Source organism: Pseudomonas sp. W2Oct36 (genome assembly GCF_041060465.1).
GTDB classification, from domain to species: Bacteria; Pseudomonadota; Gammaproteobacteria; order Pseudomonadales; family Pseudomonadaceae; genus Aquipseudomonas; species Aquipseudomonas graminis_B.
Genome location: NZ_JAUERW010000008.1, coordinates 173,015 through 228,057, shown reverse-complemented (window position 1 = coordinate 228,057; position 55,043 = coordinate 173,015). Strand labels below are relative to the sequence as shown.

Here is a 55,043-nt window from a genome sequence, read left to right as displayed (position 1 = left end):
GTCAAACCTGTTGCGTTTTCTAGTCATGAAAGACACCTCGATAAATGTATTTTCCACTTATCGAGGTGTCCGGGGAAATTAGACCACTGCATGCAATGAGATCGAGCGTGAACTCGAATGTAGGACCGGCTTCAGCCGGGAAAGCGTCAGCAGTCACACCGCGACATTGAGGGTGGACAAACCGGCCTCTTCCCGGCTAAAGCCGGTCCTACTATCGCACCGCGTGCACCCAGTGAGATTGTGTGGGGTTTCACCCACGCATCGCGTGGCATGCAATGAGATCGAGCGTGAACTCGAATGTAGGACCGGCTTCAGCCGGGAAGACGTCAGGTGGCGCACCGCAAAATCGATGGCGTTCACAATGGCCCCTTCCCGGCTAAAGCCGGTCCTACAACGATTCGTGTGTCCAATGAGATTGTGTGCGAACGCAAATGTAGGACCGGCTTCAGCCGGGAAAGCGGCAGTGGGTACACCACACAATTGAGGGTGTTAACACCGGCCTCTTCCCGGCTTTAGCCGGTCCTACTAAGCGATGCATCCAGTTCGATGAGAGGAGGCCTGACCAGCCTCCTCCCTGCCGTTACGCCGCTACTTCATACAACTTCAGCACTTCAACCTCACCACTGACCAGGCTCTGGCGCATCCGTGCCGCCTGCAGTGCCGCCGCTTTCATCGCGCTTTCCTTGACGTGACCATAACCGCGAATCCGCTCCGGCAGGCGCGCCAGATTCAGCGCGGTGTGCCGATTGCCGGCACTCAGGTGGCCAAGGATCAGCTCGATGTCGCCCACATAAGCATCAATCAACTCGCGCTCCTGTCGACGCTCGATGCTGCGGCCGAACGGATCGAGCACCGTGCCACGCAAGAATTTGAAGCGAGCCAGCACGTCGAACGCCTTCAGCATCCACGGCCCGAAACTGCGTTTGCGCGGCACGCCGTTGTTCGGGTCACGCTTGGCGAGCCAAGACGGCGCCAGATGAAACTCGATGCGGTAATCGCCTTCGAACTGCGCTTGCAGCTGACGGGTGAAATCGCCGTTGCTGTACAGCCGCGCCACTTCGTACTCGTCCTTGTAGGCCAGCAGCTTGAAGTAGTTAAACGCCACCGCCTCGGTCAACGCAGGCGGCTGGCCCGGGAACAGCCGCGCTTCGGCCTCCCGCACACGGTTCACCAGCGTCAGGTACCGCTCGCTGAGCGCACCATTCTGATAAGCGATCAAACCGTGAACATTGCGCGTGACACGCTCCTCCAGGGTCAGGTGCTCAGGGTCCGGCGTTGGCTGGGTCTGCGGATTGGCGGCCGCTTGCACCGCCGGGAGGTCAAACGCGGCACGACGCCCCCACAGGAACGCTTGCTGGTTCAGATTGACCGCCACGCCGTTAAGCTCGATGGCCTTTTCGATGGCTGCAGAGGTCAACGGAATCAGTCCCAGCTGGAAGGCATAGCCCAGCATGAAGAGGTTGCTGGCGATACTGTCACCCATCAGTTTGGTCGCCAGATCCGTCGCTTGCACGAAATGCGTTTTATCAGCGCCGACGGCTTCGCGGATGGTCTGCATCATCGCTTCGGCCGGAAATTCAGCGTCGGGATTGCGGGTGAATTCAGCCGTTGGCGTCTGCTGGCTATTGATCACCGCATGGGTTTTCGCGCTGTTGAGCTTGGCGATGGCATCAGGCCCCGACGCCACCAGCAGGTCACAACCCAGCAGCAGATGCGCCTCACCAGCGGCAATGCGCACGGCGAACAGATCTTCCTGCCGCGCGGCGATGCGAATGTGACTGACCACCGGCCCAAACTTCTGCGCCAGGCCGGCCTGGTCGAGGACGCTGCAGCCCTTGCCTTCCAGATTGGCCGCGTAACCCAGCATCGCGCCGACAGTGGTCACGCCCGTTCCGCCCACACCCGGCAGCAGAATGTTGTATGGCTGAGCGAGGCTCGGCAGCGTCGGCTGCGGCAGCTCCGCGAAGGCCTGGGCCTGCTTGGGCAACTGTGGCTTGCGCAGTTTGCCGCCGTGCACCGTCACGAAGCTGGGGCAAAAGCCCTCGACGCAGCTGAAATCCTTGTTGCACGCGCTCTGATCGATTTCGCGCTTGCGCCCTTCCGGTGTTTCCTTCGGCAGCACCGACAGGCAACCCGATTTGACGCCGCAATCGCCACAGCCTTCGCACACGGCCGGGTTGATAATGGCGCGCTTGTCCAGATCGACCATCGTGCCGCGTTTGCGGCGACGGCGTTTTTCCGTGGCGCAGGTCTGGTCGTAGATGATCACCGACACGCCCTTGAACTCACGCAGTTCGCGCTGCACGGCGTCCAGGTCGCTGCGGTGGTGGAAGGTGGTGATCGGTGCAAACTGCTCGCGGCTCGGGTATTTCTCCGGCTCATCCGAGACCAGCGCAATGCGCTGAACGCCTTCGTTGAACACCTGCCGGCTGAGCTGATCCACCCGCAACACGCCATCGATGGGCTGGCCACCGGTCATGGCGACGGCGTCGTTATAGAGAATCTTGTAGGTGATATTGACCTTCGACGCGACGGCCGCCCGCAGCGCCAGGTGCCCGGAGTGGAAGTACGTGCCGTCGCCAAGGTTCTGGAACACGTGGGGCGTTTCAGTGAAAGGCGCCTGGCCGATCCAGGTCACGCCCTCACCGCCCATCTGGGTGAACGTCTCGGTTTCCCGGTCCATCCAGATGGTCATGTAATGGCAGCCGATACCGGCCAGGGCGCGACTGCCCTCGGGTACGCGGGTCGAGGTGTTGTGGGGGCAGCCGGAGCAGAAATGCGGGGTGCGCTGGGTGTTGAACAGCGGCGCGGCGAGGGCTTTTTCCTTGTCGGCCAGAAACTGCAGGCGTGCCTCGATTTTCGGGCTGCTGTAGATCGGCGCAAGGCGTTTGGCGATGACGCGGGCGATCATTGCCGGCGTCAGTTCAGCCAGGTTGGGCAACAGCGAGCGGCCTTCTTCATCGAACTCACCGACCACGCGAGGGCGCTGATCCACCGGCCAGTTGTACAGCTGACCGGTGAGCTGATCCTCGATCACGCTGCGTTTTTCCTCGACCACCAGGATTTCGTCCAGCCCTTCCGCGAAGCCGTGCACTGACACCGGTTCAAGCGGCCAGCTCATGCCGACCTTGAGCACGCGAATCCCCACCGAGGCGCAGAGGTCTTCGTCGATGCCCAGCTCTTCCAGGGCCTGACGTACGTCGAGGTACGACTTGCCGGTGGTGATGATGCCCAGCCGCGGCTGCGGCGAATCAATGACCACTTTGTTGAGGTGGTTGGCACGGGCGAACGCACGGGCGGCGTAGATTTTGTAGGTATTGAGCCGCGCCTCTTGAGCCAGCGGCGGGTCGGGCCAGCGAATGTGCAGGCCGCCTTCGGGAATCTGGAAGTCTTCGGGAATCTGGGTCTGGATGCGCAGCGGATCGACTTCGACCACGGCCGACGAATCGACGTTTTCGGCGATGGTTTTCATCGCCACCCAGCAACCGCTGTAGCGCGACAGCTCCCAGCCGATGATGCCGTAGTCGAGGATTTCCTGGACGTTGCTGGGGTTGAGCACCGGGATCATCGAGGCGATGAACGCGTGTTCGCTCTGGTGCGCGATGGTCGACGATTTGCAGCCATGGTCGTCGCCAGCGAGGATCAGGACGCCACCCTTTTCGGCGACGCCGGCCGAGTTGCCGTGCTTGAACACGTCGCCGCAGCGGTCAACGCCCGGGCCCTTGCCGTACCAGAGGGCGAAGACGCCATCGTACTTGCTGTGGGGGAACAGATTGACTTGCTGACTGCCCCAGACCGCCGTCGCGGCGAGTTCTTCGTTGACGCCCGGCTGGAAATGAATGGCGTTCTGCTGGAGATAATCCTTGGCGTCCCAGAGGCTCTTGTCGAGGTTGCCCAACGGCGAGCCGCGATAGCCCGAGATAAACCCGGCGGTGTTGAGCCCGCGGGCTTCATCGCGCTGCTTCTGCAGCATCGGCAGGCGGGTCAGCGCCTGGGTTCCGGTCAGGTACAGATTGCCGGTTGCGAGTCGGTACTTATCGTCCAGACGAATATCAGCCAAGGACATTCAGGCACTCCTTTGTTTTTATTAGTGCGTTTTGAATGCGGCGCCAGTGGCGTGTGCAGCCTTACCAGCGCCTCGCCGTCAGGACGGTTCAGCCCGACGGTCACAGACAAAATACTGCCTGCGCGGCAGAGGCTTTTTCTTCCTAAATCGACGCGAATCTGCTCATATCGTGCATGCCCGTTCCCGTTCAAGAATAAAAAAGGGTCAATTCATGCAGGTCAAGCTCAGCCCCATCGATCGCAAGATCCTCCGTCTGTTGCAGCACGACGCCAATCTGTCCGCCGCCGAGATCGCCGAGCGCGTCGAACTCTCGCAATCGCCCTGCTGGCGGCGCATCAATCGTCTGGAAGAAGAAGGCATCATCGAGCGTAAAGTCGCCCTGCTCAACCCGGCCAAACTCGGGCTGACCATGACCGTGTTCGTCGACGTCAAGCTGTCCGGGCACGGGCGCAAGTACCTGACGGAGTTCGAGGAGGCGATCACCGGGTTTCGAGAGGTGCTGGAGTGCTACACGATGGCCGGCGACATGGATTTCCTGCTCAAGGTGGTGGTGCAGGACATCGCCAGCTACGAGCGTTTTCTGCGCGACCACCTGCTGCAAAGCCCCCATGTGCAGGAAGCGCATTCGAACATCGCGATGAGTGTGGTGAAGCGTACGACAGAACTGCCGATCGACTGAGCTGCCGATTGACTGAGGCGCAGGCAACGAGCGCCCACGCAGAAAAACTCTTTTCACCGGGGCGCGAAAAAAGCATTGACTCTCAAATGGGAATGATTATTATTGAGCGCAACCAGTCGCGAGACTGGCTGGTAACCCAGAAGCCTTAGGTCGGCTTCCGGATTATCTCCTCATCAGGCTAATCACGGTTTTTGACCCGGCTTATAGCCGGGTCTTTTTTTTATGCCCTTTTCGGGTCTGGGTTCGGTCGGGTGTTGCGTCTTCAGGCTAATGAAGAGGGTTCGACAGTGATCTGTCTTTTCGATGGCGCGCATCATAGCAAATGGAGCGAGCAATGCACCGTTGCCGCTGTCAAAAACTGACACATTCAGTAAAAAACACCCGTTAAAGATCCGAACGCACTCCCGTTGTTTTCCGCGACCGCCGCTATTCAAACAGTGAGCAATACGCCATGACTCAGCCGTTCGATTCGTTGATGACCGCCTCCACCGTGCCGCCTGCCCTGGGCGCGAGGGCTGAAACCGACCTGTACCGACGCCGTCTTCAGCGGTTGCCGCGCAGGGTTCAGCAGGTGTTTCTGCTGAGCCGCCTCGACGACTTTTCCTACACCGACATCGCCCAACTGCTTGATATCGACGCCACCGCCGTCGAACGCTGCATGACCGCAGCGCTCGAACGTTGTGTCAGCGAATCCGCCGAACATGACCCGGCCCGAGCCATTTTGCTTCAGGCCCTGCGCTGGTACGTGCACCTGCAAAGCCCCCAGGCCACCGCCAGTCAGCGCATCGAATTCCGTCACTGGCTCGACGCCGATCCCCGACACCTGGCAGCCTTTCAAAACAGTGAGCAGTTCTGGCGCACGCTTCATGCACCCGCTGCGATTCTGGGCGCCAGTGGCTGGCATCGGCGCAAACCCCGCGCCTATGTCGGCTGGTTGCTGATGACGGTGCTGCTGTGCGGTCTGCTGGTGACTGCCGAGGCGTACAGCTGAGTCAGGCTCCGACCCTTTGGCGAACGATTCTGTCGCCGTGCCCCCGCTGGTTGCGTGTAAAGTAATTGTCATAACAGCCCAGTGAGGGAATCAGGCGCGGCCTGCATTACCTCCCGATGGTCTCGTAATGGCAGATCATGCAATCAGGACGCTCCCGTGACTCAAACCGCCCTTAATATCTCCGCCGATTTCGACAGCGGCAACATCGTCGTGCTCGACGCCAGCAACCCGAAAACGGTGCAACTGGCGATTCGCCCTGACACCAAGAGCGCGCACTTCCAGTGGTTCCATTTCAAGGTCGACGGCCTGCAGATCGGCGAGCCCCACGGTTTCAGCCTGACCAATGCTGGCGAGTCGAGCTACAACGGCGCCTGGACCGGCTACAACGCGGTCGCCTCCTACGATCAGAAAACCTGGTTCCGCGTGCCGAGTCAGTTCGACGGCCGTGCGCTGAACTTCGAGCTGACGCCCAGCGAATCCCAAGTGTGGTTTGCCTACTTCGAACCCTACAGCCGCGAGCGCCACGACTGGCTGGTGAATGAAGCGCTGAACAACGGCACCGAGCTGCTGTCCACCGGCAAGAGCGTCGAAGGCCGGGACATCCCGCTGCTGCGCAAGGGCGACGGCGCGGCGGGCAAGCGCAACATCTGGATCATCGCGCAGCAGCACCCCGGCGAGCACATGGCCGAGTGGTTCATGGAAGGCATTATCGACCGGCTGCAGGAAAACGACCCTGAACTGCAGGCGTTGCTGGCGTCGGCGAACCTGTACCTGGTGCCGCACATGAACCCGGACGGCTCGTTCCACGGCCATCTGCGCACCAACGCCCAAGGCAAGGACCTCAACCGCGCCTGGCAGGACACGACCCCCGAGCTCAGCCCGGAAGTGTTCTTCGTCAAAACCCAGATGGAAAAATACGGCGTGGACATGTTCCTCGACGTCCACGGCGATGAAGAAATCCCCTATGTCTTCACCGCCGCCTGCGAAGGCAATCCGGGGTACACCGACCGGCAAGCCCGATTGGAAGCGGATTTCCGCGCCCGGTTGGGCGGCTTGACCCGGGACTTCCAGAGCAAATACGGCTATCCGAAATCGGCGCCGGGCCAGGCCAACATGAACCTGGCGTGCAACAGCGTCGGTGAGCGTTACAAGTGCTTGTCGCTGACGCTGGAAATGCCGTTCAAAGACAACGATGACGCACCGGATGTCATCACCGGCTGGTCGGGCCAGCGCTCGAAACAGCTCGCCCGCGATGTGCTGACCACGCTGGCGCAGATGGTGTCAGTGCTGCGCTGAGGCGTGAACTGACTTTAATTACGGTCCAGAAACGCCATCGCCAGCGGGTTCGCGCCTGCTGGCGATGGCGTCAATCGCGGTGACGACAAGCATCAATCCCGCGATTTCCCCCGCAGCATGCTGTCCAGCACTTCATCCCTCCGCACCCAGCCGTGAAACAGTGCGGCAGCCAGATGCGCGAGAATCGTCAGGAAGAACAGGTACGCCAGGTAGGCGTGGGCCTTGCGCAGCAGCGCGAAGGTGTCAGGGTTGGCGGCAACGATGGACGGCAGCCGTACTGAACTGCCGAGCATGACCGGATCCCCGGCGGCGGAAATCATCGCCCAGCCAATCAGCGGCATCGCCAGCATCAGCGCATACAGCAGGTAATGCGACAGCTTCGCCGCCAGCGCCTGCACGGCCGGCAAGTCAGCCGGTAACGGCGGCGTCACCGTGGTCACACGCACAATGATCCTGACGATGACCAGCAGCAGAATCGCAATGCCCAAAGGCTTATGCAGGTTCAGCAGCCATTCATGGCGCTCGGACACCGACGCGACCATGCCGGCGCCGATGAACAGCATGGCGATGACCATCAGCGCCATCACCCAGTGCAGCAGGCGCGCCAGTGGGGCGAAATGCTTGACGGGCGTGCTCATGGCTGTTTCTCCAGGGCGGGTTCGGCTTTCAACTGATCGACTTCACTGGTGCGGCGCATGTAGGACGCGGCGTAGGCCGCCGATCGCGCGGCGAGCAACGGGTCATCCGAGCCTTCGATGCCACTGGGCAAAATCAGCGGGTCGTAATTGACGTCGCGGCAGTCGCCGTTCAACTGCGAGCTGTCGGCGTTGACCACCAAGGTCCCGGCGTCCACGGTCCTGTGCTCGCCGGACCAAGCTTTGGATGCGTCGTTGGTCGGGTCCTGGGGGTTGGCCAGGGTCAGCACCAGCTTCCAGCGTTGTGGGCCGCTGGCCAGTCTTTCGTTGAGGTCCTTGTTCAGGTACTCCTTGGCGTCGGGCGCAGGCGATGCATCGGTCGCCTCCGGCACCAGACTCCAGCGCACCGCCTGACGCTTGCCATCAGCGTTCACCAGCACGTAGGCGTTGACGCTGTTGTAGGTCTCGGTGACGAAACTGGCCGAGGGCTTGGCCGTTTTGACCCACGCCAGAAACGGCTGGGCTTCCGGGTGCGCGGCGAAGAACGCCGGGGGTTTCGCCGGGTCGGGCTTGCCGGTCTTGGGGTCAGGTCCGGTGGCGATTTGCAGATCGATGAAGGCCTCAGGCGTGCCGACCGGGAACACCGGCATGCTGTTCATGCCGGTGCGCCATTGCTGCCCGTTGGGCTGGGTGAACTGCACGGCGAAACTGCGCAATGGCGCGGCGCTGTCGGGGGAATACGGATTGCCCGTGGGCACGGCCAGACGGCCGATCACCGGGGTGCGCCCGCTGGCGAAGACTTCGGCTTTGGAGAGGCTGGCAGCGGCGCCGTTGCTCTCGAACACGCCGGCGACGCAGATGCCTTTCGGGTGGTTGCGACGGTAACCGGGATGCACACCGTTGTTGCGTTCGAAGACGTCAACCACCCGCGCCGGTGTCAGTCGCTGTGGGTCGAGGCTGCCATTGACGTAGGCAAACGCGCCGGCGGCGATCAGCACGATCAGGCCAATGCCGGCCAGACGCGCCAGTTTTTCGGGATTACTCAGCGGGGGTTTACGGGGATACGGTGGCTCACGGTCAATCATCGATAACACTCCGGGCTTCTAGCCTCTGGGGACAGCGGATGGTGTAGGACGAGCGCCTCATTGCTCTCCATTGTTTATAGGCAAGTTCTTGGCATCTATCGACGCCAGCGCCTTTTTTCTCAGTACCTCGGTATACCGGTGTGACGGCGGTTTCAGTTCGGTCCGCGTACCGGAAAGCTCTATTACCTCGATCCTGGTCCTACAAAATGAGCAAGGGACGCGCTACCGTTGGATCACAAACGGGAAGGATATTTTGAACAAGATATAGCGAGCGCTCGGGGCAATGGCCCCACAGGCTAATGGGTGGAATAGTTCGAGAACATTACACTCGAAGTAGCTGAATCAAGCATTTAACAGCATCACCTAATTGCCGATGACACGGTGATCAAACGCCCACGCTGGTACTGAGTCAATCGCCGGCGATACCGGTTTCGACCCAAGTGCGCTACCCACCTGAACGTGGCTTTATTGAGGGGCAGGGCGAAAATATTTCTCTTGAGGGAGACCCCTGAATTCGAGCATACGTGTAAGTCCTCGATATTTGGCGCCCGATAGAAAAGGTTGAATAGGCTCCCCCAGCCGGTTAGCACGAGGCGCGCAGCACGTTTTTTTTGTATTCAGCGACCAGCCATGCGACGCATGTGCTCTTTTCATAAACGACGTCATCAATTTGGCTAACCTCGTTGATTTCCATGGCGGTGCCACATAGAAAGGCGCTGTCAAAGTGGCCCAGTTCCGAGCAGGAGATATCGCGTTGCACAACCTGCAAACCCAGTGCGGGAGACAGTTCTTCGATGATGACGCGACGGGTAATACCTGCCAAGGCCATTTCGGTGGTTGGCGTAATGAGTTGGTTTCCCTTCACAAAAAAGATGTTGGATCCACTCGACTCGCAGACGGTGTCAGTCGTCGAAAGGAACAGCACATCGTCGAATGCGTCACTTTTGTCACGAAAGCTCAAGAAGCTGAGCGCATACGTGGACGAGTTCTTCGCCTGATAGGGGTGACAGTGAGCGGGAGCTCGGCGCCAATTGGCAATCGTCAGACGGTAAGGTGTGGTGGCGGACTTGGGGGCGAATGGCAGGACAAATATCACCACTTTGGTGCGACAGCCACGCCCCATGAAGCTCACGTCGGCGTTGTCATAGAACACGACGATTTTGATATAAGCGTCTACAAGTTCGTTGCGCACCAGAAGTTCATTGCAAACGTCGGTCAGCGTGGCGTTACTGTAGCGCAACTCGTGTTTAAACAACTGCGCCGACTGTTGCAGTCGTTGCAGATGTTCCTCGCATTTGAAAATGTTTGCGCCGTAACTGCGCATGCCCTCGTACACCGATGAGGCATAAGAAAGCGAGTGAGTGTCGGGCGAAAAAGTCATCTGATCCGCCTGGAAGTATTGGCCGTCCAGCCACGCGATCGCCGTAGTCATGGTCCATTCCCTCGTTGATGATTAACGTAGTCTTTATGGCAGCGCGGGGATTCAGTGAGTGACGACTTCACGTGCAGTCAGTGCGTTGTAGAACTCGCCCTTGACCAAGCCTTCGCCTTCGTAACTGTTCGGACGTCCACCTTGAAGCTCAAGTTCTCTGAGGATGGACTCGTAGTCGTCAACGGGGAGAATCCTGAAGTCCATGCTCACGCGCGTCATGTTCTCAGTGTTCTCTGCGGTCCCGTGTAATACCCGAGGATCGAACATCAGACACTGGCCATAACGAAGGTTGACTGGCATTGCGTCCGTCTGAAGAGCTGAGATCAATTGTGGCCGTTGCTTTGCATAATCGAAAAAAGCGACCCGGCTGTCCTTATATTCGTCGTAGCTGTATTCCTGCGTTTGGGCGAAAGATTTCAGGGTGCGGATGCTGGCGTGCTTCGAGCAAACGCTGAGTGCCGCGGTACTCTTGACGTCGCAAAATGGCAACCACATGTTGATTTGCTGGAAGTAGTCACCCAACAGGGTGTCCGAGTGGTGGGTGAATAATTCACCGTCCGGAAGCCTGTAACGATCATCCAGTTTTCCGGGGATGTGGTACCGAACTAACGGGTTATGTTCGAACACGAAATCGAAACCCAGGTGTTGGCTAAGCCAATTAACAAATTTATAGTACGCTTCGATCATTGGCGCACCCAGTGTTTGTAGTGGGTCATGCCAATGGCCGGAGTCCTCCAGGTGCTGAACGATTTGTTCCCGACTAAGGCATTCATGAATCTTGTTCAGCAAAAAATCATTCCTGAGATTGTAGACATCGACCAGCGTCTGCTGAAGTGTGCCGGACAGGTCAAAGTTCGACGTTGGATAATCCAGTATCGTGATGCCATTCTCTATGACATGTTCGCTATCGAGCTGCCGACCTATATCGAAAAAAGACATAATAACTCCTTGTTAGCTGTCTCTCTTGGTTGAAAAATCATGCATTTTTTTTTGCTGACTTGTTCTGATGGGGATTAGCCAGTTTTCCAGGTCGACCACCCGGTTGGAACCCATACGTTTTTTTATATCAATGGCGCCGCGACCCAGACAACTGATTTTATATCCCAATTCGTCAGCCACTCGGTACAGCTGGTAGTAATCGCTGACATACAAGTTAATCCCCTGCGGCACATGGCTTCGATTTTGACCTTGCACCAATTGGGAAAAAACATTGGATCGCTCATCCGCGTAGCTTAGGGAGCCATAGACAGGCACATTGCTCACTTTTTCGTAGTTTATTTTTATGTAGTATTTTGAACCTTCTGTCGAGCGTGCCAACGCCTGCATCGCCTCGAGGGAGTATAAATTCCTGACGTGCTGATATTTTTCCACGTTGAACGACTGCAGCGTTGAAAAAACCTTCAGTACGTTGCTGTCTTCAAGCAACTCGCTAAGGCGATACACTTGCGTATGGCAAAATTCCTCAGCCCTCCGGGTCAGGCGTACCATTTCTTTATACGACTTTCTGCCCATAGTCGCGAGCAGGCAATCGTCAAGTTTCCCCTCAACGCGCAGATACGCGACTTGCATGAAGGGCACCGGAATGATGTCTGTTTCGTATTGCTGGCGCAGCGATCTGCCGGTCTTTTCCAAGGAGGGTACCAATAGCCAGTCGGCGGTATGTGCGTCTTGTATCAATCGGTTCAAGAACTCCGGCTCTGGCTGCGCGGTGACCGGCAGGTAAAAAAAACCGGGCGCCACATAGGCCTGTTCCTGATGCAGGGCGCTATGCTGATCCGCCGTCCCTTTAAGCGTTGCTTCCCAGTGGGCAATCTCGCTCAAGGGCAGTTGTGGGTGAGAGACGCCATAACTGATACAAAATGCATCCCGCTGCGCGTGCAGCTCCATAGTAACGATCCTTATCTAACGGCTTGTGGGGATGTGCTTATGCTATGTTTTCAACCATGCGCTTTTCATGGTTGAAATTGAAGTTCTTGTTTCCCAGCATGGAAAGTTCAGGGTTGTGCGTGATGATGAAAAATAAGGTTTGCGGCAGCGCAGTAATCACTTTCTTGATGAGTTGCAGTTCTTCGGTATTGCTTAGCTCCGATGTCGCCTCGTCGAGAATGGCAATGGTCGGGGTATTGATAGTCAGGTCAAGCAGCGCGAGTCGCTGAAGTTCCGACTTGCTCAGATGTATTTCACCACTCCAGGGAACCTGTTGATTGAAACCATCCGGCAAGCGCTCGATAATATCCGAAAGTCCAAGATACGCCACTCTCTGATCGAGCGCTTCACGTGACGGGCTATTGAAGTGTTCGACCAACAATCCCGGTTTGAATATCGGACTGGATGTCAGTAACTGCACCTCTTCGGTATGTTGTCGTGCCAGATACCCATCAGTGCCACCCAGTGTAGAGACCTCCCCCAGACTTGGCAGCAAGCTGCCCACCACAAGATTGGCAAAGGTTGACTTACCAACGCCGCTCGCCCCCGTGATCACAACCACATCATGCTTCTGAAATACCTGGTCGAATTGTTCGAGCACCGTTGTTCCGCTGCGCGGGTTAATAAAAGTGACGTTTGAAAACGACACCAGTGGCGCTTTTTTACCAGCCTGTTGGCGTTTTGGCGCTGTCGCCGGGAAGGCGCCAACCACCAGGCGATCGGCACTGTCGAGGACTTGCCGCAGTTCCACCGCACATCTGCCCAAGCGGGCAAAAATCGCAATCAGGCTGTAGGAGAGACTCACTGCCAGCACGTTAGCAATGGTGGTTGTGCCGGTGGTGTGAAAGTAAATCGTTGCAACCACGATACCGGACAGGAAAAAAAAACCCATCAGGTCCAGTTTGTAGCTGTACCAGCGCCGCGTTGCGGCGTTGTCCAAGGAAGCGAATGCCCGAGCGGACAGGCTGGCGCTCAACCAGGCGAGAATACTTGAGTTGCTCATGCTGCTTTCAAATCGGCCGCCATCCCAGTTCAGCGCTTGAACGCGTGAAAACAACACGGAGGTCGCGTCGATTTCCCGGATATTTGACCTTTCCAGCAACTCGCCGGAGCGTCTTGCCCCCCGCCAGTAACAAAGGCCGATTAGCGTCAACGGGAACAGTACGTAGATGCTGTTGAGGACGACGTAGCCCGTGGTAATGAAAAGCAAGGTTGCTGCGCTGATGGTTTCCAGTAACAGGACGGGCAACACTTCATCGACGCGCCGCTGGTCCCATGTCAACTTGTTTTGGCTGTCACGATTGATTTCCTGGCTCAGGCACTCATCCAGGCTAGGGTTCATAAGATGAGAAAAGTAGCGGATGCATTGTGCTGACGCCGCCTCAATACCTTTCCTGACCGTCATTAACGCACCGAAAATTGACAGTAATGCACTCGCAACTAAAACGCCGGACAGTCCGATCAACGATGCCTGCAGGTGAGTGCTCAGATGACCGCTGGCGATAAGGTAGTCGCCGGCAATGGTCAACACTTCCTTGAGCGCCAGCAAGGTGAAGGCAATCAGCGTAGTGATCCCGATACCAAAACCAATAAGGCTGCTCATCATTGACGTGGAGCTGACGTGAGGCTGCTCTGTCGGGTCGTTTGCCGTCGAGCTATTTGCCTGCGTCGCCGAACAGACAGAAACAGGAATTTCAGTCGATGCGGCGGCAAGTCGAGAGCACGGGGCCCCATGAGGGATTTGCACGCCCGTGATCATGCCGTCAGAGACAGTCCAGACTTCCTCGGCGGCGTATTTCTCTTCGGGTTTGTCCGTGACGAACATCACATTGGTGTCGCGCCACGGGCCTTGCAGCAGTGAACTCAACAATCCCGCAGCTAGCGCTTCGTCTAGCCCTGAGGTTGGCTGATCAATGTAGATCCAGTCTGGATGTGCCACCAAAGCTCGGACCAGTTCGATGCGTTTCCCCTGACCTCTCGAAACGTCCCAATGGGTATTCCTGCCATGGCTCCGTTCATTGAGGTAATCGAGGTAAAACTGCTCGGGCAAGCGTGCAAAGGCGATGGCGTTTCGTACTTCTTCGTCTGATAAGTCCCGGCGATACAGGCTCAAGTTTTCGCCAAGACCTCCGCCAAATATCCACGGCTCGTCCGGAATGAAGATTGCCTGGCCGGAAACCTCTGGAAAACGTTGCGCATATCTCCTCAGCACAGACGTCTTGCCACTGCCTGCGGCACCGACGATAGCGATATGTTTCGCCGTGGTGGAAGGCATGGTTGGCATTTCGGGAGGGGGTGTACCGGGCTCACTGCCATCAAGGTACTGCTCTATATGCCTGTGACCGACAAACCCTTGAGAGATGCTTTGCACAATGTCCGGGATGATATTGGCGACCGATCTTAGTCCACCGATCAGTGCGATGGCCGCAAGCACCCCTGGCGCATCGACGTGGCCCAGGTAGACCAGTTGCAACAGTGCCGAGCTCAACAGCGCGGCGATAGGCGTCATTGTCGAGATCAGGCTAATCCCTGCCACCAGACGGGCAGCATGTTTTAGCGAGGCTTCTTCAAGGTTTCGTTTGGCGGCATAGTCCCGAATGAGGTCGGCATTCCAGTTTTTCAGCCAGACCTGGCGCCGATTTTTTGTTGCGAATGCCCCTATTTCTATGCGCTGAGTGGAGTTCAACGACAGCTGTTCATAGGTCATGCTCAATCGCTGGGCAATCCAGAAAACGGTCAGTGAACTGCCGGCAATCACGGCCAACGCGGCCACTGCACTGACACCCAAGGCAAAAAAGAAAAACGTGGACGTGAAGATGACCGTTGCGAGCGCGAGGATGATCGTCACCAATCCTGACCATGATGATTCGACACGTGCCGCTTCACGATCAAACAACGTAGTAAGGCTGAGTGGGAAAGCGTCGTTCTGTGCGGCAGTCCTTTTTACTAAAATCCGTTGTTCCACATAAGAACGGCTGCCGACACCGACCAGCTCAGCCAGAAAGAATGTGTGGTTGAGTGCCAGCCAGGCGCAGTAAGTCAGCGCCAGGCAGGTGGCGCCCTGCGTGATGTTCGAAAGAGCCGGCGAGTCACTCTGCATGAGTTGCGTCAGCAGTGATTTGAGGGTGATTGCGGCGCCAAACGCCGCCGCGGTATGCACCCCGATCGCCAACAGTGCCAACATCACTTCCCGTTTGAGGGCTGCAAAAATCCTGGTATGCAGCCGTCCTTTTCTGCTTCCCCGCGCGTCATGTATGACCGCCTTGCACCAGCGTTGCCAGCGGTGAGCGTGAACGGAATGTGCACCTCGATTTAGTTCAGGCTCAGGTGTCCGAAACCACAGGATCGTCTTCAGGATTTCTGCAATCTTCATGAGGATCAGCTATATACCGGCACTGGTTGAAGAGCGGTAGGTGTTGCGCGCATCAGGTGATCCGAACAGGCGATATCGGCGAATCGATCGCACAGCAGGATGATCATGTTCCAACCCTCGCTCAGGGTTTCACGCAGCTCTTCTATTTCCGTTGGCGACGCCTGGTTCAACAGTTCCACGCCCATGCTGACGTGGCTCCCATCATCTTCACCGTGTTCCTGGAAGTGAGGCATGCTGGCGAATACCCTAGCGGCCTCGCTATGAAATATCTCACCGCTGCCTTCCAGCACTACATGCATCAACAGCGTCTTGACCATGTCGCTTTTGTAGAGCATCTGATGCCTGAACCATTCCATGATGGAATGAAAGGCGGCATCCGATACCGGCGAATGGTGGGTATCACGCTGATTGCGCAGGTTGTTGTTATGCCCTAGTTCTTCCACCAAATGTGCAATGGCGATTTTCTTGTGCGCAGGATCACGGGTCATCGCCACTCGGATATGCAGCAGGTCTTGAAACATGTCTGACCAGGTCTGCAGGCAATCGAGAAGTTTTTCGCGCACGTCGGGTTGATCGATCAAAGGCGAATTGACCAGCGACAACAGTCGGCTGATCTTAAAGCGTTCCAGATAAACCTCGTTACCGCGCATCAGCGCATCGGCGGGCTTCGCAGTATCTTTTTCCTGAGGTTTGAAGACGACGTTCGGTCGTGTGGTGTCTTCGTACAGGGCCTTGCCATTAAATTGGATGGACAGCGCCCAGAAACCCTCTAGAGTGCCTTTGAAACCATGCAATGAATGTGGCCGCACCAACACCATATCACCAGCTTCTATACCGCGTTCGGTCGCCCCCAGGGTCATCCCGGTACCGTCACAAATTAGAATCAGGCTCGCTTCGGGATGTTGATGAACCGACAGTTCCTGATCCTTCTCGAGCCGAACCCAACTAATAGCCAGCTCACTTTGGGACGGAATGAACTCAGCAAGCGCAGGATGCTGGGAGAGTATCTTTACAACGCCCAAATCGTGAGAGGTGCCATTCACCATAACGCTGTTGAGGGTTTCGATATCGTTGCGGGAAATGACTTCCATATCTGCTGCTCCATTTGTTAATAGTTAGCGTGCAAAACTTAGTTGATTCAGACGGTCGATAGCGGTGTAAAACTTTTTTCGGTCATGGCTGGCGATAACCACCAGTCCGACTTTGTCATCATTGGTGTGTGGCCTAACCAGCGGTGGATTGGCCTCGCCCATGACCAGCCTGATAATATCCACTTCCCGCAAGCAGTCCTTGAGAAGATCTGTATCCAGCGGCTCGTAAAAAAGATGAGAGCCAGCGAATTCGTAATGTACCGATTGTTCTAAACTGCTTTTTTCTACGGCACGGCTGTGGAACTGCAATGTTTCCCTGAACAGGTCAACGCCTGTCGTGAGTTCAACCAGCAGCCCAATGTAATCGCCACCCACTCGATTATTGATCTCTATCAGATGAAAATGCCCATCCGCGATGGTGACCTCAATATGGCAAGGACCGTGTGTATGGTTGATAGCCGTTAATAAGCGCTCACAATAACGACTCAGTTGCTTGAACGTGTCGCCGTCGAGATTGTCTGGCGAGATAATGTGCTGCTCTTCTGCAAGGGATGTTTGGTACAGCTGTTTGTTGGTGACCGCCAGGACACGGTGTTGCGAATCGATGGTCAGCGTTTCGACGCTCACTTCCCGACCTTTCAGAAACTCTTCCGCCAGCATGACAAAATTTTCTTGAGGCAGTTCTTCTAGCGTACGCCGTAGAGACACTGGGTCTTTAACGATGAAGACGTTTTCGCTCCCGGAACCTTTCGGGTCTTTCAGGACGATTGCGCCTGCGTGGCGGCTGAAAAAACGTTCGACGTCGGCGCGTGTTCGGCAGGTTTCACTATTGACAGCGAATTCGGTATTTTCAAGTCTGGTGCGCATCAAGGCCTTATCGATGCACGTTTCGCATGTGTCGAAATCCATGCCTGCAATCGCATAACGCTGGCTGGCGCGTGCCGCCGGCAGCAAACCGTCTTCGGTAAATGAAAAAATAAAATCAACGGGTTGAGTCGTTAAGATTTCATCCATTTTTTCGAGCACGGTGGCTTTGGAGAAATCACTTACAAGGTGAATCTTATCGGTCAGTGCCTTGAGGTTGGGACCCACGGAGTCAGCCAGTTGCAAGACGGTGAAATCAAAACCTAAGCCACCATAGTGCATAAAGGTTTCATCATGCCCGCCGATCATCACGATATTCTTCATATATACCTTCAATAGATCGCTCGCCCCAGAAGGGTCGAGCGTGCAAGGAATAGTGGTTACGCCCGTTAACGGCGCGCAGTTAATTGATGCGTCGATACAGATTCATATTGGCAAATAACGCCTGCGCGTATCGGCGACGATAACGAACGACTACAGGTACGCGCACAATATGAAAATTATGTGGTAGGTTTTTTTGATTGTATCGAGCGATCATCAGCCGACGAGGAATTGGCAGATGCCGAGGGCATAATGATAAATATCGTTTTAACCGTGTTGAGCGGAAAAAGATGAGGCGAGGAGTGATCTGAATGAAAATGGAGCGGAAAAGTACACGCACTCATAGCGGCGGTATAAAACATGACAATCCTTTGTGCATTTATATTTTATTGCCTGCAATGAGCAGGATCCTACCTGACGACTGATAATTTCACGGTCGTTTCTAAATGTCAACACAGTAAAAGATTTGAAGGTTATTGCTGGGGGGGCCAGACAGGATCAAGCGGTAAGTCGACACATCTGCAAGGATCAATTGCCCGCAGACAAGGAACGTCCCCGTCACGATTCCCAGGTTCAGCGCCTGCAACTCATATACGCCATGTGCAGCAGAACCTCTTGGTCAGGCGGGGCGATCTGAACCGACTGAACCGCGACTATAGCGACTATAGCGACTGGTCACCGAGGCAGAAACGCTACAAAAGGATCCGCCAGCCCCGCGACAGATGCTGCACCAATCACTATATATGCGGAATTTGAATTCTGAACGGTGCTCAGCGCACACTGGCTAATGCGGCTAGAGGTATATTCCCCGACTCTCCTTTATCTCGGCATCCCCTCTAGTGATCAACGGCATCAAAATGCAGGACCGGCTGTAGTGGAACGACCTCGGTAGTCATACTGCAAAATTGCGGGTGTTCATGCCGGCCTCTTCCCCGCTGAACCCGGTTTGCCAAGACATCGCGTGCGCTCAGTGAAATGGGTGCGAACTCGACTGCAGGACCGGCTTCAGCCGGGAAAGCGCCGGATGGCGCGCTGCGAAACCGAGGGTGTACCGCCATCAGCCGTTCAGCTTCGACGGATCACTCTGCAACAGGACCTTGGCATGAATCCCGGCCAGGGTGTCTTTCAGGGTCGACGTGCCACGGCCCTGCTTCGCCTCTTTGTCCTGTTGCAAAGCCTGCTGCAGCACGCTGAGGAAATTCTGGGTCTTGGAGGTGGAGATCGGCGTGTGAGTGTCTTTTTCCAGGCGGCCCATCACGTACTTGGCAATGCGCGTCGACTGGCTGGCCGACTGGCTCAACGTCGCATCGACCAGTTCGCCTTTCTTGTAGCCAATGCTGGTTTTGCTACTGGCCTGATCGCTGACCTGGTAATACAGGTAGTTCTGGCTCGCGGGATCGGTGCTCAACGCCAGCTTCTGCCCGCCTGGCAGGGGCTTGTGATAACTGGCGGTGAGCTGAGATTGCTGGTCCTGAACGATGGTCCGGTTCAACTGGTCGCGTCCCTTGGACTGGGTGGTTTGCGACAGGATGTAGGCGAAGCTGTCCAGCTCGCCGGGGCGTGCCGGGTTGCCTTCGACGCTCTTCTCGCTGACCGAGGCGCTGAAGTCGCCGAGGCCGGTCAACAGGCCGTGGTCGGTGTCGGTCAGTTCGATCGAATTGACCGTCTGCGGCGCTGTAGACACGCGGGTGTCAGGGTAATTGGAGTGCAGCGTTTTGAACGCGTCCTCGAACATCGACAGCAGCTGCGCGTCGCCGTCACCGCGTTTGCGCGCCGACTCGATCTGGCTGACATAGCCGTCCAGCGCTTTCGCCTGCTGAGCACTGTCACCCCGAATGGCCGCGTTTTTCAGGTCCACCGACAGCTCAAGATTCCCCAGCGCGCCACTCATGCGCACCGAACGCTGGTCGGCATCGGCGTGCAGTTCAAGGGTCTGGGCGCTGCCGTCTTCGAGTTTCAAACTGGTTTTCATATCAACGGAGGCAAAGGCCTTCGAATCGAAATGGGTCAAGGCGTCGAGTTTCAGGGTCGGCGGCTTGGCCGTCAGGCCGTCGATGGCCGACTGAAAACCGTCCGCCATGGCATTCAGCGCGTTGAGCTCGTCGTCGCTGAGGTCGCCCCCGCTCACCTGGGCCTGCACCGCCAGACCGTCGTCCTGACTGGAAAGGCTCAGCTCGATGGTTTTACCGCTGGCGGTTTTCAGCGTCAGGCTGATGCTGTTCGCCGGATGACTGTGCAGGCGGTCCTGGGCGGCAGCGAGCTCTGCAGGCTCCAATGCTTTGCCGGTCGTCGAGCGCAGCACCGATTGGGAAATGTTCTGGCCGGTCTGCGCCAATTGACTGAGCAGCGTCGCGCCCAGGCCCTGGAAGCGACCGGCTGTGGCGGAAGTGCTGAAATTGCCCATCATCGCCAGCGAGACCTTGTCCTGCCGGGTGTACTCCCAAGCGGGCGGTACGTTGGCATCAGGCATCAGGCCACGGACGTTGTAGACCAACGGGGCGCTGACCTTGTCGTCCTGGCCGAGCATGACGACGGACGACGGCGTGGCGCTGGTGGTGGCAGCAGCGGCGTTGTCATTCAGCGCGACGGTGGCCGCCGGTTTGACCACTGGCATCAACTGGGCGGATGAGGTGACCGAAGCAATCGCTGACATGGCACTTCCCTGTTCAAGTGAGTAATAGACTTCCTGAACAGGGTGTCGGCGCGGGCTTTTGTAACTTGAGCGATACAAACATGGGGCAGTCCGTTAAAAGCGATTACGGCAAGCGCTGCCCTTTCACTATTTTGTTTCCGCTGGTGGGATCTGCGCCGTAACTCGGCCACAATACGCCCCGATCCCAGGCGCCAGGGCTTTATGCCTTTCGGTTCGCCGCACAACCCGCCACCCCAGGACTGAGCAATGCCCCAAGAGCGAATCGCTGCACTTCGGCTTCCCAAACCCATCCAGGGTGCGATTGACGATCTGGTGCGCGCGTTGAATGCCGCCACCACCAAGGAAGACCTCGAACGCGAGGCCTCCATGGAAATCAGTTTCATCCTCAGCCTGGAGACCAGCCGACGTCTTCGCCCGGCCGATGTAGAAACGCTGTACATGATCTTCGACGACGCCGTGCAAGAACGCCTCAGCCAATTGGGTCACGGCTGATCTGCACGCGCGCCGGATTTTTCCAGCGCATAAGCATCCAATGCCGAGACGGCCCCACGGCCCGCACTTCGAATGCTTTCAGCAAAGGACCCCCCATGACGTTTTACATCTTCCTCATCGCCTGCGCCGCGGCAGCCAGCACCGGCATCATTTTCAAACCGGGCAGCTGGTATGAATCGCTGCAAAAGCCACGCTTCACCCCGCCCAACTGGCTGTTTCCGGTGGCCTGGACGACGATTTATCTGCTGCTGGCCTGGGCCGGTTATCGCCTGACCCTGATCCCCGGCAGCGAAACCGTGCTGGCGTTATGGGCCGCTCAGATTGCCTTGAATACCCTGTGGACGCCGGTGTTCTTCGGCGCCCACCGCATCATGGCGGGCCTGATCATCATTTCGCTGCTGTGGCTGGTGGTAGCCGCCATGGTCGTGCTGGGGATCCAGCTGGACCTCATCACCGGGCTGATCCTGTTCCCGTACCTGGTCTGGCTGACCGTCGCTTCGGCGCTGAATTTTTCGATTCTGCGTCATAACCGGTAACGCGGCTCAGGCGGCCCTGGCCTGGCCGGCCTGCTGAATCAGCAGACCGGCCAGCGCCGACACCGCCAGCAAGACTACGACCCCGCCGTAGACATTGGTGGTGGTCACCAAGCCCGCCGTCTTGATCGACACGCCGGCCAGCAGCGCCGGAATGCAGAACGCCAGATAACTCAAAGCCAGAAAGGCCGCCATCAATGCGCCCCGTTCGTGGGCTTGGGCCAGGGGCAGCAACAGCCTCAGGGCGCCGAGAAAACTCGCACCGAAGCCGATCCCCGCCACCACCGCGCCGGTGAAGAACAGCCACAACCAGCCCAGATTCACCGCCGCCAGAATCACTGAAACCCCGATTGCCAGAAAACTGCAGCCCACCAACAAGGCCAGCCGGGGCGCGCGCAAACGCAGGTTATGAATCGAAATCGCACCACTGATGGTCAGCGCTGCCACGGCAAAGCCGCCGTTGAGCACTGAGGTCGAGCCGGTCGCAGCAGTCAGCAGCGACGGTGCGAGGGACAGGAAAAATCCGCCCAGCGCCCAGGCGGCGATGTCCGCCGGCAGCACCAGCAGCAATGTCCCCCTGGCCTGTGCAGGTACGGCGAGCCGCGGTCGCAGGGTTTTCAGCACGCCCGGCTGCGGGGTCACCGTTTCAGCGACCCGCAACAGATACACCGCCTGACCCGCGAACGCCGCGAGGAGCAAGCCATAGGCCAGGCCCATGGGCAGCGGCGCGTACTGCACCAACGCACTGGTGCCGAGCGCCCCCAGTGCCATGCCGAACATCGGTGTGATGCTGTTGAGCAACGGCCCCTGCTGCGCATCGCTGTCGAGCATCGCGGCGCCCAACGCGCTGGTGGCAATGCCGGTCGCCACGCCCTGCAGCACCCGCGCAACGATCAGCCAACTGACGTCGGTGGCGGCGATGAACAGCAGCATCGCGACGATCTCCAGCAGCAGCCCGATGAATATCACCGGGCGTCGGCCGAGGTAATCCGACAGCGAGCCGAACACCAGCAGCGTCGCCAGCAGGCTCATGGCGTAAACGGCGAAAATCACCGTCAACAATACCGATGAGAAGCCCCACGCCTGTTGATAGAGGTGGTAAAGCGGCGTGGGCGCGCTGGACGCGGCGAAGAAACACAGCAGCACGAAAGCCAGAAAACCCAAGTGGCTCCGCCCCCGACCATCGACTTGCGGGTTCTGCAAAGAATCAGACACGAGTACACTCTCCCGAAAAAGCACGCCACAAAAGCTATTAATTAGCGTTAGGAGTGTGCGAGCAGCGTCTGCTTAAAGCAAATACTTTGTGTTAGGGTCCGCAGCATGGCTATCAAAGAAGGCATTCGCACCGGCGGCCGCAGTGCCCGGGTGCAGACATCGATTCACGCAGCCGTTCGCGATCTGCTCCAGGAGCAGGAGCGTTCAGCCCTCAGCGTGCCCATGATTGCAGCCCGTGCCGGTGTCACGCCGTCCACCATTTACCGGCGCTGGGGCGACCTGACCTCACTGCTGGCCGATGCCGCTGTCGAGCGTCTGCGCCCCGACGAGCCGGTGGATTGCGGCAACCTGCGCGATGACCTGCGCACCTGGGTCGAGGTCTACCTCGAAGAGACCAACTCGGCCCCCGGCCGCGAGATGATGCGCGACGTGGTCTCCAGCAGCGCGACCCTGTGCTCGGGCAAGTGCCTGAACATGGTTCGCGATCAGTTGCAGATCATCATCGACCGCGCCCGGGACCGCGGCGAACAGAGTCCTCCGGCGGATGAACTGGTGGATGCCGTTGTCGCGCCCATGGTCTACCGCATTCTGTACGCCGAATCGGCGCCGTCCCTTGAGCGCATGCATCAATTGCTGGATCGCTGCCTGAGCTGATCCGATGCCCATCGTGCTCGCGACCAGACGAGCACCGGCCGCGACGACTGGGTATCATGGGCGCCCATTGACCACAGGCGCCCTTCCCCCCATGCACACCCTTGCAGACCTGCGTGCCGGCAAACTGGCAGGCATCACGCGGCTCAATCTCAGCGCCGACCTCGGCGAATTCCCCGAGGAGATTTTTAGCCTCGCCGATTCACTGGAAGTGCTGGACCTCAGCGGCAACCGGCTGACCGAATTGCCCGCCGACCTGCACCGGCTCAAGCGCCTGAAAATCCTGTTCTGCTCCAACAACCCGTTTACCCGCCTGCCGGAATGCCTGGGCCAGTGCGAGCAGCTGTTCTTCGTCGGTTTCAAGGCTTGCGATATCGCTGATGTGCCGGCCGTCGCATTGCCGCCCTCGCTGCGCTCGCTGGTGCTGACCGACAACCGCATCGAGACTCTGCCTGAAGCCATCGGCGACTGTGCGCAGCTGCAGAAGCTGATGCTCGCGGGCAACCGGCTGCGGCAATTGCCGGCATCACTGGCCCGCTGTCAGCGCCTGGAACTGGTACGGATCGCGGTCAACGATTTCCATAAACTGCCGCGCTGGCTGCTGGAAATGCCCGCGCTGGCCTGGCTGGCGTTTGCCGGCAACCCGCTGAACGACATCCACACTGAAGAGCCGATTCGGCAGATTCCGTGGCCGCAACTGGCGCTGCAACAGGTGCTGGGCGAAGGCGCCTCCGGAGTGATTCAACAGGCGCAGTGGCGCGCGGATGCCGACGCGTCGGCGCTGGACGTTGCCGTGAAGCTGTACAAAGGCGATGTCACCAGCGACGGCTCGCCGTTGAACGAGATGCAGGCCTGCATTGCAGCCGGGCGGCATGCTCACCTGATTCCCGTGCTCGGGCAGATTCAGGATCACCCGCAGGACGCTCGCGGTCTGGTGATGGAGCTGATTTCGCCGTCATTCGTGACCCTTGCGCGTCCTCCGACCCTGGAATCCTGCACCCGTGACACCTATGGCGGCACCCGGCTGAGCGCTTCGACCGTAAAGCGCATGGCCGCCGGGATCGCCGCAGCGTGCGCACATTTGCATGCCCATGGGATTAACCACGGGGACCTCTATGGACACAATATCCTCTGGAACGAGGGTGGTGACAGCCTGCTGGGGGATTTCGGCGCAGCGGCGTTCTATCCGGATGAAGAAACGGGAAGAAGGCTGGAGCGCATTGAAGTGCGGGCGTTTGGGGTATTGCTGGCGGAGTTGCTGGACGGTTGCGCAGAGAGCGATGCGCAGACTGCCCAGCTGCGAGCGCTGGCGCGGCGTTGCGTGCAGCCGGATGTGATGCAGCGGCCCGGGTTTGCCGAGGTTGAGCGGCTGTTCTGAACGCTGGCGTTTTGCAGTGCGGCCTCTGACGCCTTCCCGGCTAAAGCCGGTCCCACTAAGCCTGCGGTGTGTCAGCGGGACTCAATCCAGAGGACGCCGCACAACTGTAGGACCGGCTTCAGCCGGGAAGAGGCCAGCATGGACACCGTCGATTTAGCGGTACGCCCACCGACGCCTTCCCGGCTAAAGCCGGTCCTACGATGTGCTCGCGATGATTCAGTAGGACCGGTTTCAGCCGGGAAGAGACCAGCATGGACACCGTCGATTTAGCGGTATGCCCACCGACGCCTTCCCGGCTAAAGCCGGTCCTACCATGTGTTCGGGATCATTCAGTGGGACCGAGTTCAGTCAGTTGGCCCAGCCAGCCAGTTGGCCCAGCCAGCGTTAGCCTGCCAAACCCACGTAGACGTTTTGCACGTCATCGTGGCTGTCGATCGCTTCGAGGAAGGCTTCGACCTCGGCCATCTGCTCTTCGCTCAGGCCTTCAACCGGGTTTTTCGGGCGGTAGCCGATCTTGGCGGACTCGACGGTGAAGCCGAACTCAGGCAGCGCCTTGCACACGGCGTCGAGGTCGGTGGTGTCGGTGTAAAACGTTGCAACGCCTTGGTCGCCCTGTTCAACGTCTTGAGCACCGGCTTCGATGGCGGCTTCGTCGGCGTCTGCATCGTCTTTGGCGGCGACGGCGTCAATCATGCCCAGGTGGTCGAAATCCCAGGTGATCGAACCCTCGGCACCCAGCTGGCCCTTGCGGAACAGCACGCGGATCTCGGACACGGTACGGTTGATGTTGTCAGTCAGGCACTCGACGATGACCGGGACTTTGTGCGGGGCGAAGCCTTCGTAGGTCAATTTTTCGAAGTGCACGTGCTCGCCGAGCAAACCGGCGCCTTTCTTGATGGCGCGTTCCAGTGTCTCGCGGGGCATGGAGGCTTTCTTGGCCTGCTCGACCACCAGTCGCAGGCGCGCGTTCATGTCGGGGTCAGGGCCGGAGCGCGCGGCAATCATGATTTCCTTGGACAGCTTGCCGAAAATACGCCCCTTGGCGTTGGCTGCCGCTTCTTTGTGTTTGACCTTCCACTGTGCGCCCATGATTGCTCTCTTGTTCCGGTGGCGATGAATCGCTCGGATCCGACGTGTCTTGCACGCCGGGCCCATGACGATAAACGCTGAAAATAGGGTGATCGATAATGACAGGCCGGGGGTGAACCGCGGCGACCGGCGCATTTTATACACGCTGGCGCCAGAAGACACCCCTGAGACGCGCCAGCGCCTGACCTGAATCAGCGATGCTTGAACACCGGCTCGCGCTTCTCGATGAACGCCGCCATGCCTTCCTTCTGGTCCTCGCTGGCAAACGCCGCATGGAACACACGGCGTTCGAAACGAATCCCTTCGGCCAGGCTGACTTCAAAGGCGCGGTTCACGCTTTCCTTGACCATCATGGCTGCCGGCAGCGACTTCGCCGCGATACCGGCCGCGACGTTCATTGCCTCATCCAGCAGTTGGTCCTGCGGCACGATGCGCGCCACCAACCCGGCCCGCTCCGCTTCGACGGCGTCGATCAGGCGCCCGGTCAGGCACATTTCCATGGCCTTGGCCTTGCCCACCGCCCGGGTCAGACGCTGGGTGCCGCCCATGCCCGGCAGCACGCCCAGCTTGATTTCCGGCTGACCGAAGCGCGCGTTGTCGGCCGCCAGAATGAAGTCGCACATCAGCGCCAGTTCGCAGCCGCCACCGAGGGCAAACCCCGAGACGGCGGCGATGATCGGTTTGCGGCGATTGGCCACCCGATCGCTGTCGCTAAACAGGTCATCCAGATAGATCTGCGGGTATTTCAGCTCGGCCATCTCCTTGATATCAGCCCCGGCGGCGAACGCTTTTGCCGAGCCGGTCAGAACAATGCAGCCGATGCCGTGATCGCCCTCCAGCTCGTCGAGGGCGTGGTTGAGTTCGCTGATGAGCTGCGCATTCAAGGCGTTAAGCGCCTCTGGGCGATTGAGGGTCAAGAGGGCAACCCGACCTCGAACCTCTTTGAGGATAGTCATGTAATTCATTGTTTTACCGACCTTTTGTTATCGCGGAAGACAATCAGCCGCTATCGTAGATTTCAGATGCGAAACGCAGCACAAGGCATTGATATTAAAGAACAAGCTCAACGGCCACCGCTGTCGCTTCGCCGCCGCCGATGCAAATGGCTGCGACCCCTCGCTTAAGACCCCGCTGCTTCAACGCCGACAGCAACGTCACCAGAATCCTCGCCCCTGATGCGCCAATGGGATGGCCCAATGCGCAGGCGCCGCCATGCACGTTGACCTTGTGATGGGGCAGTTCCAGGCGGGCCATGGTGACCAGCGCGACGACCGCGAACGCTTCGTTGATCTCGAACAGATCGACCTCGGCCAGAGACCAGCCGGTCTTGCTCATCAGCTTGTCGATGGCGCCTACCGGTGCGGTCGGAAACAACCCCGGCTCATTGGCATAAGCGGCGTGGCCATGGATGACCGCCAACGGCGTGATCCCACGTCGTTGTGCTTCGGACTGGCGCATCAGGGTCAGGGCTGCAGCGCCGTCGGAGATCGAGCTTGAGTTGGCTGCTGTCACGGTGCCGCCTTCGCGGAACGCCGGTTTGAGCAGCGGGATCTTGTCCAGCTTCGCTTTGGGTGGCTGCTCGTCCTGGCGAATGGTTTTGCGCTCCTTGCCCACCGTGACCTCCACCGGGACGATTTCAGCGTCGAACCCGCCGCGCGTCATGGCTTCCTGCGCCCGGGTCAGCGAGGCGACCGCAAAACCGTCCTGGGCTTCCCGACTGAAATTTTCCAGCCCGGCGCACTCCTCGGCGAAGGTGCCCATCAGGCGGCCACGGTCGTAGGCATCTTCAAGGCCGTCGAGAAACATGTGATCGATGATCTGGCCGTGGCCCATGCGGTAACCGCTGCGGGCTTTTTCCAGCAAATACGGCGCGTTGGACATGCTCTCCATGCCACCGGCGATGACCACGTCGGCGCTGCCGGCCAGCAGCATGTCGTGGCCAAGGATGGCCGCCTGCATGCCCGACCCGCACATCTTGTTCAAGGTGGTGCAGGTGGTGGCGTCGCTGAGCCCGGCGCCCAATGCCGCCTGACGCGCAGGCGCCTGGCCCAGCCCGGCCGGCAACACACAACCGAACAGCACTTCATCGACCTGCGCTGCATCAATGCCCGCGCGCTCAACCGCGGCGCGGATGGCAGCGGCGCCCAATTGCGGCGCAGTCAGGCTTTTGAGATCACCCTGAAAGGCGCCCATGGGCGTGCGCGCAGCACTCACGATTACCACAGGGTCGTCGTTCAACGTCTGACGTTTGTTCAAAGACATGATGGAATTTCCTCGATTAGCGAGCCGCCATGCGCAAGGCGCCGTCCAGACGGATCACCTCGCCGTTGAGCATGCTGTTTTCGATGATGTGGCGTGCCAGCGCGGCGTATTCCTCGGGCTTGCCCAGGCGTGGCGGGAATGGCACGCCGGCGGACAGGCTCTCGCGCACCTGGGGGGTCATGCCGGCCATCATCGGCGTTTCGAAAATGCCCGGGGCGATGGTCATGACGCGGATGCCGTAACGCGCCAGTTCACGGGCGGCGGGCAGGGTCAGGCTGACAATGGCGCCCTTGGAGGCCGCATACGCCGCCTGGCCGATCTGGCCGTCATAGGCGGCGACCGATGCGGTGTTGATGATGACGCCACGCTCGCCGCCGGCGTCGGCCGTGCTTTCGGCGATGGCCACGGCAGCGAGGCGCAGCAGGTTGAAGCTGCCGATGAGGTTGACGTTGATCACCCGGCTGAAACTGTCGAGGCCGTGGGGGCCTTCTTTGCCAAGGATTTTCTCGGCGCCGACGATGCCGGCGCAGTTGATGACGCCATTGATCTGGCCAAACGCACTGAGCGCCGCATCCACTGCGGCCTGAACGTCGCTCTCCCGGGTGATGTCGCTGACGCTGGCCCGGGCCTTGCCGCCCAGTTTTTCCACGTGCGCCGCGAGCGCCTCGGCGTTGACGTCCACCAGCATCACGCTGGCCCCGGCGTCGATGAGCATCTGTGCGCTGGCCGCACCCAGCCCGGACGCGCCGCCACTGACCAGGAATACCTTGCCGTCGATCTGCATGATTGTGTCGTCCTTACACTTTTATTGTTGGAGGGGCGAAATACTCCGCTCTGCCGCGTGGATGGGCAATAGTCAAAGCGCGCAGAACGCGTGGTGGTTTTGGCCAGTGGCGATCAGCGCAGACTGGCGTCGCGGCATCGTTCGGGTCTTCAGGCCGGCGTGGCGTTGAACTCGCCCGTCACGGCAGCAGGTAACGCATCACCGAATCACAGATCATCGCTTTCTGCCGCGCCTTGACCCCTTCGTCCTCCAGGTCGATCTGGAAAATCTCGGCAAACGTGTGACGGTTGGACACGCGGTAGAAACAGAACGAGCTCATCAGCATGTGCAGGTCCACGGCCTGTACGCCTGGCCGGAAAACGCCGGCCTGCTCACCCCGCCGCAAGGTTTCGTCCAGCGCCTGCAAGACATTCCGGCTCAGCTCGCGGATGGTCGCGGACTGTTTGACGTTGGCGCCGTTGTGGATGTTTTCGATGCAGACGATGCGCACGAAATCGACGTTGCGGTCGTGGTGATCGAAGGTGAATTCCACCAGCCGCCTGATCGCTGCTTCCGGTGCGAGCACGTCCAGGTCAAGGCTGCTTTCCGTGGTGCGGATGTCGCCGTAAAGTTTCTCCAGCACCTCGGTGTACAGCTGCTCTTTGCTGTTGAAGTAGTAATAGATCATCCGCTTGGAGGTTTGCGTGCGCTCGGCAATCGCATCGACGCGTGCGCCGGAGAGGCCCTGGGCGACGAACTCGGCGACGGCCGCCTGAAGGATGCCGTCACGGGTTTTTTCCGGATTGTTCTTGCGGGACTTGCGCGGCGACTGAGCGCGTTCATCTGGGCGCGCTTCGGCGAGGCTGTCGTCAACGGTTTTCATGCGGGGCTCACGACCACGGTGGAATCGCGGGATTATGGGCCGCACCGGTGCGTTACGGAAGCGGCTCGTCACGAAGCGCCATGGGCGATCACGCCCGTGCCGAGCCGCTGCGGGCCCGGGCCACCGCCGCCAGGCGTACCGCGGCGTTTGCCTCGCCATTACCCGCATAGCCGTTGCTGCGCTGGAGGATTTCAAAGAAAAAACGCTCGTCGAACGCTTGAGTATAGGCGTGAAACAGCTCGCCACCGTCGGCGTCACGGTCATACAGCACGTGGTGCTGCGCCAGTTTGTCGAGGAACCCGTCGTCGAAACCGAAGCGCGCTCCCAGGTCGTCGTAGTAGTTCTGGGGAATATCCAGCCACTGCACGCCTGCCGCTTCGGCGCGGGCGACCTGGACAAAGATGTCGTCGCAGGCAAAGGCGACGTGATCAACGCCTGCGCCGCCGTGGCTCGCCAACCCGCGGGCGATGGCCGTGTCGCCATGATCCGGGGTGTTCAGCGACAGGCGCACGGTGCCGCAACGGCTGCGCAGCGCCCGGGTTTTCACCAGCCCGTAAGGGTCGTGCAGCAGCGCATCGGCATCGGCCTCGAAATCCAGCACGGCTTTGTAGAACAGCACCGCGCTGTCGAGCCTGTCGGCAGGCAAGGCCATGGCAACGTGATCGATGCGCTGCAAACCGCTTGGCGTGAAGGGTGGCGGGCTCAGGGTGAAGTCGCTGTCCCAGCTCGATTGCCCCGGTGCGGCGGCCTCGATCAGATACATCAGGCTGCCGTCCGGCGCGCGCACTGCCGGGACCGCTCGACCATCAGGGCCCACCGGGCCGTCATGGGTATCGGCATTGAGCTGACTCGCCCGCTCCAGCGCAGCAGCGCTGTCGTTCACCCGCAACGCCATGGCGCGCAGCGACGCGCCGGGAGTTTCGAGGGCGGAGTTCATGAAAGAAGGGGCAGCGAAAGAAGCCGCAGCGGAAGGCATCGGAGGTGAGGAGAAGCGCTCGGCGTTCAACAGGATATTGATATCGCCCTGCCCCAGCAGGGTCACGGCTTTGCTGCGGTGCTGACCCAAGGTGCCTAACCCCAGGCCATGCAGCCAGCTGCCCAACCGCGCACCCTGGGCATCATCCACGGCGAACTCGAGAAACGCCACGCCGGTGCAGGCGCTGGGTGCCGGCGGATGGAACAACAATGACGGTGCAGCGGGTTGAGACTGCTGCTGCAGCAGCGCGCGGGTTTGCTCCTCCAGGTGCAGCAACGAACGCAGGCCATCGGCGGCGTTGGCCCGAGTGGGTGCGGCGCGAAACACATCATTGAAAATCTCCAGCGACAGCGGGCCGGTGTAACCGCTGCGCAGGACCGCCGCGAGGAAACCCGCGCAATCGAATTCGCCCTGCCCCGGGAAACACCGGAAATGTCGACTCCACTCCAGCACGCCCATGTTCAGCAGCGGCGCGTCGGCCATTTGCACGAAGAAGATCTTGTTGCCGGGAATCTGCGCAATCCCGCTCGGATCCCCCTTGAGCGACAGCGTGTGGAAGCTGTCGAGCAGCACGCCGAGGGCCGGATGGTCGACCTGCCGGACCAGATCCCAGACCTGCTGCCAGGTGTTGACGTGACGTCCCCATGCCAGGCCCTCATAGCCCACCCGCAGTTGACGCGCACCTGCCCGCTCGGCGATCGACCCAAGGTCATCGAGCAGAACGTTTCGCTCGCCCAGTGAGTCGCTGGCGGTGTTGCTGCAGACCAGCATCAGGTCAGTGCCGAGTGCCTGCATCAGGTCGAATTTGCGTTCGGCGCGGTCGAGGTTGCGCTGCAGGTGCTCGCGGCGACAGCCTTCGAAGTCACTGAACGGCTGAAACAGGGTGATAGCGATGCCCAGATCCGCGCACAGCTGCCGCACCTGACGCGGGCTGCCGTTGTGATTGAGCAAGTCGTTTTCAAAGATTTCTACGCCATCGAAACCTGCTGCAGCAATGGCTTCGAGCTTTTCCGGCAGGGTGCCGCTCAAGGAAACAGTGGCGATCGAGCGCTGCATGCGGGGGGAATCTCCTGAATAATCACATGGCCACCTGGCGTCGATGAGGCTCGAACCTGGCGGGCGTTCGTGGGATTATTCGCGCCGTTGGACATGACATCAAATGAAATGAACCATACGGTTAGTTGTATGACGCTTTGCAGGGCCACTGCCCTGGCCGCGCGGACACCACCATAACAATTTCAAAACAGGCTTGATGCTTATGCGTTCCCCTTCTGCTTCGCCTGCCCCGGTCGCCTCCCGCCCTGCGCCGCCCCATGCCGGCATGAACGACAAGATTCGCGGCGCCCTGGCCGTCGGCAAAACCCGTTGGGGCATGCTGGCACTGGTGTTCTTCGCCACCACCCTGAACTACATCGACCGCGCGGCACTGGGCGTCATGCAGCCGATTCTGGCGGAGCAGATGAGCTGGACGGCGATGGATTACGCCAACATCAACTTCTGGTTTCAGGTCGGTTACGCCATCGGTTTTCTGCTGCAGGGGCGTTTCATTGATCGGGTCGGCGTCAAGCGCGCGTTCTTCCTCGCGGTGCTGCTGTGGAGTCTCGCCACGGGCGCCCACGGTCTGGCGACATCAGCGGCGGGCTTCATGGTCTGCCGGTTTATTCTGGGCCTGACCGAAGCCGCCAATTACCCGGCCTGCGTCAAGGTCACCCGGGTGTGGTTCCCGGCCGGAGAACGCGCCGTGGCCACCGGCATTTTCAACGCCGGCACCAACGTCGGCGCGATGGTCACGCCTGCCTTGTTGCCGCTGATCCTGACCGTGTGGGGCTGGCAGGCGGCGTTTATCTGCATGGGCTCGCTGGGGCTGGTCTGGGTCATCACCTGGCGGCTGACGTATTTCAATCCCCACGACCATCCGACGGTACGTGCCAGCGAGCGCGCCTACATCGACAGCGATGCCGACCCTGAAACGGAGCCTGAAGGGGAAAAGGTACCGCTCTCGCGCATCCTGAAAATGCGCGGCACCTGGGCCTTTGCCCTCGCCTACGCCCTCACCGCGCCGGTGTTCTGGTTTTACCTGTACTGGCTGCCGCCGTTTCTGAATCAGCAATACAACCTCGGCATCAGCGTGACGCAGATGGGCATCCCGCTGATGCTGATCTGGCTGACCGCCGACTTCGGCAGTGTCGGGGGCGGGATCCTGTCTTCGTGGCTGATCGGCCGGGGCATGCGGCCGATGACCGCACGCTTTCTGTCGATGCTGGTGTTCGCGCTGACGATCATTGGCGTGGTGTTCGCCGCCAACGCCAGCGGTCTGTGGGTGGCCGTCACGGCGATCGCCCTGGCGGTGGGTGCGCATCAGGCCTGGACGGCGAACATCTGGAGCCTGGTCATGGATTACACGCCCCGGCACATGATCAGCACGGTGTTCGGCTTCGGCGGCATGTGCGCGGCCATCGGCGGCATGTTCATGACGCAGATCGTCGGCGCGGTCCTCACCGCGACGCACAATAACTACAGCGTGCTGTTCACCCTGATCCCGGTGATGTACTTCATTGCGTTGATCTGGATGTATTTCATGGCGCCGCGCAGGTCATGAACCCGCCGTCATCAACCGCCCTTCTTGCGCTGCTGCCACGCCGCCGCCAGGCCGCTGAGGCAGATGATCGCGATGCCGGCCTGGGCGACAAGGGATGGCGAATGGTTGAACACGATGTAGCCCCACAAGCCGGCGAAGACGATCTGACAGTACCCGAACGGCGCCAGCATGGCCGGTGCAGCGAAGCGGAAGGCCTGGGTCAGCATCAGGTGCGCAACCATGCCGCAGGTGCCCAGCGCCAGCATGAACGGAATGTGCTTCCACTCCGGTGACTGCCAGAAGAACGGCACGATGGCGCTCATCAACAGGCTGTTGAACAGACCGGCGAAGAAGTTGCTGGTGGTCGGGCTGTCGTGGGCCGCGACCAGACGGGTCAGCAACTGGTAGCAGGCGAAGCAGAACGCCGAGCCCAGCGGCAGTAACACCGCCGGCCGAAACAGCTCGCCGCCGGGGTGCACGATCACCAGTACCCCGCTGAAACCCACCAGCACCGCGATCCATTGACCGCGACTGACCGTCTCTTTGAGCAGCGGCACCGACAAGGCCGTCACCAGCAGCGGCGCGAGAAAGTTGACCGCCGTCGCTTCGGCGATCGGGATGAACATCAGGCCACTGGTGAACAACAAGCTTGTGCCCAGCAGGCACACCGCGCGCAACGCCTGCAGCCCCGGGCGCTTGGTACGTAGCACGCGCAGGCCCGCCGAGGGCATGAAAATGCACGCCATCAGCCCGGTGTGCACCACATAGCGCACCCAGACCACCATCATGATCGGGTAGATGCCGGAGAGGTATTTGGACAGCGTGTCATGACTGGAAAACAGAAAGGTCGCAAACAGAATCAGTGCGATGCCCTTCAATGGCTGGTTGACGCCGGAGAGCGGCGTGCTGGTGGTGCTCATCTGCGTTCCTTTGGCCGTGCGTGAATGCGGGTCTGTCCCTTGCCGTGTCGAGCGCCGGCTTTCGTTCGAGGCGTCCAGCGTCAGCAAGAATATAGAAGGCGTCGCCGGAGCACCAAGCAAACATGACCGCCCGGGTGTTTTTCTGACCGTCTGGATCAGGCCTTTCCGCTTGCCCGGATTTGCCGCAGACTGCCGCTCTCGTTGACTCGGAACGGACGCTCAGTGGACCGCATTCAGGAAATGACCCTTTTCGCCGCCGTTGCCGAAGGCCCCAGCTTCGCGGCGGTGTCGCGCAACCTGAACGTGTCCACGGCCACCGTCACCCGGGCCGTCGCGCAGCTGGAAGCACGGCTCGGCACCTTGCTGATCGTGCGCACCACCCGGCAGCTGCGCCTGACCGAAGCCGGCGTGCGTTTCGCCGACGATTGCCGGCGCTTGCTGGCCGATCTGCAGGAGGCCGAGAGCGCCGCAGCCGGCATTCATGGGACGCCGCGTGGGTTGCTGACCGTTACCGCGCCGCAAGTGTTCGGCGACCTGCACGTCACGCCGGTCATGACCGAGTACCTGAACCAGCATCCCCAGGTGCAGATCCGCGGCCTGTTAATGGACCGAATCGCCGGGCAGCTGGAAGAAGGCATCGACGTCTCGGTGCGCATCGGCGAGTTACCCGACTCGTCGATGACCGCCATTCAGGTCGGCAGCGTCCGGCGCATGGTCTGCGCCTCCCCCGCTTACCTCAAGGCCCATGGCACTCCCCGGCATCCCCACGAGCTCATCGAGCGCGAAACCGTTTCCGTGATGATTACCGGCCGCAGCCCCGCGTGGACCTTCCGCATCGACGGCCAGCACCAGGACGTGAAGGTGCAATCGCGGTTGGCAATGACCTCGTTCACGGCGTCCACTCATGCCGCCCTTGATGGCTGGGGCCTGACTCAGGTGCCGTCCTACCAGATTCGCCGACACCTGCAGGCGGGCACGTTGCGCGCCGTGCTCGAAGACTTCGAGGTCACGCCGATGCCGGTTTACGTGGTCTACGTCGAAGGCCGAAGAGGCTCATCCAAAGTGCGCTCGTTCGTTGATTTCTGCGTTCAGCGTCTGCGCGCGGACCTGGCGTACAGCGCCGGGCGAGTTTGAGTGCGGGCACAGGTCCGCAGCCCAGCCTCGGCCCACCGGCCGAAATAGGGTTAGAGTAGTCACGCTGGCTCCGCCGTCCCTCGCCTGACCGGCAACGGAATCGGGGCGCTTTCCATCAATTGTCTGAAGGAAGATCCGCGTGAATCCATCGTCTCACCCAGCGAACATTGCCCAATTGATCGTCGACGCCATGGGCGCCGGTCAGAAAATCACCGACATCCGCCCGGAGTACGTGCCCGCCGACGTGGCCGGTGCCTACGCGCTGCAACGCGAGATTCTGCGCCTGCGCGAGACCTCAGTGGGCGGCTGGAAGGTCGGCGCCAAATCGCCGACCGGGCCTATCAATGGCGCGCTCCTGCCGGACGACGGTATTTTTGCCAGCGGCAGCCAGGTGGAGTGCATCGACTATCCGTCGCCGATTCTGGAACTGGAGATCGCCTTTCGGCTGGGTCGCGAATTCGCTCCTCGCGATGAGGCGTATTCGGATGACGAAGTGCTGGGCAGCATCCAGACGATGGGCGCGACCATTGAAGTGGTGTCGAGCCGCTTTGACGCCTGGCCGAAGATCGAACCGCTGCTGGCGTTGGGCGACCTGCTCAACCACGGCGCGCTGATTGTTGGCGAATTTGTTGATTACGATGCCAGCTTCCCGTTTGTCGAGCCTGCGCTGAGCTTTACCTATGGCGACGAAGACATCGTGCCGGGGGACGGGGCGAATCCGGCCGGTGACCCTCGGCGCTTGCTGCCGTGGCTGGTCAATCACCACACGCAGAACGGGCTGAGCGTGACGCCGGAGATGGTGATCACGACCGGTTCCTATACCGGGATGTACAAGACCCGCGGGCCGGGTCTGGCGGTGGGCGAGATTCGCGGGCTGCCGGTGGTGTCGGTGGAGTTGATTTAGGTTCCTGGGTCGCCAATGGCAGGACCGGCTTCAGCCGGGAAGACGTCTGTGCATTCAACCTATCTTTAGCGCCGGTTACGGCCCCTTCCCGGCGGAAACCGGTCCTACCAGGAATTGCGTTACGGCACATCGTTGCGTCGGGCGCGGAGTCGTAGGACCGGCTTTAGCCGGGAAGACGTCTGTGCATTCAACCTATCTTTAGCGCTAGTTACGGCCCCTTCCCGGCTGAAGCCGGTCCTACCAGAAATTTGCGTTACGGCACCTCGTTGCGTCGGGCGCGGAGTTGTAGGACCGGCTTCAGCCGGGAAGACGTCTGTGCATTCAACCTGTCTTTAGCGCCGGTTACGGCCCCTTCCCGGCGGAAGCCGGTCCTACCAGAAATTTGCGTTACGGCACCTCGTTGCGTCGGGCGCGGAGTTGTAGGACCGGCTTTAGCCGGGAAGCGTTTGATTGAGGTGCCAGGGGAATGACGGCTCACCCCTGCCGCCAATACCCCGGTCGGTTGTACACCTCTTTCAGAAACGCGATGAAAAACCGCACTTTCGCCGGCAGGTAATGCTGCTGCGGGTAAACGCCCTGGATGTCGTAACTGGGCAAGGCGAATTCATCCAGCACGGTGACTAGGGCGCCGCTCTCCACTGCGTTCTGAATCTCCCACGTCGAGCGCCAGCTCAGGCCCAGCCCGCGCTTGGCCCAGTCATACAACAGCTCGCCATCGTTGCAGTACAGATTGCCCGCGACCTTGATCGCCACCGGCCTGCCCTCGCGCTGGAAGGTCCAGCCGCGATGCTGCCCGCCCTGCAGGTTGAACGACAGGCAATTGTGCTGCGCCAGGTCCTCAAGCACCCGGGGGAATCCGTGCTCCGCGAAATAGGCCAGTGAGCCACAGACCACGCGTTTGTTGGCGTACAGCTTGATGGCGACGTAGTTGGGGTCGAGCACCTCGCCGATGCGGATGCTCATGTCATAACCCTCACGCACCAGATCCACCACGTTGTCAGTCAGGTTGAAGGACAGCTGCAAATCCGGAAACCGCGCCTGAAATTCCGGCGCATGGGGCGCGACGTGCTGGCGGCCAAACCCCGCCGGTGCCGAGACCACCAGATGGCCCCGCACGCTGCTTTCGTTCTCGCTGATGCTGGCGTCCAGTTCCTCGAATGATTGGAGCACCAGCTTGGCGTTCTCCAGGTACGACTCGCCCGCATCGGTCAGGGTCAGGCCCCGGGTCGAGCGATGAATCAGCTTCACGCCCAGCCGATCCTCCAGCGCACTCAGCCGCCGGCCCATGATCACCGGCGTCACGCCCTCCACCAGCGCAGCGGCGGCGAAACTGCCACGGGTGGCCACCAGGACGTAGCTGCGCAATTCCGTGTAGCGATCCATTCGATACTCCAGATACCGATAGAGCGGATAAAAACAGCCATTCACAAAGCATCGGATTCAAATCAGGCTGCTTACGTACAAAAACTATCGAGTTCAGGAGACTAACAAATGACCGTCATGAGAGCCATCGAAGCCGCCGTTCTGGTGATGCGTCGCGAAGGCGTCGACACCGCCTTCGGAATTCCCGGCGCCGCGATCAACCCGCTGTACGCCGCCTTCAAGAAACTCGGCAGCATTGACCACGTGCTGGCGCGCCACGTCGAAGGCGCTTCGCACATGGCCGAGGGTTACACCCGTGCCATCGCCGGCAACATCGGCGTGTGCATCGGTACGTCGGGCCCGGCCGGCACCGACATGATCACCGGTCTCTATTCAGCCTCCGCCGACTCGATTCCGATTCTCTGCATCACCGGCCAGGCACCCCGTGCACGGATGCACAAGGAAGACTTCCAGGCCGTGGACATCGCCAGCATCGCAGCCCCGGTGGCCAAATGGGCAACGACGGTCATGGAACCCGGCCAGGTGCCGTATGTGTTCCAGAAAGCCTTCCAGTTGATGCGCAGTGGCCGGCCCGGCCCGGTATTGATCGACCTGCCCTTCGATGTGCAGATGGCCGAGATCGAATTCGACATCGACGCTTACGAACCGCTGCCGGTGGTCAAACCCCAGGCCAGCCGCAAGCAGATCGAAAAAGCCCTGGCGATGCTCAACGCGTCGGAGCGTCCGCTGATCGTCGCCGGTGGCGGCATTATCAACGCCGATGCGTCAGACGCGCTGGTGGAATTCGCCGAGCTGACCGGCATTCCGGTGATCCCGACGCTGATGGGCTGGGGCACGATCCCCGACGATCACCCGCAGATGGCCGGCATGGTCGGGCTGCAGACCTCCCACCGCTATGGCAACGCGACGATGCTGGCGTCCGATCTGGTCCTGGGCATCGGCAACCGCTGGGCCAACCGCCACACCGGCACCGTCTCGGTGTACAGCGAAGGGCGTACTTTCATCCACGTTGACATCGAGCCGACGCAGATCGGCCGCGTGCTGACGCCGGATCTGGGCATCGTTTCTGACGCCGGCGCAGCGCTGGCGATGTTCATCGAAGTGGCGCGCGAGTGGCACACCGCCGGCAAACTGAAGGACCGCAGCCAGTGGCTCGCCAGCTGCCAGGAACGCAAGCGCACGCTGCAGCGCAAGACCCATTACGAGAACATCCCGGTCAAGCCCCAGCGCGTGTACGAGGAGATGAATCAGTACTTCGGCAAGGACACCTGCTACATCAGCACCATCGGCCTGTCGCAGATTGCCGGCGCGCAATTCCTCCACGTCTACAAGCCGCGTCACTGGATCAATTGCGGACAAGCCGGCCCCCTGGGCTGGACCCTTCCGGCGGCGCTGGGCGTGGTCAAGGCTGACCCGAATCGCCAGGTTGTCGCGCTGTCAGGGGACTACGACTTCCAGTTCATGATCGAAGAACTGGCCGTCGGTGCGCAGTTCAAGCTGCCGTACATCCATGTGGTGGTGAACAACTCCTACCTGGGCCTCATTCGTCAGGCCCAGCGCAACTTCGACATCGACTACTGCGTTCAGCTGGCGTTCGACAACATCAACGCGCCTGAGCTGGAAGGCTATGGCGTCGATCATGTTGCGGTTGCCGAAGGCCTGGGCTGCAAGGCGATCCGCGTGCTTGACCCGGCGCACCTGCAGGCCGCCTTCGCCGAGGCCACGAGGCTGATGCGGCAGCACCGCGTGCCGGTGGTGGTGGAGATCATTCTCGAGAGGGTCACCAACATTGCGATGGGCACCGAGATCAACGCTATCAACGAATTCGAGTCCCTGGCCGAAACCCGCGCCGACGCCCCTACCGCCATCAGCCTGCTGGATTGATCGCACCCGGTTATTCAAGAAACAGAGCCCAGCACAAGAAGGAGTACGTCATGCCACGTTTATGCGCCAACCTGTCGATGCTGTTCACCGAACTTGAGTTTCTGCACCGCTTCGAAGCCGCCGCCGACGCCGGTTTCAGGGGTGTCGAGTACCTGTTTCCCTATGACTTCAGCTCTGCGCAGATCAAGGCCGAGCTGGACCGCAACCGACTCACCCAAGTGCTGTTCAACCTGCCGGCCGGGGACTGGGGCAAGGGTGAGCGCGGCATCGCCTGTCACCCCGATCGGGTCGAGGAGTTTTACGCCGGCGTTGAGCTGGCGATCGCCTACGCCAAGGTCCTCGGCAACACCCAGATCAACTGCCTGGCGGGGATCAAGCCCCAGGGTTTCGACGACGGGCTGATCGAGAAGACTTTCGTCGACAACCTCAAGTACGCCGCCGACCGCCTGGAAGCCCAGGGCATCGATCTGGTCATGGAAATGATCAACACCCTGGACATTCCGGGGTTCTACCTGAACACCACCGCCCAGGCCCTGGCGATTCGCGAGAAGGTCGGCAGCCGCAATCTGTCGCTGCAATACGACATCTACCACATGCAAATCATGGAGGGCGACCTGGCCCGCACCCTCGAAAACCACCTGCCGGCGATCCGCCACGTGCAACTGGCGGACAACCCCGGCCGGCATGAACCGGGCACCGGCGAGATCAACTACGGCTTTCTGTTCAAGCACCTGGACCGGCTCGGCTATCGCGGCTGGATCGGCTGTGAATACACGCCGCTGACCACCACCGCAGCGGGGCTTAGGTGGCTGAAAACCCATAATTTGATCTGAAGTCAGCGGCAAGCTTCAAGCTTCACGCATTGCCAGCCGGACGAACGCAGTCAGGCTTCTAGCTTGCGGCTTGAAGCTTGCCGCTTGCTCCCCAACAACAACCAGAGGCACCTTCTATGGCTAACATCGGATTCATCGGCACCGGCATCATGGGCTTGCCCATGGCAGAAAACCTGCAGAAGGCAGGTCATCAATTGATCCTTTCCCGGCATTTCAGTGCCCCGCCCGCGTCACTGGTGGACGGCGGCGCGACGGTGCTGGCCAACCCGCGGGAAGTGGCGCAAGAGGCGGAGTTCGTCATCGTCATGCTGCCGGACACGCCGCAGGTCAACGACGTGCTGTTCGGCGAAAACGGTCTGAGCGAAGGCACCGGAGCCGGCAAGGTGGTCATCGACATGAGTTCGATCTCACCTTCGGCGACCAAAGCGTTTGCCGAGAAAATCAACGCCACCGGCGCGCAGTACCTCGACGCGCCGGTGTCCGGCGGCGAAGTCGGCGCCAGGGCGGCCACGCTGAGTATCATGGTCGGCGGCGAGCAGGCGACCTTCGAACGCGCCCTGCCCCTGTTTCAGGCCATGGGCAAGAACATCACCCTGGTCGGTGGCAACGGTGACGGTCAGACCGCCAAGGTCGCCAACCAGATCATCGTCGCGCTGAACATTCAGGCGGTGGCTGAAGCCCTGCTGTTTGCGTCGAAAAACGGCGCTGATCCGGCCAAGGTGCGCGACGCATTGATGGGGGGCTTTGCCTCGTCGAAGATTCTGGAAGTCCATGGCGAGCGGATGATCAAAGGCACGTTCAACCCGGGTTTCAGGATTGCGTTGCATCAGAAGGACCTGAACCTGGCCCTGGAAGGCGCGCGGGAATTGGGGCTGAACTTGCCCAACACTGCCAACGCCCAGCAAGTGTTCAGCACCTGCGCGGCGCTGGGTGGGAGTGGCTGGGATCACTCGGGGCTGATCAAGGGCCTGGAGCACATGGCGAATTTTTCGATTCGCGGGGATCACAGGCCTGACTGACTGGCATCGAGAGGTGTGTTGGCCATACCGGCCCCTTCCAGGCTAAAGCCGGTCCTACGACGCACACGCCGCTGATTCTCGTAGGACCGGCTTTAGCCGGGAAGAGGCCCGCCCTGCTCACACATCCGGCGCGGCAAACACGTCAATAAAAAAAGCCAGGCCTCCTCTCGGACAGCCTGGCTTTCTTCTACAACGGAGCTTCTAAATCATCCTGCAAAGCGATCAGAAAATATTGATCGGATAATCCGCAATCAAACGAAATTCCTTCACGTCGCCATCGGGCTGGTCGCCGTTGGCGGCGTGCCAGGCCTGACGCATGCGCAAGGACAAATCCTTGGCCGGGCCGGACTGTACGACATACTTCGCCTCCAGGTTGGTTTCGTGGTGGTCGCCGTCATCGCCATAACCGGTGTACGTGCTGTTCGACGGAATGTGGGACCCATCGATGTCATCACCGTGGATATAACGAACCATGAAGCTCAAACCCGGCGCACCGTAACTTGCCATGTTCAGGTCGTAGCGCGCCTGCCAGGACTTTTCACCCGGCCCGTTGAAGTCGGAGTACTGCACGGAGTTGGCCAACAGTATCGAATCGCCAGTGTCGCCCCCGCCGTTATTACCAAAGGCCACATAATCGAATGGTGTGTCGCCATGCACTTTCTGATACGCCAGCGTCACGGTATGAGCGGTCAGGAATGAATAGGCAGCCGCCAGCGACCAGGTCGTGTTGTTGATATCCCCGGCCTTGGCGGCACCGCTGTCGTTGGTGCGGTAGATATTGAAATCGACGTTCAACGACTGCTGATCAGAGATCGGCAAGGTGTAGTTGGCATTGGCGTAGTACTGATGCCAGACGTCCTTGAGGTCCGAACCGTAAAGGCTGACCGAAAGATTATCGCTGAGCGCATATTTACCGCCCGCGTAATCAATGCTGCTGGCTTCAACGTTGGCATACGCCGCCCAGATGCCGTGATCATTGTTGGTCGTGACCGGGCCGTTGCTGCTGGTGAAATGACCGGCATCGAGGTCCAGATTGGCGATATCACTGCTCAGCAGGTTAAAACCGGTCGCGGTCTGCGGGAACAGGCGTGACCCCCCTGCGGCAAACACCGGCGCCTCGGGCTGCAGGTTGCCGTAGCGCAATTCGGTCTTCGAGATGCGCATCTTCAGCGCACCGCCGGCGGTGCCGAATTCATCCTGCGGATTGCCGTGGCTGTCCACGGGCAGGTTGCCGGTGCCGGTGGTCCCGCCACCGCCATCGAGCTTCAGGCCCCAATAACCGTAGGCGTCAACGCCAAAACCAACGGTGCCCTGGGTGAAGCCGGAACTGAAATTACCCAGCACGCCCTGGGTCCAGTCCTTGCTGTCGTCCTTGCCGTTCTTGTTGTCCCGATTGAAATAGTAGTTCTTGAGATGAACAGTCAGACTGCTGTCGTCGACGAAGCCCTTGGCCTCCGATTGATCACTGACAACCGCTGCCGTTGCCAATTGACTGACACCCAGCGAAACCGCCAGCGTCATCAGATTCCATTTTACGAAAGTCATTGTTGTCCCCTGTCTCGATTAAAGCCCAGCGCGGGCGCCGCCTGGATGCGGGTCGCTGTTTGAAATTCATACGGTTCAGCGCTGGAGCGGGCGTTGCGGCAGATGGAAACGAAACACATATGCCAGTGACTGGACGGCTGTTCCAGCCAAAGGAGCACATTGATTATTGTCGACGCACATTCTACACACGGTAAAACACGCACTTGAAGGCCGAAAATCTTGTAGCACTATCCAACCGGCGGGGTTCCCAACCCGTCTTGATAGTCACTATCAACCTTCGTAATAGTCGAAAACTTTGAACGGATGTTACCGTCGTCGGCGATGAAGAACACGACTCGATTGCCGGATGACTCCGCAGCGTCAGGCAATCGAATCATGCTCCGCTTCATCATTCCTTTGGTAAGACTTTTAGCCACCTCACGCCAGTGCGGTGGCTTTTTTTATTCCTGGCGGGTCGAGCGTTCAAACAATTCGCCGGGAACATGAAGCGGTCGAAAAATTCCCTCTGAAAGTACCAACGGACACTATTGATTCGATAGGTAAATTCTCTAGGCAACGTCGTAGAAAGTCCGATATAAAGCGCACCAAGTAATGGCGTTCCAATATCATTAACGCCCCCCATTTCAGGTGCCTTTTATGTTCAAAAATCTTTCGATCGCCAAGCGCCTGGGATTGGGCTTCGGGCTTGTTCTCGCGCTGATGATTCTGGTCACGCTGGTTGGCGTTAACCGGGTCCGGCTAATGGAATCCGCACTGACCGACGTCAGTGAGGACGCCACCATCAAACAGCGCTACGCGATCAATTTCCGGGGCAGCGTCCATGACCGCGCCATTGCCCTGCGCGACGCCGTGCTGGTGCGCAACGACGCCGGGCTGGCCACGCATTTGCGTGACATCGAGCGCCTCGACGGCCTTTATCAGGCCTCCGCTGCGCCCATGGACCGCATCTACCAGACCAAGGGCGCGTCGCCCCGTGAGCAAGAGCTGCTGGCCAACATCAAAGCGGCAGAACGCACCTCCCTGAGCGCCACCGAAAAACTGCTGAAGCTGCGCCAGCAAGGTGAAATCGACCAGGCCCAGACGCTGCTGATGGAGCAAGTGTCCGGCGCCTACAAGGACTGGCTCGCCCGCATCAACGCACTGATTGACCTCGAAGAAGCGGCCATCAGTGGACACATCACTTCGGTACGGGCCACCGCCTCGCAATTCGCTTCCCTGATGTTGCTGGCGACCGGCATCGCCGTGGTGTTGGGCATCATTGCCTCGCTGCTGATCATCCGCAGCCTCAAATCGACCCTGGGCGCAGAACCCCATCAAGTGGCGGCTTCGATCCGTCGTCTGGCGGCCGGCGAGCTGACCGACAAGATCGAAACGGCCTATCCCGACAGCGTCATGGGCGCGCTCAAGGCGACCAATGTGCACCTGTCGGCCACCATCACCGAAGTGCGTTCGGCTGCGGCGGCGTTGACCCACTCTTCCGCACAGCTGCTGTCCAGTTCCGACAGCAACAGCGACCAGATGCGCCTCCAGGCCAGCGAAACCCAGCATATGGCCGCTGCAGTCAATCAGATGGCGACCACCGTAAAAGAAGTGGCGAGCTACGCCAATCAGGCCGCCAGTGCTACCCAGACCGCCGATGACGAAGTCGAGAACGGCAAGCGCGTGGTCGAAGGCACCGCCCAGGCGATGGATCAACTGGCGCGCAAGCTGGAAAGCGCCGCTGACTCGGTCGGCCAGGTGTCCAGCGACAGCCGCGCCATCGAGAACGTGGTGGCGGTGATCAACTCCATCGCCGAACGCACCAACCTGCTGGCGCTCAACGCTGCCATCGAGGCCGCCCGCGCCGGTGAAGCAGGCCGCGGGTTTGCCGTGGTCGCCGACGAGGTTCGCTCCCTGGCCAACCGCACCCAGGAATCGACCCAGGAAATCCGCGACATGGTCGGTCAATTGCAAAACGGGGCGGTGAAGACCGCCGACCTGATGCGCGAAAGCCGCGAGATGGCCCAGCGCACGGTCGAGCAGACTCACGAAGCGCAAACCGCGCTGGTCAGGATCCGCCACGAAGTCGGAGCGCTCAACGACATGAACGCGCAGATCGCCAGCGCCGCCGCGCAGCAACAGGCGGTGGCCGACGACGTCAGCGTCAACATCAACCGCATCCACGATGCGGCGCTGGAAACCGCCGTCGGCTCCAATCAGGTGGCCCGCTCCAGCCGCGAGCTGTCGACCCTGGCCGACGTGCTCACCGACCGCGTGAGCTTCTTCAAGGTCTGACCGCCCAGGGCTGCGTCGCGCAGGCGGCGCAGCCCTTTGCTGCATGATCACTGCATCACTCGGCTCCCCTGCCTGCCCCCCTACGGCGTCTCGATCCTGACGGCGCACCCGGCTTAATCGCTGGAGTCCTTCTGCACTTTCTGGTCTAGTAGCGATCCGGTCATCCCGAGTCGACCGTCGTCGATTCCGTCATCCATTCGCTGCAACTGCCACCAAGCAAAGGTCCCGCCGATGTCTGCCCAACGTTTCAAACACGCCCTCTCCTGCCTGTCCCTGCTGGCCTGTCTGACCTCCACTGCAGCCTTCGCCCACGCCCATCTTGAAAGCCAGCAGCCCGCTGCCGACAGCGAAGTGAGCGCGCCCAAAGAGCTGCGCCTGGTCTTCTCCGAAGGCGTCGAAGCCACATTCACCAAAGTGGTCATCAGCCTGGACGCCCCTGATACGCCGACTGAAATCATCCAGACGCGTAACGTCGAAACCGATCCCAATAACCAGAAAGTTCTGATCGTGACCCCCGCCGTGCCGATGGTCCCGGGCACATACAAGGTGGAATGGCACGCCGTGTCGGTGGACACCCACAAGAGCGAAGGCACCTACCGCTTTCAGGTGACGCCATAACCCCATGCACGAAGGACTGATCCTGTGCCGGTTCATCCACTTCGGCGCAGTGCTGGTGCTGTTCGGGGTCGGCGCGTTCCGCAGCCTGTTGTTTGGCCGGCATTTGCTGCCTTTTGAGGTAAGCCAGGCGGAACCTCGCCTGAGTCGACTGCTCGGCTGGCTCGCGGCCATCGCGCTGGTGAGCGCGATGGCCTGGTTGATGCTGACGGCTGCTTACCTGAGCAGCGACTGGAGCGGCGCGATCAATCCGTCCACCGTCGGGCTGGTGCTGGGCAATACCTGGTTCGGTCATGTGTGGGTCGTTCATCTGCTGCTGAACGTGCTGGTTGTCAGCCTCAATCGCCGGGTGAACCCGGGCGCGCTACTGGTCCTCAACACGCTGTTGCTGCTGACCCTGGCGCCGGTGGGTCACGGCGCCATGTTCGACGGTCTGAAAGGCCAGCTGCTGATCCTCAATCAAATGCTGCACCTGCTCGGCGTCGGCACCTGGCTCGGCGGTCTGTTGATGCTGGCCCTGCTGCTGAGGGCTGATGGTGGTGTCGATCTGGCCTTGGTATTGCGGCGTTTCAGCGGCATCGGCTACGGGCTGGTGGCGGTGATCATCGCCACGGGCCTGATCAACGTTCGTGCCCTCAGCGGCGGGTTCTGGCCTGAGCCGGCGTTTGCCGGGTTCGGCCTGGTGCTGGCCGTTAAAGTCACGATGGTTGCGGGGATGCTGGTGCTGGCAGCGCTGAACCGGCAGTTGGCCCAGGCCGCTGATTTGCCGATGGCGCGGCTGCGGCTGAGCGTATTGCTGGAAGGCCTGTTTGGCGCGGGTGCGCTGGCGGCGGTGTCGTTGCTGGGCACCTTGCCGCCGATGCTGGGCTGATTGAACAGGTTGGCCTGAAGGCAAAAGTTTGAACGCAAGACTCGGAGTGTCGCCTTCCATCACTGCGGCTAACGTACAGTCCAGTGAACCGTCAGAGAGCCGCCGAAATGAGCCGCCAGCCGAGTAATCCGTCCACCCAACCCGTCGAGCTCGACCCGCGCTGGAACGCCGTGGTGTCCCGGGACGTCAGCGCCGACGGGCAGTTCGTCTATGGCGTGCGCACGACGGGGGTGTACTGCCGCCCGAGCAGCAGCGCACGCTTGCCACGCCCGGAAAACGTGGTGTTCTTTGACAGTGCCACCGAGGCCGAAGCCGCCGGGTTTCGCCCGAGCAAGCGCGCCGCCGCCGACCGCACCGGCCTGGCTGAGCAGCACGCCGCCGTGGTCGCTGGCGCCTGTCGTCTGATCGCCGACGCGGAGTTGTTGCCGACCCTCGCCGAGCTCGCTGCCCACGCGTCCATGAGCCCCTGGCATTTCCACCGCGTCTTCAAAGCCGTCACCGGCCTGACACCCAAGGGCTACGCCAACGCCCACCGCGCCGACAAGGTACGCCACAAACTGACCGACAGCGGGCGTATCACCGACGCCCTGTACGACGCCGGTTTCAATTCCAACAGCCGTTTCTACGAGGCCAGCGCGGGACTGCTGGGCATGAGCCCCACCGACTACCGCAAGGGCGGCGCGGCGCTGGAGATCCGTTTTGCCGTCGGCGAGTGCTTTCTCGGCGCCATTCTGGTGGCCCGGAGCCCCCGGGGCGTGTGCGCCATTCTGCTCGGCGATGACCCCAATCGACTGGTGCAAGACCTGCAGGATCAGTTCCACAGCGCCACGCTGATCGGCGGCGACGCGGAGTTCGAGCGGCTGATGGCGGAGGTGGTGGGGTTTATCGAAGCGCCGAAGCTGGGCCTGAACCTGCCGCTGGATTTGCAAGGCACCGCTTTTCAGCAGCGAGTCTGGCAGGCCCTGGCGCAGATCCCGCCGGGCACGACCGCCAGCTACGCGCAGATCGCCCAACGGATCGGCGCGCCGACCGCCAGCCGCGCGGTCGCCCTGGCCTGCGGGGCAAACCGCATTGCCGTGGCGATTCCCTGCCATCGTGTGGTGCGCAGTGATGGCGCGTTGTCGGGCTATCGTTGGGGAGTGGAGCGCAAGCAGGCGTTGCTCACTCGTGAGGGTCAACAAAAGGAATCACAGTATTCACGCTGAGCTGTTTTGATCGGTTTCAGCCCAGCTCAAACGTCAGTTTCGCTGCTTTCGTAATGCTATCGATCCTCGCGGGTGTGCCACAGACGCAGCAAATAGATTGTGGAATTCGCTATCTCGTAGCGCATCTCGTAACAGCCGATCTGGATTCTGCGCACATCCCTCGGCTCAAATTCTTCCAAGCGTTCGCCTATGCGTGGGTTGGCGAGTAACGTAGTCGGTGCTGTCGTGAGTTGCTGCACGGTTCGTGCGGCGGCTGGCTGATTGACCGCTGCAAGAAACTCATACAGTCGGGCAATGTCGGAAAGCGCTTTGCTTGTCCACTTCAATTCCATCAGCGCGGGACCGGCAACGGCGTGTCGGTGCCAAGGCTATCAGCCCAGGCCTGAACGGCTTGGTGATCAATTACCCGGCCAGCATCAACGTCAGCCAATGCCTCGCGAGTCAGGCGACTCCGCTCTTCTTCCTGATCTATCCAGGCGGAAAGAGCCTGTTTGACGATCCAGTTTTTGGAGCGTTCCAGACGCTCTGCCATCAAATCGACTTTCTGTGCCAACGCCTCAGGAACGTGAGCCGTCACCGATCGGGTCTTTGCGGGGTTTGCCATGATGGGAGGGTCCTGACTAAAGAGTGATTCAAAGTTAATCATAGTGAGTCATTAAAAGTCGTCAAGAGTAGAGTCAGGTGTCGGAATGCGCTGTACGCCATCCGCTAGAAGCTTCCCGGCTAAAGCCGGTCCTACCACTGAAGCCGGGCATGCAAACGCCGGTAACAGCTTCTCGCTTGAGAAACCCTGACAGCGGCGTAAGGTCCCTGCACCGGATCTCACAAGGAGCATGGACGTGCCTTCGACTCTTCAAGCAGCGATAACCGACAACGCCCCCTCATTCTGGTTGATCGCCGACCAGCTCAATGCACGCAACGAAACCGAACGACTTGACTACATCCGCTCGGGCTTCCCGCCCGGCTGGGTCAAGGTGCTGCGCAATGCCTTCCGCCTCAGCAACAGTCAGCTCGAAGCCTTGCTGGCGACCTCGGTCTCGACCCTGGAACGCCGCCAGCGTCAGCAACGGCCGCTGGACATCGTCGGCTCCGAGCGCCTCGATCGGGTTGCCGCCCTCGCCACCCACGCCGCCGAACTCTTCGAAGACCAGAACACCGCCCGCCGCTGGATGGTTGCCTCCAACCGCGCACTCAACGGCCAGACACCCATCGCCCTCTGCGAAACCGAGATCGGCGCGCGCCAGGCACGCCGCGTGCTCAGCGCACTGCAGCATGGCGGGGTCGTCTGATGCAGGCCTGGAGGATCAGCAAGGACAGTGCCGCGAACGATCTGTCCGGCCTGGGCGCCGCGCAGTTCGGCGGGCGCTGGAATCACGCCGACCAGCCTGCCATTTACCTCGCGCTGAGCGCGTCAGGCTGCGCCCTGGACACGCTCATTCAATGTGCGAGCCTTCCGCAGCCGGGTTTCCAGCTCGTTCACCTGCAGTTGCCGGATGACCCGGGGCTGTATTGGCAACCGGCGCTGACTCAGTTACCTCCGGGTTGGGACGTCACACCGGCGGACCGCCCCAGCATGGATTTCGGCAGCGCCTGGCTGGAGCGGCGCGAGCAACTTGGTCTGATCGTGCCGTCCGCGACCATCACCCATACGCGCAACCTGCTGCTCAATCCTCGGCACTCCGCCATGGCGCAGGTCAGGGTGCTCGAGGTGCGCCCCTTCACCTGCGGCTGATCAGCGCTGGGTATCGACCACGATGCGCCCGCGCACCTGACCGTTCATGAGCCGGTGCGCGGTCTCAATCACCTCACCCAAGCCGATCTCGCGGCTGATCAGCGGCAGCAGCGACACATCAAGATCCCGGGCCAGACGCGCCCAGGCGTCAATGCGGTCCTGGCGCGGGCGCATGACGCTGTCGATGCCTGCGAGGGTCACGCCGCGCAGAATGAAGGGCGCCACCGACGCCGGAAAGTCCATCCCTTGGGCCAGACCGCAGGTCGCCACCGTGCCCCAATAGCGGGTGCTGGCGCAGATGTTGGCGAGGGTGTGGCTGCCCACCGAATCGATCGCCCCGGCCCAGCGCTCCTTGGCCAACGGGCGGCCGGGCTCGGCAAGGGTGGCGCGGTCGATGATTTCTGCGGCGCCGAGAGAAGTCAGGTAATCGCTCTCACTCAAGCGGCCGGTAGAAGCCACGACGCGATAGCCGAGTTTTGCCAGCAGCGCGATGGCGAAACTGCCGACACCCCCGTTGGCGCCAGTCACCAGCACATCGCCCTTGTCCGGCGTGACGCCGTTTTTCTCCAGCGCCATGATCGCCAGCATCGCCGTATAGCCCGCCGTGCCGATGGCCATGGCCTGTGCCGGCGTGAAGCCGCTTGGCAGCGGGATCAGCCATTTGCCCTGCAAGCGCGCCCTCTGCGCCAGCCCGCCCCAGTGCCCTTCGCCGACGCCCCAGCCATTGAGCAGCACCTGATCGCCCGGCTTGAAGTCCGGGTCGCTGCTGTCCTCGACCGTGCCGGCCAGGTCCACCCCGGGCACCATCGGAAACTGCCGCACGATCGGCCCTTTGCCGGTGATCGCCAGGCCGTCTTTGTAATTCAGCGTGCTGTGACTGACGCGCACGGTGACGTCGCCTTCAGGCAACTGACTGTCGTCGATGTCCGTCAGCTCGGCGCGGTAGCCGTTGTCGTCTTTATTGATCAGGATGCCTTTGAACATGCCGCACACTCCTATTTAGACCGCTCGTCTATAACCAGACCTGAAGACATCAGCGCGGCAACCCGCGCAGAAATCCGATGATGAAGGTATTGAGCGGCTGCTCGTTCTGCACCAGTCGAGCGCGTAACACGGCGCCCTCCCAGCCGATCCAGAAATACGCCGCCAGCTCTGAACAGTCGGTGCGCGCCGGCAGTTCCCCAGCCGCGATCGCCGCTTTGAAGCACCCTGTCAGGCGCGCCTGCCAGTCGAGGAAAACCTTCTCCAGCGCCTCACGGAAGCCCGCTGGCAGAACGCTCACTTCCTGGCCCATGTTGCCCACAAGGCAGCCCCGCCGAAAATCGTGGCGGGCGATATTGACCTTCGATGCCTGAACGAAGCCGGCCAGCCGTTCGAGCGGCGAGAGCGATTCATCCAGCAGCCAGCGGTCCAGGCGCCGGGCGAAGTAGCCGGCGTAGCTGTCGAGCACTGCGAGGCCGAACACCTCTTTGCTGGCGAAGTAATGATAGAAAGAGCCTTTGGGCACACCGACCCGCTTGAGGATGCCGTCGATGCCCGTGGCCATGAAGCCCTGCTCGGTCAGTACCTCAACGCCGCAACGGATCAGCGCCTCGCGGGTGTCGAAGTCATCAGGGCGTGCCACTTTCGGTGGACGGCCGGGGCGTCTGGGTTTTGCAATGATGTCGTTCATGGGGTTGCATATTAGACCGAGCGTCTATTAAATCAACCGCAACTTTGCATGCGCCGCTGTTCAGCGGCCTTTTCGCTACGGAGACTCTGCCGATGATCGCCTGGCCCGACACCCGCCTGCTCAAACTGCTGGACATCGAACTGCCCATCCTGCAAGCGCCCATGGCCGGTGCATCCGGCTCGGCGATGGCCGTCGCGGTGGGCAAAGCCGGAGGCCTGCCCTCGCTGCCCTGCGCCATGCTCACCCGCGCGCAGATTAGAGAGGAAGTCGCGCGGATACGCGCGGGCACCCATGCGCCGCTCAACCTGAATTTCTTCTGCCACTCGGCCCCGCCCGCCGACCCGCAGGCCGATGCAGACTGGAAACACCTGCTCAAGCCCTACTACGACGAACTGGGCGCCGACTTCGATGCGCCAACGCCCACGTCCAACCGGGCACCCTTCGACGAGGCCGCTTGCGCGCTGGTGGAGGAATTGAAACCTGAGGTGGTCAGCTTCCATTTCGGCCTGCCCGATCTCGCCTTGCTGGCGCGGGTTAAGGCCACCGGTGCGAAGGTGCTCTCCTCGGCGACCACCGTGGAAGAAGCCGTGTGGCTCGAGGCACGGGGTTGCGACGCGATTATCGCCATGGGCTACGAGGCCGGCGGCCATCGCGGGATGTTCCTCACCGATCAGTTGCACACCCAGGTCGGCACGATGGCGCTGGTGCCACAGATCGTCGATGCCGTGACGATTCCGGTCATCGCGGCCGGCGGCATTGCCGACAGTCGCGGGATCGCCGCCGCGTTCATGCTCGGCGCCTCCGCCGTGCTAGTGGGCACCGCCTACCTGTTCACCCCGGAAGCCAAGGCCTCGGCGCTGCATCAGGCGGCATTGAGCCGCGCCCGGGACAGCCAGACCGCCATCACCAACATTTTCACCGGTCGCCCGGCCCGGGGCATCGTCAACCGCATCATGAAAGAGATCGGACCCATGGCCGCTGCCGCGCCGGCCTTCCCCACCGCGGGCGGCGCACTGATGCCCCTGCGCAGCAAAGCCGAAGCCCGTGGCGACGACGGCTTCATGAATCTTTGGGCGGGTCAGGCGGTGGGCATCAAGCACTCGCTGTCCGCAGAAGAACTCACCCGGACGCTGGCCATCGGCGCCCTTGAGCGGCTGGCCGGGCGCTGAGCCGATGATACAGACGTCGATTTAAAACGGAGCGCGGCACGATCCCGCTTCCGCGCGGAGGAGACTCGCTATATATTTCGCTGCATAGCGTTTGACCGGCGTCCGGTTGGCGTTCTTCCTCATTCCGTTTGCTAGCCCGGAGCCGTTCCATGCGCGCCGTTTCAAACTGCTTCACCCTCACTGCCCTGGTCATCGCCTGTGCCGCGCTGTCATCGGGCACAGCGTTCGCCGATGAGGTCCAAGTGGCCGTTGCCGCCAACTTCACGGCGCCGATCCAGGCCATCGCCCAGGACTTCGAAAAAGACACCGGTCACAAGTTGGTCGCTTCTTTCGGCGCGACCGGCCAGTTCTACACCCAGATCAAAAATGGCGCGCCGTTCGAAGTATTCCTCGCCGCCGATGACACCACGCCGGCCAAACTGGAGAGCGAAAACGAGACCGTGAAAGGCTCGCGCTTTACCTACGCGGTGGGCACTTTGGCGCTGTGGTCGGCCAAAGACGGCTATGTGGACGACAAGGGTCAAGTGCTCAAGGACGGCAAATTCGAACACCTGTCCATTGCCAACCCGAAAGCCGCGCCCTATGGTCTCGCTGCCACCCAGACCCTGGACAAACTGGGCCTGACCGACGCAACCAAAAGCAAGGTCGTCGAAGGCCAGAGCATCGCCCAGGCCTATCAGTTCGTGCAGACTGGCAACGCCCAGCTGGGTTTCGTCGCCCTCTCCCAGGTGTTCAAGGACGGCAAGCTGACCGGTGGCTCGGCGTGGATCGTGCCGGCCAATTTGCATGAGCCGATCAAGCAGGACGCGGTGATCCTCAACAAGGGCAAAGACAACGCCGCCGCCCAGGCGCTGATGGACTACCTCAAAGGCCCGAAAGCCGCCGCCATCATCAAATCCTACGGGTACCAGCTGTAAATGCTGCTGGGCAGTGCAGACCTCGCGGCCATCTGGCTGACGCTGAAACTGGCGTCCCTGACCACTGTGATTCTGCTGATCGTCGGCACGCCCATCGCGCTGTGGTTGTCGCGCACCCGCTCTTGGCTGAAAGGCCCCATCGGCGCGATCGTGGCCCTGCCTCTGGTGCTGCCACCCACGGTGATCGGCTTTTATCTGCTGCTGTTGCTCGGGCCGAACGGCGCGGTCGGGGAGCTGACCCAGAGCCTGGGGCTCGGCACGTTAACCTTCAGTTTCAGCGGGTTGGTGATCGGCTCGGTGCTGTATTCCCTGCCGTTCGTGGTGCAGCCCTTGCAGAACGCCTTCGTCGCCATCGGTCCTCGCCCCCTTGAAGTGGCGGCCACGCTGCGCGCCGGTCCTTGGGACACGTTCTTCTCAGTGATTCTGCCGCTGGCGCGCCCCGGCTTTATCACCGGGGCGATTCTGGGTTTCGCCCACACCGTGGGTGAGTTTGGCGTGGTCCTGATGATTGGCGGCAACATCCCGGAAAGAACCCGGGTCGTGTCCACGCAGATCTACAACCACGTCGAAGCGATGGAGTACGCCCAGGCCCATTGGCTGGCCGGGGCGATGCTGGTGTTTTCCTTTGTGGTGTTGCTGGCGCTGTATTCCAGCGGCAAGGCCCGGTCGGCGTGGAGCGGCGCATGAGTGCGAAGATTGAAGTGCGGCTGCAGGTGAATTACGCCGAGTTCGTTCTCGACGTCGACCTCCACTTGCCCGGTCGCGGCGTCTCGGCGCTGTATGGCCATTCCGGCTCCGGCAAAACCACCTGCCTGCGTTGCATCGCCGGGCTGGAAAAGGCGGCCGACGGCTATATCCGCGTCAACGGCGAGGTCTGGCAGGACAGCGCCAACAACATCTTTCTGCCCCCGCACAAACGTCCATTGGGCTACGTGTTTCAGGAAGCCAGCCTTTTTCCGCACCTCGACGTCGAGGGCAATCTGCGCTTTGGCCTCAAGCGCATCCCCGAGCGCGACAGGCGTATTACGTTGCAGCAGGCGACCTCGCTGCTGGGCATCGATCATTTGCTCCAGCGCGCGCCCGATAGGCTGTCCGGCGGCGAGCGTCAACGGGTCGGGATCGCCCGCGCGTTGCTGACCAGCCCGCGCCTGCTGCTGATGGACGAACCCCTGGCGGCGCTGGATGCGCAACGCAAAAGCGAAATCCTGCCGTACCTAGAGCGCCTCCACGACGAGCTGGATATTCCGGTGATTTACGTGAGTCACGCTCAGGATGAAGTGGCGCGTCTGGCTGATCATCTGGTGCTGCTCAGCGATGGGAAAGCGCTGGCCAGCGGCCCCATCGGCGAAACACTGGCGCGGCTGGATCTGCCGCTGGCGATGGGCGACGACGCGGGCGTGGTGATCGAGGGAAGCGTGCAGGCGTACGATGCGGCCTATCAACTCATCACCGTCCGTTTGCCGCGGAGCGAACTGAGTATCCGCGTCGCCCATTCCGCGTTGCTGCCCGGCAAACCCCTGCGCCTCAAGGTGCAGGCGCGGGACGTGAGCCTGAGCCTGCAACCCGACGCTCAAAGCAGCATCCTCAATCGCCTGCCGGTGACCGTCATCGAAGAGATCGCCGCCGACAACACCGCCCATGTGCTGGTCCGCCTCGATGCCGACGGCTCGCCGCTGCTGGCGCGGATCACCCGCTACTCCAGGGATCAGCTGCAGCTGGCGCCTGGGCAACGAC

Annotated in this window: 47 protein-coding genes and 1 pseudogene (1 of these 48 cut by a window edge); 24 read left to right on the top strand and 24 right to left on the bottom strand. The window is 60.6% G+C overall.

The window, feature by feature from the left end:
- Positions 1-580 precede the first annotated feature (580 nt).
- A complete protein-coding gene (locus QWI18_RS13815; protein ID WP_369319064.1) occupies positions 581-4,066 on the bottom strand; it encodes an indolepyruvate ferredoxin oxidoreductase family protein in 3,486 nt (1,161 codons plus the stop codon).
- 211 nt (positions 4,067-4,277) lie between these two features.
- On the opposite strand from QWI18_RS13815, the gene QWI18_RS13810 reads away from it, so the two are divergent.
- The 3 genes from QWI18_RS13810 (at position 4,278) to QWI18_RS13800 (ending at position 7,032) form a co-directional block, all read left to right on the top strand.
- Complete coding sequence (locus tag QWI18_RS13810; RefSeq protein WP_065990584.1) at positions 4,278-4,745, top strand: Lrp/AsnC family transcriptional regulator; 468 nt, start codon at positions 4,278-4,280, stop codon at positions 4,743-4,745.
- Between the two features lie 475 nt (positions 4,746-5,220).
- Positions 5,221-5,736 (top strand): DUF4880 domain-containing protein, encoded by a 516-nt coding sequence (locus QWI18_RS13805; RefSeq protein ID WP_244656954.1) that lies wholly within the window; start codon positions 5,221-5,223, stop codon positions 5,734-5,736.
- Between the two features lie 156 nt (positions 5,737-5,892).
- Positions 5,893-7,032, top strand: coding sequence for a M14-type cytosolic carboxypeptidase (locus QWI18_RS13800; protein ID WP_192131785.1), 1,140 nt, complete (start codon positions 5,893-5,895; stop codon positions 7,030-7,032).
- Between the two features lie 92 nt (positions 7,033-7,124).
- Here QWI18_RS13800 and QWI18_RS13795 read toward each other — a convergent pair whose 3' ends face one another.
- The gene (locus QWI18_RS13795; RefSeq protein ID WP_192131786.1) at positions 7,125-7,670 is read right to left on the bottom strand and encodes a cytochrome b; all 546 of its coding nucleotides are present in this window, start codon (positions 7,668-7,670) and stop codon (positions 7,125-7,127) included.
- On the bottom strand, positions 7,667-8,752 hold the full coding sequence (locus tag QWI18_RS13790) for a catalase family peroxidase (RefSeq protein WP_369319063.1): 1,086 nt from the start codon (positions 8,750-8,752) through the stop codon (positions 7,667-7,669). Before QWI18_RS13790 ends, QWI18_RS13795 begins: the two co-directional genes overlap by 4 nt.
- Positions 8,753-8,879: 127 nt before the next feature.
- Here QWI18_RS13790 and QWI18_RS13785 point away from each other — a divergent pair.
- Positions 8,880-9,020, top strand: a pseudogene (locus QWI18_RS13785) (IS630 family transposase); the annotation flags it as partial.
- Between the two features lie 315 nt (positions 9,021-9,335).
- On the opposite strand, the gene QWI18_RS13780 reads toward QWI18_RS13785, so the two are convergent.
- The 7 genes from QWI18_RS13780 to QWI18_RS13750 all read right to left on the bottom strand — a co-directional run bounded on the left by QWI18_RS13780 (position 9,336) and on the right by QWI18_RS13750 (position 20,412).
- On the bottom strand, positions 9,336-10,184 hold the full coding sequence (locus tag QWI18_RS13780) for an aminotransferase class IV (RefSeq protein WP_369319062.1): 849 nt from the start codon (positions 10,182-10,184) through the stop codon (positions 9,336-9,338).
- A 51-nt stretch (positions 10,185-10,235) separates the two neighbouring features.
- Positions 10,236-11,123, bottom strand: a complete 888-nt coding sequence (locus tag QWI18_RS13775) for a phytanoyl-CoA dioxygenase family protein (protein WP_369319061.1) — start codon at positions 11,121-11,123, stop codon at positions 10,236-10,238.
- Between the two features lie 12 nt (positions 11,124-11,135).
- On the bottom strand, positions 11,136-12,071 hold the full coding sequence (locus tag QWI18_RS13770) for a hypothetical protein (RefSeq protein ID WP_369319060.1): 936 nt from the start codon (positions 12,069-12,071) through the stop codon (positions 11,136-11,138).
- Between the two features lie 37 nt (positions 12,072-12,108).
- A complete protein-coding gene (locus tag QWI18_RS13765) occupies positions 12,109-15,483 on the bottom strand; it encodes an ATP-binding cassette domain-containing protein (RefSeq protein WP_369319059.1) in 3,375 nt (1,124 codons plus the stop codon).
- A 5-nt stretch (positions 15,484-15,488) separates the two neighbouring features.
- On the bottom strand, positions 15,489-16,574 hold the full coding sequence (locus tag QWI18_RS13760; protein WP_369319058.1) for a cupin domain-containing protein: 1,086 nt from the start codon (positions 16,572-16,574) through the stop codon (positions 15,489-15,491).
- A 24-nt stretch (positions 16,575-16,598) separates the two neighbouring features.
- On the bottom strand, positions 16,599-17,762 hold the full coding sequence (locus QWI18_RS13755) for an acetyl-CoA carboxylase biotin carboxylase subunit family protein (protein WP_369319057.1): 1,164 nt from the start codon (positions 17,760-17,762) through the stop codon (positions 16,599-16,601).
- A 1,054-nt stretch (positions 17,763-18,816) separates the two neighbouring features.
- Entirely contained in the window at positions 18,817-20,412 is a 1,596-nt protein-coding gene (locus QWI18_RS13750; RefSeq protein ID WP_369319056.1) for a lactate dehydrogenase, read from the bottom strand.
- A gap of 246 nt (positions 20,413-20,658) precedes the next feature.
- On the opposite strand from QWI18_RS13750, the gene QWI18_RS13745 reads away from it, so the two are divergent.
- Together QWI18_RS13745 and QWI18_RS13740 are read left to right on the top strand one after the other, a co-directional pair.
- A complete protein-coding gene (locus QWI18_RS13745) occupies positions 20,659-20,904 on the top strand; it encodes a hypothetical protein (RefSeq protein WP_065990575.1) in 246 nt (81 codons plus the stop codon).
- 95 nt (positions 20,905-20,999) lie between these two features.
- Positions 21,000-21,440, top strand: a complete 441-nt coding sequence (locus QWI18_RS13740) for a TspO/MBR family protein (RefSeq protein ID WP_065990573.1) — start codon at positions 21,000-21,002, stop codon at positions 21,438-21,440.
- A 6-nt stretch (positions 21,441-21,446) separates the two neighbouring features.
- Here the strand turns inward: QWI18_RS13740 and QWI18_RS13735 are convergent, their stop codons facing one another.
- Positions 21,447-22,652: an MFS transporter gene (locus QWI18_RS13735; RefSeq protein ID WP_369319055.1), complete on the bottom strand. Its 1,206-nt coding sequence runs from the start codon at positions 22,650-22,652 to the stop codon at positions 21,447-21,449.
- Positions 22,653-22,757: 105 nt separating this feature from the next.
- Here QWI18_RS13735 and QWI18_RS13730 point away from each other — a divergent pair, with 105 nt between their 5' ends.
- Both QWI18_RS13730 and QWI18_RS13725 read left to right on the top strand, forming a co-directional pair.
- Entirely contained in the window at positions 22,758-23,306 is a 549-nt protein-coding gene (locus QWI18_RS13730) for a TetR/AcrR family transcriptional regulator (RefSeq protein WP_369319054.1), read from the top strand.
- A 91-nt stretch (positions 23,307-23,397) separates the two neighbouring features.
- Positions 23,398-24,681: a leucine-rich repeat-containing protein kinase family protein gene (locus QWI18_RS13725; RefSeq protein ID WP_369319053.1), complete on the top strand. Its 1,284-nt coding sequence runs from the start codon at positions 23,398-23,400 to the stop codon at positions 24,679-24,681.
- 384 nt (positions 24,682-25,065) lie between these two features.
- On the opposite strand, the gene QWI18_RS13720 is transcribed toward QWI18_RS13725, so the two are convergent.
- The 6 genes from QWI18_RS13720 to QWI18_RS13695 form a co-directional block, all read right to left on the bottom strand.
- Complete coding sequence (locus tag QWI18_RS13720; RefSeq protein ID WP_369319052.1) at positions 25,066-25,770, bottom strand: YebC/PmpR family DNA-binding transcriptional regulator; 705 nt, start codon at positions 25,768-25,770, stop codon at positions 25,066-25,068.
- A 191-nt stretch (positions 25,771-25,961) separates the two neighbouring features.
- Positions 25,962-26,735: an enoyl-CoA hydratase gene (locus tag QWI18_RS13715; protein WP_369319051.1), complete on the bottom strand. Its 774-nt coding sequence runs from the start codon at positions 26,733-26,735 to the stop codon at positions 25,962-25,964.
- A gap of 85 nt (positions 26,736-26,820) precedes the next feature.
- Positions 26,821-28,032, bottom strand: coding sequence for an acetyl-CoA C-acyltransferase (locus QWI18_RS13710; RefSeq protein WP_369319050.1), 1,212 nt, complete (start codon positions 28,030-28,032; stop codon positions 26,821-26,823).
- Between the two features lie 16 nt (positions 28,033-28,048).
- Positions 28,049-28,816 carry a 3-hydroxyacyl-CoA dehydrogenase gene (locus QWI18_RS13705; protein WP_296310062.1) on the bottom strand — a complete coding sequence of 256 codons (768 nt, stop codon included), beginning with the start codon at positions 28,814-28,816 and terminating at the stop codon, positions 28,049-28,051.
- A gap of 178 nt (positions 28,817-28,994) precedes the next feature.
- On the bottom strand, positions 28,995-29,678 hold the full coding sequence (locus QWI18_RS13700) for a TetR/AcrR family transcriptional regulator (protein WP_192131804.1): 684 nt from the start codon (positions 29,676-29,678) through the stop codon (positions 28,995-28,997).
- 88 nt (positions 29,679-29,766) lie between these two features.
- Positions 29,767-31,710, bottom strand: coding sequence for a bifunctional sugar phosphate isomerase/epimerase/4-hydroxyphenylpyruvate dioxygenase family protein (locus QWI18_RS13695; RefSeq protein WP_369319049.1), 1,944 nt, complete (start codon positions 31,708-31,710; stop codon positions 29,767-29,769).
- 265 nt (positions 31,711-31,975) lie between these two features.
- Here QWI18_RS13695 and QWI18_RS13690 point away from each other — a divergent pair, with 265 nt between their 5' ends.
- The gene (locus QWI18_RS13690) at positions 31,976-33,253 is read left to right on the top strand and encodes an MFS transporter (protein WP_192132000.1); all 1,278 of its coding nucleotides are present in this window, start codon (positions 31,976-31,978) and stop codon (positions 33,251-33,253) included.
- Positions 33,254-33,264: 11 nt separating this feature from the next.
- Here the strand turns inward: QWI18_RS13690 and QWI18_RS13685 are convergent, their stop codons facing one another.
- Positions 33,265-34,152, bottom strand: coding sequence for a DMT family transporter (locus QWI18_RS13685; RefSeq protein WP_065990546.1), 888 nt, complete (start codon positions 34,150-34,152; stop codon positions 33,265-33,267).
- 222 nt (positions 34,153-34,374) lie between these two features.
- Here QWI18_RS13685 and QWI18_RS13680 point away from each other — a divergent pair, with 222 nt between their 5' ends.
- Positions 34,375-35,286 (top strand): LysR family transcriptional regulator, encoded by a 912-nt coding sequence (locus QWI18_RS13680; protein ID WP_065990540.1) that lies wholly within the window; start codon positions 34,375-34,377, stop codon positions 35,284-35,286.
- Positions 35,287-35,425: 139 nt separating this feature from the next.
- Positions 35,426-36,190 carry a 2-keto-4-pentenoate hydratase gene (locus QWI18_RS13675; RefSeq protein ID WP_296310056.1) on the top strand — a complete coding sequence of 255 codons (765 nt, stop codon included), beginning with the start codon at positions 35,426-35,428 and terminating at the stop codon, positions 36,188-36,190.
- A gap of 474 nt (positions 36,191-36,664) precedes the next feature.
- Here the strand turns inward: QWI18_RS13675 and QWI18_RS13670 are convergent, their stop codons facing one another.
- Entirely contained in the window at positions 36,665-37,573 is a 909-nt protein-coding gene (locus tag QWI18_RS13670) for a LysR family transcriptional regulator (RefSeq protein WP_296308638.1), read from the bottom strand.
- A 108-nt stretch (positions 37,574-37,681) separates the two neighbouring features.
- On the opposite strand from QWI18_RS13670, the gene gcl reads away from it, so the two are divergent.
- The 3 genes from gcl (at position 37,682) to QWI18_RS13655 (ending at position 41,309) form a co-directional block, all read left to right on the top strand.
- A complete protein-coding gene (gene gcl / locus QWI18_RS13665) occupies positions 37,682-39,457 on the top strand; it encodes a glyoxylate carboligase (protein WP_296308640.1) in 1,776 nt (591 codons plus the stop codon).
- Positions 39,458-39,507: 50 nt separating this feature from the next.
- Positions 39,508-40,290, top strand: coding sequence for a hydroxypyruvate isomerase (gene hyi / locus QWI18_RS13660; protein ID WP_369319048.1), 783 nt, complete (start codon positions 39,508-39,510; stop codon positions 40,288-40,290).
- A gap of 116 nt (positions 40,291-40,406) precedes the next feature.
- On the top strand, positions 40,407-41,309 hold the full coding sequence (locus QWI18_RS13655; protein WP_192131818.1) for a 2-hydroxy-3-oxopropionate reductase: 903 nt from the start codon (positions 40,407-40,409) through the stop codon (positions 41,307-41,309).
- A gap of 222 nt (positions 41,310-41,531) precedes the next feature.
- Here the strand turns inward: QWI18_RS13655 and QWI18_RS13650 are convergent, their stop codons facing one another.
- Positions 41,532-42,854 carry an OprD family porin gene (locus QWI18_RS13650; protein ID WP_296308647.1) on the bottom strand — a complete coding sequence of 441 codons (1,323 nt, stop codon included), beginning with the start codon at positions 42,852-42,854 and terminating at the stop codon, positions 41,532-41,534.
- A gap of 636 nt (positions 42,855-43,490) precedes the next feature.
- On the opposite strand from QWI18_RS13650, the gene QWI18_RS13645 reads away from it, so the two are divergent.
- From QWI18_RS13645 to ada, 4 genes are all read left to right on the top strand, one after another.
- The gene (locus QWI18_RS13645; protein WP_065990529.1) at positions 43,491-45,128 is read left to right on the top strand and encodes a methyl-accepting chemotaxis protein; all 1,638 of its coding nucleotides are present in this window, start codon (positions 43,491-43,493) and stop codon (positions 45,126-45,128) included.
- A 231-nt stretch (positions 45,129-45,359) separates the two neighbouring features.
- A complete protein-coding gene (gene copC, locus QWI18_RS13640) occupies positions 45,360-45,746 on the top strand; it encodes a copper homeostasis periplasmic binding protein CopC (protein WP_369319047.1) in 387 nt (128 codons plus the stop codon).
- A 4-nt stretch (positions 45,747-45,750) separates the two neighbouring features.
- Entirely contained in the window at positions 45,751-46,614 is an 864-nt protein-coding gene (copD, locus tag QWI18_RS13635) for a copper homeostasis membrane protein CopD (RefSeq protein WP_369319046.1), read from the top strand.
- A 107-nt stretch (positions 46,615-46,721) separates the two neighbouring features.
- The gene (ada, locus tag QWI18_RS13630; protein ID WP_296308653.1) at positions 46,722-47,819 is read left to right on the top strand and encodes a bifunctional DNA-binding transcriptional regulator/O6-methylguanine-DNA methyltransferase Ada; all 1,098 of its coding nucleotides are present in this window, start codon (positions 46,722-46,724) and stop codon (positions 47,817-47,819) included.
- A gap of 56 nt (positions 47,820-47,875) precedes the next feature.
- Here the strand turns inward: ada and QWI18_RS13625 are convergent, their stop codons facing one another.
- Positions 47,876-48,151 carry a type II toxin-antitoxin system RelE/ParE family toxin gene (locus tag QWI18_RS13625; RefSeq protein ID WP_065990514.1) on the bottom strand — a complete coding sequence of 92 codons (276 nt, stop codon included), beginning with the start codon at positions 48,149-48,151 and terminating at the stop codon, positions 47,876-47,878.
- On the bottom strand, positions 48,151-48,423 hold the full coding sequence (locus tag QWI18_RS13620) for a CopG family ribbon-helix-helix protein (RefSeq protein WP_065990867.1): 273 nt from the start codon (positions 48,421-48,423) through the stop codon (positions 48,151-48,153). The genes QWI18_RS13625 and QWI18_RS13620 overlap by 1 nt, the downstream gene beginning before the upstream one ends.
- 235 nt (positions 48,424-48,658) lie before the next feature.
- Between QWI18_RS13620 and QWI18_RS13615 the strand changes: the two genes are divergently transcribed.
- Positions 48,659-49,108, top strand: a complete 450-nt coding sequence (locus QWI18_RS13615; RefSeq protein ID WP_244160384.1) for an antitoxin Xre/MbcA/ParS toxin-binding domain-containing protein — start codon at positions 48,659-48,661, stop codon at positions 49,106-49,108.
- Positions 49,108-49,551, top strand: coding sequence for an RES family NAD+ phosphorylase (locus tag QWI18_RS13610; protein ID WP_369319045.1), 444 nt, complete (start codon positions 49,108-49,110; stop codon positions 49,549-49,551). Before QWI18_RS13615 ends, QWI18_RS13610 begins: the two co-directional genes overlap by 1 nt.
- Here the strand turns inward: QWI18_RS13610 and QWI18_RS13605 are convergent, their stop codons facing one another.
- Together QWI18_RS13605 and QWI18_RS13600 are read right to left on the bottom strand one after the other, a co-directional pair.
- Positions 49,552-50,535: an MDR family oxidoreductase gene (locus QWI18_RS13605; protein ID WP_296316041.1), complete on the bottom strand. Its 984-nt coding sequence runs from the start codon at positions 50,533-50,535 to the stop codon at positions 49,552-49,554.
- Positions 50,536-50,584: 49 nt separating this feature from the next.
- Entirely contained in the window at positions 50,585-51,223 is a 639-nt protein-coding gene (locus QWI18_RS13600) for a TetR/AcrR family transcriptional regulator (RefSeq protein ID WP_369319044.1), read from the bottom strand.
- A gap of 92 nt (positions 51,224-51,315) precedes the next feature.
- Between QWI18_RS13600 and QWI18_RS13595 the strand changes: the two genes are divergently transcribed.
- The 4 genes from QWI18_RS13595 to modC form a co-directional block, all read left to right on the top strand.
- Entirely contained in the window at positions 51,316-52,392 is a 1,077-nt protein-coding gene (locus QWI18_RS13595) for an NAD(P)H-dependent flavin oxidoreductase (RefSeq protein WP_369319043.1), read from the top strand.
- A 149-nt stretch (positions 52,393-52,541) separates the two neighbouring features.
- Complete coding sequence (gene modA / locus QWI18_RS13590) at positions 52,542-53,309, top strand: molybdate ABC transporter substrate-binding protein (protein WP_369319042.1); 768 nt, start codon at positions 52,542-52,544, stop codon at positions 53,307-53,309.
- A complete protein-coding gene (gene modB, locus QWI18_RS13585; protein ID WP_065990502.1) occupies positions 53,310-53,996 on the top strand; it encodes a molybdate ABC transporter permease subunit in 687 nt (228 codons plus the stop codon). It abuts the gene before it with no gap.
- Positions 53,993-55,043, top strand: the 5' portion of a protein-coding gene (gene modC, locus QWI18_RS13580; RefSeq protein ID WP_192131839.1) for a molybdenum ABC transporter ATP-binding protein. Its footprint extends 38 nt past the window's final position; 1,051 of the gene's 1,089 nt are visible here — the first part of the coding sequence; its start codon is at positions 53,993-53,995; the stop codon falls past the right edge of the window. The genes modB and modC overlap by 4 nt, the downstream gene beginning before the upstream one ends.

Coding starts and splice junctions, on each gene's coding strand:
- QWI18_RS13790 (WP_369319063.1), bottom strand. CDS start 8,752: ATGATTGACCGTGAGCCACCGTATCCCCGTAAACCCCCGCTGAGTAAT.
- copC (WP_369319047.1), top strand. CDS start 45,360: ATGTCTGCCCAACGTTTCAAACACGCCCTCTCCTGCCTGTCCCTGCTG.
- QWI18_RS13610 (WP_369319045.1), top strand. CDS start 49,108: ATGCAGGCCTGGAGGATCAGCAAGGACAGTGCCGCGAACGATCTGTCC.
- QWI18_RS13760 (WP_369319058.1), bottom strand. CDS start 16,574: ATGGAAGTCATTTCCCGCAACGATATCGAAACCCTCAACAGCGTTATG.
- QWI18_RS13705 (WP_296310062.1), bottom strand. CDS start 28,816: ATGCAGATCGACGGCAAGGTATTCCTGGTCAGTGGCGGCGCGTCCGGG.
- QWI18_RS13725 (WP_369319053.1), top strand. CDS start 23,398: ATGCACACCCTTGCAGACCTGCGTGCCGGCAAACTGGCAGGCATCACG.
- QWI18_RS13710 (WP_369319050.1), bottom strand. CDS start 28,032: ATGTCTTTGAACAAACGTCAGACGTTGAACGACGACCCTGTGGTAATC.
- QWI18_RS13815 (WP_369319064.1), bottom strand. CDS start 4,066: ATGTCCTTGGCTGATATTCGTCTGGACGATAAGTACCGACTCGCAACC.
- QWI18_RS13625 (WP_065990514.1), bottom strand. CDS start 48,151: ATGGAATTGAAGTGGACAAGCAAAGCGCTTTCCGACATTGCCCGACTG.
- modB (WP_065990502.1), top strand. CDS start 53,310: ATGCTGCTGGGCAGTGCAGACCTCGCGGCCATCTGGCTGACGCTGAAA.
- QWI18_RS13670 (WP_296308638.1), bottom strand. CDS start 37,573: ATGGATCGCTACACGGAATTGCGCAGCTACGTCCTGGTGGCCACCCGT.
- QWI18_RS13690 (WP_192132000.1), top strand. CDS start 31,976: ATGAACGACAAGATTCGCGGCGCCCTGGCCGTCGGCAAAACCCGTTGG.
- QWI18_RS13715 (WP_369319051.1), bottom strand. CDS start 26,735: ATGAATTACATGACTATCCTCAAAGAGGTTCGAGGTCGGGTTGCCCTC.
- copD (WP_369319046.1), top strand. CDS start 45,751: ATGCACGAAGGACTGATCCTGTGCCGGTTCATCCACTTCGGCGCAGTG.
- QWI18_RS13655 (WP_192131818.1), top strand. CDS start 40,407: ATGGCTAACATCGGATTCATCGGCACCGGCATCATGGGCTTGCCCATG.
- QWI18_RS13605 (WP_296316041.1), bottom strand. CDS start 50,535: ATGTTCAAAGGCATCCTGATCAATAAAGACGACAACGGCTACCGCGCC.
- gcl (WP_296308640.1), top strand. CDS start 37,682: ATGACCGTCATGAGAGCCATCGAAGCCGCCGTTCTGGTGATGCGTCGC.
- QWI18_RS13730 (WP_369319054.1), top strand. CDS start 22,758: ATGGCTATCAAAGAAGGCATTCGCACCGGCGGCCGCAGTGCCCGGGTG.
- QWI18_RS13755 (WP_369319057.1), bottom strand. CDS start 17,762: ATGAAGAATATCGTGATGATCGGCGGGCATGATGAAACCTTTATGCAC.
- QWI18_RS13740 (WP_065990573.1), top strand. CDS start 21,000: ATGACGTTTTACATCTTCCTCATCGCCTGCGCCGCGGCAGCCAGCACC.
- QWI18_RS13810 (WP_065990584.1), top strand. CDS start 4,278: ATGCAGGTCAAGCTCAGCCCCATCGATCGCAAGATCCTCCGTCTGTTG.
- QWI18_RS13645 (WP_065990529.1), top strand. CDS start 43,491: ATGTTCAAAAATCTTTCGATCGCCAAGCGCCTGGGATTGGGCTTCGGG.
- QWI18_RS13795 (WP_192131786.1), bottom strand. CDS start 7,670: ATGAGCACGCCCGTCAAGCATTTCGCCCCACTGGCGCGCCTGCTGCAC.
- QWI18_RS13595 (WP_369319043.1), top strand. CDS start 51,316: ATGATCGCCTGGCCCGACACCCGCCTGCTCAAACTGCTGGACATCGAA.
- QWI18_RS13685 (WP_065990546.1), bottom strand. CDS start 34,152: ATGAGCACCACCAGCACGCCGCTCTCCGGCGTCAACCAGCCATTGAAG.
- QWI18_RS13805 (WP_244656954.1), top strand. CDS start 5,221: ATGACCGCCTCCACCGTGCCGCCTGCCCTGGGCGCGAGGGCTGAAACC.
- QWI18_RS13750 (WP_369319056.1), bottom strand. CDS start 20,412: ATGTCAGCGATTGCTTCGGTCACCTCATCCGCCCAGTTGATGCCAGTG.
- QWI18_RS13770 (WP_369319060.1), bottom strand. CDS start 12,071: ATGGAGCTGCACGCGCAGCGGGATGCATTTTGTATCAGTTATGGCGTC.
- QWI18_RS13600 (WP_369319044.1), bottom strand. CDS start 51,223: ATGAACGACATCATTGCAAAACCCAGACGCCCCGGCCGTCCACCGAAA.
- QWI18_RS13765 (WP_369319059.1), bottom strand. CDS start 15,483: ATGAAGATTGCAGAAATCCTGAAGACGATCCTGTGGTTTCGGACACCT.
- QWI18_RS13620 (WP_065990867.1), bottom strand. CDS start 48,423: ATGGCAAACCCCGCAAAGACCCGATCGGTGACGGCTCACGTTCCTGAG.
- hyi (WP_369319048.1), top strand. CDS start 39,508: ATGCCACGTTTATGCGCCAACCTGTCGATGCTGTTCACCGAACTTGAG.
- QWI18_RS13745 (WP_065990575.1), top strand. CDS start 20,659: ATGCCCCAAGAGCGAATCGCTGCACTTCGGCTTCCCAAACCCATCCAG.
- QWI18_RS13650 (WP_296308647.1), bottom strand. CDS start 42,854: ATGACTTTCGTAAAATGGAATCTGATGACGCTGGCGGTTTCGCTGGGT.
- QWI18_RS13695 (WP_369319049.1), bottom strand. CDS start 31,710: ATGCAGCGCTCGATCGCCACTGTTTCCTTGAGCGGCACCCTGCCGGAA.
- QWI18_RS13700 (WP_192131804.1), bottom strand. CDS start 29,678: ATGAAAACCGTTGACGACAGCCTCGCCGAAGCGCGCCCAGATGAACGC.
- QWI18_RS13780 (WP_369319062.1), bottom strand. CDS start 10,184: ATGACTACGGCGATCGCGTGGCTGGACGGCCAATACTTCCAGGCGGAT.
- QWI18_RS13720 (WP_369319052.1), bottom strand. CDS start 25,770: ATGGGCGCACAGTGGAAGGTCAAACACAAAGAAGCGGCAGCCAACGCC.
- QWI18_RS13775 (WP_369319061.1), bottom strand. CDS start 11,123: ATGTCTTTTTTCGATATAGGTCGGCAGCTCGATAGCGAACATGTCATA.
- modA (WP_369319042.1), top strand. CDS start 52,542: ATGCGCGCCGTTTCAAACTGCTTCACCCTCACTGCCCTGGTCATCGCC.
- ada (WP_296308653.1), top strand. CDS start 46,722: ATGAGCCGCCAGCCGAGTAATCCGTCCACCCAACCCGTCGAGCTCGAC.